Below are 53,085 nucleotides of genomic sequence, written 5' to 3'. Positions count from 1 at the left end.
CGGCCGCTCTCCGGCCGGCCCGGCGGCTGCCTCTTCCCTCTCGCGTCCTCCCGGTGCGTACGCACAGGACATCGTTCGCTCCCCACCAGGATGTGCCATGCCCGGTGCCCCGGAATGGCGGGGAACGGTCCCTGGCCCGTCCCGGGAGGCGCCCCGGGCATGAACCGGACATGCTGTGGACGTGCCTGGCCGTGAAACGGGATCTGCCCACAAGAGCGCAACCCTTGGGTGAACCCGGTCGTCTCACCCGATATCAGCAGGATGCGACCCTTGGGGGCAGAAAATCATGCAAACAAGAACTATCCACGTGATCCTGGCGCTCGTAGGTGCCGCGCTGAGTGCGGCGGTGGCCCCAGCCGTCGCCGCCCCGTCCGCCGCTCCGGCGGCAACGGCCTGCCCCACCGGCTGGGACAGCCTGGCCAAGAACGACACGGCCGACACCGCCACGACCACACCGGTCCGCAACGTCAGGACCGGCCGCCGCGACTGCTACGACCGGATGGTCGTCGATCTGCCGGGCGCGGGCGGCGGCGGTGCCGGAGCGGTCGGGTACACGGTCCGGTACGTCGACCGGCTGTACCAGGACGGCTCCGGCACGCACATCCCCGTCGTCGGCGGCGCCGTCCTCGAAGTACGGGTGGCCGCGCCGTCCTACGCCCCCGAGACCGGCGAGCCCACCTATCCCGCCCGCGCCGGACAGCCGCTGCCGGGTGTGAACCCGACCGGATACCGCACCTTCAGGGACACCCGGTTCGCCGCCGGCTTCGAGGGCGACACCCAGATCGGGCTCGGCGTGCGCGCGCGGCTGCCGTTCCGGGTGCTGCAGCTCCAGGACCGCCTCGTCATCGACGTCGCCCACAGCTGGACGGGTGCCCGCTGACTTCCCGCACCGCCCGGCCTGAGCGGACGCGGGGCAGGCCCAAAGCACCGACTCCGCTCCGGTCCGGGGCGGCGATTGTCAGTGGTGGATGCCATTCTGCCGGTATGGACGAGCTGGAGTTCATGCGCGGCCGGGTCTACGGGGCGGACCACGACGATCCGGGGCCGCGCGACGGGCGGTCGTACGTGGAACTGGCCGGCGGGCCGCTGGACGGTCTGCTGCTGGACATCACCGACCGTTCCGGTACGGAACTGCGAGGCGGTGTCGGGCTGCCCACCGAGATAGGCCGCTACGGCGCGGGCGGCCGTGCCGTGTATGTGCCCCGCGCCGGGGACGGGAGGGTGTTCGACTGGAGGGAGGATGTTCCGTGAGGCGTGCCGGGGAGGGAGTGAGGCGGGCGCCGTGACCTGGCGGATCGCGGGTACCGGACGGGGAGCGGGCAGGCGTAGGAGCAGGCACAGTGGTGGGGCGCCGGCCGTCATGCGCGGCCGGTCGTCGCGGGCGCAAGGAGGCGGTGCGAGCCATGGGACTCCTCTCGGACAACGGCCGGGTGCTGCGCGACCGGATCGGCGACGCGATCTTCTCCCGGGTGGCGGGACCGGACGGCCCCGACACCCGCGCCCGTATCCACAGCGCGCCCGGCCCGCGCTGGTTCGGTCCCGAGCGCCCCGTCCGGCAGGTGCACGGGGACGCCTCGATGTTCATCGGCGGGCTGTCGGCGCTGCTGCTCCAGTCGCTCCATCCGCTGGCCATGGCCGCCGTCGCGGGGCACTCGGGGTTCCGCGGCGATCCGTGGGGGCGCCTCCAGCGGACCAGCGCCTTCCTCGCCATGACCACCTACGGCCCGGCCGACAGCGCCCAGCGGGCGGTCGACCGGGTACGGGCCGTGCACGCGACGGTGCACGGCACCACCCCCGACGGTCAGGAGTACCGTGCCGCCGACCCCCGTCTGCTGTGCTGGGTGCACATCGCGGAGGTCGACTGCTTCCTCCGCGCCCACCAGCACTTCGGCGCCCGGCCGCTGGACGCCGCCGGCTACGACGCGTACGTCGAGGACATGGCGCGCATCGCCACCGCGCTCGGCGTGCCCGACCCGCCGACGAACCGCGCCGAGCTCACCGACCGGCTCGCCGCCTACCGGGGCGAGCTGCGCTCCACGCCCGAGGCGCGCAGCGTGGCGCGCTTCCTGCTGCTCAACCCGCCCGTGCCGGTTCTCGCCCGGGTGCCGTACGGCGCCCTTGCGGCCGGCGCGGTGTCGCTGCTGCCCCTCTGGGCCTCGCGCGCGCTGCGGCTGCCCCGGGTGCCGCCCGCCGAGGGCGTGTTCGTCCGCCCGCTCGGCACCGCCGTCACCGCCGGCATCCGCTGGGCCCTGGCGCCCGGCGAGCCCGCACGGCACGGGCAGCGCGCGCGTCCGCCGGTACCCGGGCGGGGCACCGACGGCTGACATGTGTCGGCGCGCCCGCGGACGGGCACTCGGTGCCGGCTGGTGCACTCATACAGTTCCGGACACGGGAGGTCGTAGTGGCAGTTCGGCATCGTCTGATCAGAACGAGTCCGCAGACGGTCTGGGACGTCCTCGCGGACGGCAGCCGCTATGCGGACTGGGTGGTGGGGACCTCGTCGTCGAAGCCACTGCGCGGGCAGTGGCCCCGGCTCGGAGCGGCGATCCGGTACGAGGCGCGGCTGGGGCCCGTTCGCTTGTCCAACGAGACGGTCGTCCGACGCTGTGAGTGGGGCAAGGTCCTGGAACTCGAGGCATGGGCGGGCGCCTTGGGCACGGCGCGGATCGCCATCGAGCTGCGGCCCTGGGGTGAGGAGTGCCTGGTGATCGTGGATGAACACCCCCTGCGGGGCGCCGGCGGCCGACTGCACAATCTGGCCGTGGAGGCGCTGATCCAGGTCCGCCACCGTGCCATGCTCGCCAGACTGGCGGAGCTCTGCGAGACCGAGGCCGCCGAGTGGGGACGCCGCCGCTCACTCGGTCAGGTCGTCGCGCCGGAGTCCGGCCAAAACGGCACCCGCGCCTGACTCCGGGACGCGCCTCGACGTCTCTACGCCTTGACGTCTCGGCCGACCGGGCCGACGAGCGGGGCCCGTCTCACCGGGCCGCCACCGCTCAGAGCGAAGGCGGTGGCGGCGACGGTGTCGCGTCGTGCACAGCGCGGTGGACGGCGCGTGCCAGCCGTGCTCCCCATGGGGAGCGGGGCCCGGCGAAGGCGTGCGGCGTCTCGCCGGGGGAGGGGGTGCGGGCGGCGACGCACACCGCGTCGGTGGGAGTGCCGGAACAGTCGTGACCGGCCTCCAACAGGGCCTGCGTCTTCGCCTCCGTCGCGGTGGCCACCGCGTTGACCAGGGCAGCGTCGGTGAGCGGCACCGGCAGCGCCACAACGATATTGATCGTGCCCGGAACCTGCGCGCCGCCCTCCGTGGCCGTATCCCCGGCCTCGGGGACCGCCGCCCAGCCGCGCACGTCGATGCCCGAGGTGACGATCGCCTCCGCGCCTTTGTCGTGCGCGTGGGCGTACGCCGAGACGTCGGCGGCCGTCATCAGACCGACCCCCGGACCGCGCGCGCCCGCACCGGCGGCGAGTTCGGCGAGGTGCCGGTCCGGATCGGTGCGCCCGTAGCCGTGGGAGACCTGGGCGTTGAGGACCCAGCGCCGTTCGCCGATGCCGCCGCCCAGGACCGCACTGCTGATCATCCGCATGCCCGGTCCGGGGGTCCACAACAGGGCGTGCAGGTGTCCTCCGCCCTCGACACGGGTCAGGCGGCGCGGGCGCAGCAGCCCGACGGAGGTGCGGGGCGGGGGGAGGACGGCGGTCACCGGACGGAACTCCTCGGGGATCGGGGTCGACCGATCGTATTCCGGGGTGGCCGCCCCGCCGGCAGCGGCCCGGTCAGTGCTCCGCGTCCGCCCCAGGCGCCTCCTCGGTCCGCGGCCCGTGGAAGCAGGCGGTGACCGATTTGCCGTGGGGACAGGGGCGGCTCTCCCACTCGTCGGCCAGGGCATCCACGAGGAGCATGCCGCGCCCGCCGGTGCCCTCGGTCCCCGGGCTGCGGCGGGCCGGCAGTTCGGCCGACGTGTCGTGGACGGAGATGTGCAGACAGTTGTCGTCGCGGGACAGGGTCAACTGGGCGTTGCTGCGGGCGTGCTTGTGGGCGTTGGTGACCAGCTCCGACACGGTCAGCAGCACGGCGTCCGCCGTCTCGGGCGCCGTGGTGGTCCATCCCAGGGCGTCGAGGTGCTCCCGGGCCCAGTCCCGGGCAGCCTTCACCTCACCGCCCATCGGCAGGGAACGCGCCCAGCCCACAGCGCGGACCGACGGTTCATCCATGAGGGTCCTTCCTGGTCCGGTCATAACCACGCGGCCCGGGACTTCACGGACCCCGGACCGCGCCGACGGGCGGCGGAGACGGTCAGCGGTGGCCGCCGCGGAGCTTGCCCATCAGTCGCTGGGCCTGCGCCCGGCGCCGGGGGTCGGCCGCGGCACGTCGCGCCTGCTCGGTCGCGCGCCGCCCCTGAGGGCTCCTGGCGAACCGCTTGATGCGCTCAACGATTCCGGCCATGAGAAGCTCCTTTCCACGGGACCGCGTTCCCGGTGGCCCGGTCGGCCCGGCGGTCACTTGTCGGTCCTTCCTTCACCTACCCCCTGAAGGCGAACTCAGCCCTGCGGACGGCGGGTCGGCCTCACGTCTGCTGCAGCGGCTCGTACGCGGGGCGGGACTTCCGCGACCGGGCGGGTTTGCCGAGGGGCTCAGCGGCAAGTCGGTGTCCATGAGTGAACAGAACAAGAACGCGCAGCAGAAGACCACCTCCACCCGGACCGCCGCGTCCAAGGCCCGCAACGCCACGGAGAAGGCGACCGCTCCCGCGGAGCGAGCCGCCGGTGGCGTTGCCACCAAGGCGGGTGACGCGGCGTCAGCGGCCAAGTCGGGCGCCGAGCGCGCGGCCGGAGTGGCGAACGGTGCCGTGCAGAGCGCGGCCAAGGGCGTCGAGGTGGGCCGCCGGGCGGTCGTCGCCACCTCGGGTCAGGTCGCCGCCACCGCCGTGACCGCCTGGACGGTGCTCACCAACCGCAAGCTCGTCGCCGCCGGTGTCGGCGCGGGCCTGACGGTGCTGAGCGCCGCGTCCTACGCGGTGGGGCGCCGAGCGGAACGCCACAGCCACGGTCCTCTCACACGGATGACCGGCGGGCGCATCTGACCCGGGGGCGGTGCGGAGCCGGGCGGTTCCACTCGCGCGGTGCGGCCTCGAAGAGGAAGGATGTGTCCGCAAGCGCAGAATCAACCCCTGCCAAGGAGTGGGCACATGCAGCACGAGCGAGCGGGCGGCCCGGCCCGCCCCGAGGATCTCGTCGACGTCGCTCGGCTGGTCACGGCGTACTACGCGGTGCACCCGGACCCCCGGGAAGCGGGACAGCGTGTCGCGTTCGGAACGTCGGGACACCGCGGCTCGTCCCTGGCCGGCGCGTTCAACGAGGACCACATCGCCGCGACCAGCCAGGCCATCTGCGAGTACCGCGCCGGTCAGGGCACCGACGGTCCGCTCTTCCTGGGCGCCGATACCCACGCGCTGTCCGAGCCCGCGCGGGTCACCGCCCTGGAGGTGTTCGCGGCCAACGGAGTCACGGTGCTCATCGACAGCGCCGACGGCTACACGCCGACCCCCGCGGTCTCGCACGCGATCCTCACCCACAACCGCGGCCGCACCACCGGCCTCGCGGACGGCGTCGTCGTAACCCCGTCCCACAACCCGCCCGCCGACGGCGGCTTCAAGTACAACCCGCCCAGCGGCGGCCCCGCGGGCTCGAAGGCGACCGGCTGGATCCAGGACCGGGCCAACGCCATCATCCAAGGCGGCCTCAAGGACGTCCGGCGCATCCCCTACGCCCGCGCCCTCACCGCCCCCGGCACCGGCCGCCACGACTTCCTCGGCACCTACGTCGCCGACCTGCCGAGCGTGCTGGACCTGGAGGCGATCCGTACGGCAGGTGTCCGTATCGGGGCCGACCCGCTGGGCGGGGCGTCCGTCGCCTACTGGGGCCGGATCGCCGAGCAGCACGGCATCGACCTCACGGTGGTCAACCCTCTCACCGATCCCACCTGGCGGTTCATGACCCTGGACTGGGACGGCAAAATCCGTATGGACTGCTCGTCGCCGCACGCCATGGCCTCCCTCATCGCGCAGCGGGACCGCTTCGACATCGCCACCGGCAACGACGCGGACGCCGACCGGCACGGCATCGTCACCCCGGACGCCGGCCTGATGAACCCGAACCACTACCTCGCCACGGCCATCCAGTACCTCTACGCGCACCGCGAGCGGTGGCCGGCCGGGGCCGGTGTCGGCAAGACACTGGTGTCCTCCGCGATGATCGACCGGGTCGCCGCCGATCTGAAGCGCGAACTGGTCGAGGTGCCCGTCGGCTTCAAGTGGTTCGTCGACGGACTGGCGGGCGGCACCCTCGGCTTCGGCGGTGAGGAGTCCGCCGGCGCCTCCTTCCTGCGCCGTGACGGTTCGGTGTGGACCACCGACAAGGACGGCATCCTCCTCGCGCTGCTCGCCTCCGAGATCACCGCGATCACCGGGAAGACGCCCTCCGAGCACTACGCCACGCTCACCGCCCGCTTCGGCGAGCCCGCCTACGAGCGGATCGACGCCCCGGCGACCCGGGAGGAGAAGGCCCGCCTGGCGAAGCTCTCTCCTGCTCAGGTCACCGCCGACACCCTCGCCGGGGAGGCGGTCACCGCGGTCCTCACCGAGGCCCCCGGCAACGGCGCGTCCATCGGCGGGATCAAGGTGACCACGGCCAACGCCTGGTTCGCGGCCCGCCCTTCGGGCACCGAGGACGTGTACAAGATCTACGCCGAGTCCTTCCAGGGCCCCGGCCACCTCCGCCGGGTGCAGGAGGAGGCCAGGACGGTGGTGCTGTCGGCGCTGGGCGGCTGACCGGCTCCGTACCGCCCGGCTGCCGCTCGTCGCCCGGCGCGGGTGCGCCGCCGGCCAGGTGTCGCAGCCGGGCCGCGTATCGCCGCTCGGCGGGCGGGGCGGCAGTGTGTCAGCCCGCCTGTACCGCCGACGTGGTCGGGGACGGGGAGACGAGGCCGGACGGGACGGACGTCGCCGTGGGCAGCTCCGCGGGGATGTCCTCCGACTGCTGCAGCACCGTGTCGCCGGGCCCCTGGTCCGGGGTGCCCGCACCGGTGGACAGCTGGGACCAGACGCCCAGGACCAGCACGATCGCGGCGGCCGTGCCGATGAACCGGCAGATCCGGCGCGTCCTGGCCCGCCCGTCCAGGTCCCGCCACGACGGGCCCTCCCACGGGTCGTCGGGGTACCACAGGTCACCGACGGCGCCCGTGGTGTCGGCCTCCTGCCCCTCCGTGCGGCCGCGGGCGTCCGTGACAGCCGGCTGCGGCCGCCACCCCGACGCCCGCTGCAGGGCGGAGGGCTCGACGGGTGCGGTGGCGCGAATGGCGCGTTCGTCGTCCGTGAGGAACCGCTGCCAGACCTCGTCCGGCACCGACGGCGTCCCGTCCCTGTCCCTCGGCGTCTCGCCGTCAGGTCGCTGCGCGGTCACGTCCGTTCGTTCCTCTCCGGTGAGGGAGCCCGTCGAACACACCTCAGCTCACTCGCACCAGGACCCCGGGCAGGATCATCCCACAGCACGAAATCGTCGGACCAGGGGCCCGGAGCCCCGGATGTCGTCGTCCGGGCCGGGAACTCGATTGCGTGAAGGTCCGAGGTGGGGCTCGGAACGCGCTCACGACCATTGCACAGCCCAACGGCGGGGGAGGGGCGTCTGCGGAGGAATCGGACGGCTCTCGAGTGCCTCGAGACCGCTGGAGCAGGTCATGACCGACGAGAAACCGCCATCGAGTCAGACGGCGCTGTCCTGGACGCCGTTCGTGGTGATGGCAGTGATCGCGATCATGGACGTCCTGGTCGGACCGGGGGTGGGTCTGCTGCCCCTGGTGGCGCTCGGCCCCGCCTTCGCCGGACTCGTCGGCGGCTGGCGACGTACCGCGGTGATCGGCGTACTGGCCCTGCTGCTGTGTGTGGGACTGGGTCTGTACAACGGGCTGTTCGCGGAGCGCCGCGGGTACAGCGCCATGGCGTCCGTGGCCGGGGTCACCGGCGTCGGTATCGCGGCCGCGGTCATGCGCTCCCGCCGGGAGGCGGAACTGGCGAGCATGCGGTCGATCGCGGAGGTCGCGCAGCGCGTGCTGCTGAGACCGGTGCCGCTGAACGCGGGGGCGTTCCAGGTGGCGGTCTCCTACACGTCCGCCGTCGCCGAGGCCCGTATCGGCGGCGACCTGTACGAGGTGGTGGCCTCGCCGCACGGGGTCCGGGTGATCGTCGGTGATGTCAAGGGCAAAGGGCTGGCCGCGGTGGAGACGGCCGCCGTGGTGCTCGGTGCCTTCCGGGAGGCCGCCTACGACGAGCAAAACCTGGCCGGGGTCGGCGAGCGGGTGGAACGCAGCGCGGCCCGGGAACTGGGGGGCGAGCGGTTCGTCACCGCCGTCCTCGCCGAGATCGACGTGGGCCGGGACCTCACCCTTCTGAACTACGGGCACTCGCCCCCCCGTGCTCGTACGGCGCGACGGCAGCGTCGACTTCCCGGAGCCGCCGTCGTACGCCCTGCCGCTGGGCCCGACCGCGCACGGCACCGAAGGACCGGAGCCCTTCAGGGTGAGGTTCGAGCCCGGCGGGCAACTGCTGCTGTACACCGACGGAGTCGCCGAGACACGTGACGAGGACGGCCGCTTCCACCCGCTGGGCGAGCGCACGCATCTGCTGAACGAGCCCGACACGCACCGCGCCCTCGACGCCCTGCGCGAGGACCTGGTCGGGCATGCCGGCGGGCCGCCCGGCGACGATGCCGCGATGCTCCTGCTGCGCCATCACCGGCACGGCGACGGGAACCCGCCCCCGCCCGGCGGTTGAGCCGCGGCTCCGGCGGCGTACGGGCCGGACGAGGGCGAGGTACAAAGGACCTATGCCGGAGCGTGAGGTCCCCGCCGGGACGGGTGACGACGTCGACGCCGTCACCCGTGCGGTCCTGACCGCCTCACGGCTGCTCGTGGCGGTCTCCGTGCGGTCCCTGGAGGCGGTCGGGGACCGGGTGACCCTGCCGCAGTTCCGGATGCTGGTGGTCCTGTCCACCCGCGGTGACACCAAACTGGTCGCCCTCGCCGAGCTGCTCCACGTCGCTCCCTCCACCGCGATGCGCATGGTGGACCGGCTGATCGCGGCCGGACTCGCCGTACGGCATACCAATCCGGCCAACCGCCGCGAGACAATGCTGAGGCTGACCGACGAGGGCCGGCGGACCGTCGAGGACGTCACCGCGCGGCGCCGCGCCGAGATCGCCGCCATCGTCGAACGGCTGGCCCCCGAGGAACGGGTGGCGCTCGTCGAAGCACTCACCGCGTTCAACGAGGCAGGCGGCGAGCCGCCGGCTCCGGACGCCCCCCAGGGCCCGCAGCTCCCGGACGACCCGCGGCTGCGCCCGCTCGGCCCGCCCGTCGAGGACGGAAGCGCCCCGCGGGAGTGACCCGGCCGAAGTGCCGATGTGCCGAAGCGGCAACAACGCTCCGTCCTCACCCGTTCCTGCCTCCCTACGCAAAGCGCGGTCCCGGCGCGGGACGGGCCGCGAGTCACGGGAGCAGGTATGTCACCGCGGCAGCCCCGGACGACGTCACCCACCGGCCGGCCCCCGCCCGCGGGCCGCACCCGTCTGGTGGAGCAGGGCACCGGCCCGCCGGTCCTGCTCGTGCACGGATTCCCCTGGTTCCGGTACCCCTGGCGCCACCCACTGCCCGCTCCGGCGGCGGCCGGGCACCGCGCGGTGGTCGTCGACGTTCGCGGCTACGGCCGTTTTGCCCGGCCCGCCGCCACGGACACCCACCGCATGACGGAACGTGTGACGGACACCGTCGCGGTCGTGCACGCCCTGGGGGAGCGGTCCGCCGTGATCGTCGGACATGACCGGGGATTGACGATCGCGGACGACTCCGCCCTGCTCAGGCCGGATGTCTCCCGCGCGGTGGGCATGCTCGGCGTGCCCTACGCCCCGGCGACCCGAGGCCGGGCACCGTCTTCGCCTCGATGGGCGGCGACGAGGAGGTCTACGTCTCCTGCTTCCAGGAGTCCGGCCGCGCCGAGGCCGAGATCGAACCGGACGTACGCGGCCGGCCGGCTGCCACGCGGCGCTGTCCATCGACACCATGCCCGCTTTGGACGCCCCGGGACCGTACTTCGTGAGTCCGGGCGGCACCCTGCGCGACCGGTTCCCACCGGTCGGCGGCCCGCCTGACTCGGTGAGGCCGACCTCGACGTCCACGCCGCGGAGTTCGAACGCGCCAACAGGAGCGGAGCCCTGGCCCGCTACCGGAGCACGGACCGCGACGGGGAGGACCTCGCCGGCCACCCCGGCGCGCCCCTCGCCCAGCCGTCCCTGCTCGCCGGCGGTGCTCTGGACGCGTCCACGGCCTGGACGGGCGACGCCCTCAAGGCATTCCCCCGGCACACTCCCCGGGCTGTGGTCCTCCCGCACTCTCGACGGCTGCGGCCACCGGGCCCAGCAGGAAAGGCCCGAGGAGACCAACGCGATCCTCACGGACCGGCTCACGGTACTGCCCGCCGTCCGGGAGCGAGGGCGTGCCCCAGCACCCCGGAGCGGGCGGCCGGGTTTCAAATATGCATGCTAAATTCCTATTTGAGAGACTCCCGCGCACAGGACGCACAGGACGGTGACACCCGATGACGACAGACGGCGGCGACGCCACCACCGGGCGCGGGGGCGAGATCCCGCTGCCCCGGACGCTGTGCGACACGGCCGCGCTGGCGGCGCTCGAGGACGCGCCGGCCGGCGCCCTGTGGCGGCTCGCGGAGTCCGGCCGGCAACTCGACGCCAACGTCGTACGCATTCCGCCCGGCCGACAGGTCGACACCCACCGCGAGCCCGACCTCGACGTCCTCCTCCTCGTCCTGTCCGGCGAGGGCTCGCTGACCGCGCCCGACGGAACGCGGCCCCTGCGTGCGGGCGCCCTGACCTGGCTTCCGCACGGCTCCACCCGCGCTCTCGCCGCCGGCGAGCAGGGGCTGACCTACCTGACCGTGCACCGCCGCCGCCCCGGCATGCAGATCAAGCCGCCGGGCACGACGACACCGTCGGCCGGCCGGCCCCAGTAGCGGTGACCAGGCGGAACTTTCATCCAGAAGGCGTAACCCGAGCTAATAAAGTGATAACGGCAGACAACTTCTGAACGCTTTAAGCGGTCTAGTCCGCCATGAAGATCTCTTTCCTGATCCACAACGCCTATGGCATCGGGGGCACGATCACCACCACGTTCAACCTCGCCGCCGCGCTGGCCGAACGGCACGACGTGGAGATCGTCTCCGTGCTGCGGCACCAGGAGCACCCCAACCTCACCCCGCACCCCGAGGTGCGGCTGCGGCCCCTGGTGGATCTCAGGAGAGAGAAGGACGACCCCCGGCACCGAAGACCGGCCAAGGTGTTCCCGTCGGCCGAGTACCGCTACCACCAGTACAGCGAGTTGACGGATCAGCGGATCGCCGAATGCCTGGAGTCCATCGACGCCGACGTGGTCATCGGGACCCGGCCGGGACTCAACGTGCACCTCGCGCTCCAGGCCCCCGAGCACGTCGTACGCGTCGGCCAGGAGCACCTCACCCTGAACAACCACCCGCCCCGGCTGCGTACCACGCTGCGCCGCGCCTACCGCCGCCTCGACGTGCTCACCACCGTCACGGAGGCGGACGCAGACTCCTACCGGCGCAAGATGAGGCTGCCCGGTGTGCGTGTGGAGGCCCTCCCGAACAGCGTCCCCGACCCCGTGCTGCCCGCCGCGGACGGCACCGCCAAGGTGGTCGTCGCGGCCGGCCGGCTGGTCCCGGTCAAGCGCTACGACCTGATCATCAAGGCGTTCGCCCGGGTCGCGGCCGCCCATCCGGACTGGCAGCTGCGCATTTACGGCAAAGGCGAGGAACGGGTCGCGCTACGCCGCCTGATCGAGTCGCTCGGCCTGTGGAACAACGTCTTCCTCATGGGCGCGGTGACTCCGATGGAGGCCGAGTGGGTCAAGGGTTCCATCGGCGTGGCCGCGTCCAACTTCGAGCCGTTCGGCATGACCATCGTCGAGGCGATGCGCTGCGGACTGCCCGTCGTGAGCACCGACTGCCCCTACGGACCCGGCGAGATCATCAAGGACGGCGTCGACGGCCGGCTCGTGCCCGTCGATGACGCCGACGCCCTCGGCGAGGCTCTGCTGGACCTCGTCCGCGACGACGAACGGCGCCGCCGCATGGGCAGGGCCGCCCTCGACAACGCCCGCCGGTACGCCCCCGGGCCCGTCGTGGCACAGGCGGAACGCCTCGCCGGGGAGGCCGTGGCGGCCAGAAGCACCGGCGGGCGCCCCGCACCGGACGGCGGCCGGGCCCACCGGATCCTGTCCGGCCAGGGCCACGCCGCCGCCGATCTCGCCCTCGTCGCCGCCTCCGAGGCGCTGCGCACCCTACGGAAGGGACACCGATGAGCACCGCCGCACAGGACACGGGCGAACCGCGCGCCCACTGCACGGTCGACGCCGACGGCCGGATCACCTTCCGTGTGGCGCTCCGCCCGGCCGGGCGCCCCCGGCTGGCCCTGGTGTCGAAACCGAAGAAGAACAGGCCGGAACAGCCGACGCACCTTCTCGACCTCGAACCCCACGGCGACGAAGGCGACCTCCGCGCGGTGCTCGAACCGCTGCCGGCCCTCGCCGAGGGCCGCTGGGACGCGTATCTGATGAGGGAACCGGACGCCATACGGGAACGGCTGCGCCCAGGGCTGCGGGACCTGCGCGCCCTCGTCGACGGAAGCCTGCGGGAGCGGCCGTCCCCGGTGGCCGTCCGGGTCCCCTACGCCACGAAGGACGGGTTCCTGGCTGTCCGGGCCTGGCTGCGCCCCGCCCACGCCGAGGCCGGCCGCCTCGACCTCGCGGACGGTGCGATGACGGTCCACGCACACCTGCACGGCGCCGAACTGTCCGACGACGCCACCGCGTTGCTCCGGCTGCGCGGCGGCAAGGGCACCACGCGCTCCTTTCCGCTGCGGGCCGAGGGCAGCGCCTTCTCCTTCACCGTGCCCTTCGGGGAGCTGACCGGCGGGGCGCCCGGCGACCAGGTCTGGGATGCCTTCCTCCGGCCCGCCGCCGGTGCCCCGCCGGTCCGGATCGGCCGGCTCCTCGACGACATGGCCGACCGCAAGACGGTGTGCGTGTACCCGGCGCTCACCATCGGCGAAGCCGCCGTGCGCCCGTACTACACCGTCGACAACGACCTCGCCGTCGAGGTGACCGCCGTGCAGTGAACCGACCGCCGTCCGTCTTGGCCGTGTGACGAGCCGGGCACGCCGGTGCGGGCCTCTGTCACGTCCCGCCCTCGTCCGTCCAGATGGTGACGGACGAGGAACAGAGGACACCATGCGAGAGATCCTGATGGCCGGCGGCGGCTACGCGGGCTTCCGCACCGCCTGGGGTCTGGAGAAGAGGCTGCGCCCCGGGGAGGCGCGGGTCACCGTCGTCGACCCGCGGCCACCGAGCCACGGTCACCGAGCCCGACCGCCCCCACAACCCGGCAGAGCAGACCCCAGGGCCCCGCGCGATCGTGATGACGGCCGATGTTCGAACGAACTCCGGCTCAGGGGGGTTTCGTGCGGGAGCCGGTCGAGCTGCGCGGGCAGCGGACCCTCGCCCGGACGGGCGGTGCCTGTCCGTGGAGCCGGTGCAGGACCTCAACGGAGTCCTCGGGGCGGGCAGTCGGCGGCGAAGCGGGAAACCCCACGGCGCAAGCCGCAGGAATCCCCCTCGTGTACGAGGAGGAGGAAGCCGACCCCGTCCTGTTCCGCCCCTTCGGCGTCCACCTCGGCCGCATCTTCAGCCAGGGACATGCGTCCGACGAGGTGCTGGAGGCCGCCCGCGTCGACGGCGCGGGCGAACCGGCCACCTGCTTCAGGGGCGCCGCGGATGCCGGGCCGGCCTGGTCGCCGTGTTCCTCCGCCGGCCCACCGAGATCCGGCACACCTTCTTCCCGCCCATGATGATGCTGTCCGACCAGGGCCTGTACCCCATCGGTCCCGGCCTCCGCGCAGGGAACAGTTCGGAGTCCGTCGCACCCGAGTACTGCCCGTGGTCATCATGGGCTTGCTCCTGACGGTCGTGGCCCTCATCCTCGCCTTCGCCCCGCTTCAGCGCTTCCGGCGCAGCGGTCCGACCGCCGGCGCCGTGAAGTGACCCGCTCATGGAAGGAGTTCCGCCCCCACCATGACCGAGCACCCGCCCGGCCCCGCCTTCCGGCCCCGTGCCGCACTGGCCATGCACCCCGACGTCGCCTCGGCCGTCCTCGACGCCGAGTCGCACGCGGCCCTCGCCGCGCTGTGCGATCCGGCCCCCCTCCCGGTGCTGGACGACTTCACCACACCCCAGGCGCGCGCCGTGCTCGCCGACGTGGACCTGCTGATCACCGGCTGGGGCTGCCCGCCCCTGGACGCCGAGGTCCTGCGGGCCGCGCCCCGCCTGCGCGCCGTCGTGCACGCCGCGGGCAGCGTACGCGGCCATGTCACCGACGCCTGCTGGGAGCGAGGCATCGAGGTCTCCTCCGCCGCCGCGGCCAACGCCGTGCCGGTCGCCGAGTACACCCTCGCCATGATCCTTCTCACCGGAAAGCGGGTCCTGGAGAGCGCGCGCGACTACCGCAGCGCCCGTGCCCGGCCCGACTGGCTGCGTCCCGACCGCTCCATCGGCAACCACCGCCGTACCGTGGGCATCCTGTCCGCCTCCCTCATCGGCCGCCGCGTCATCGACCTGCTGCGCCCGCACGATCTCGACGTCCTGCTCCACGACCCGTACGTCGACGAAGGAGGTGCGGACGAACTCGGTGTGCGCCGAGTGGAGTTGGCTGAGCTGTTCCGGCACTCCGACACGGTCAGCGTGCACACCCCGCTGCTGCCCGAGACCCGTGGACTGGTCGGCCGCGAACTGATCGACTCCATGCGGCCCGGCGCCGTACTCGTCAACACGGCCCGCGGCGCCGTCGTCGACCAGGACGCACTCACCGACGCAGTGCTGGCCGGCCGCATCCGTGCCGTGCTCGACGTCACCGAACCCGAAGTCCTGCCGCCCGACCACCCGTTGTGGAGGTGCGGGAACGTCCTGCTCACCCCCCACCTCGCCGGCTCCCAGGGCAACGAACTGCGCCGCCTGGCCGATCTCGCGCTCTCCGAGATCGCGAGCTGGGCCGCCGGCGACGGCTTCCTCCACCCCGTACGACGCGAAAGGCTGGCTTTCCTCGCATGAGCATCCCCTTCGAACTGCCCCCGGAGAACCGCGACCTGAGCCCGTACACCGGCTACACCCGCGCCCACTGGGAGGCCGCCGCGGACGGGCTCCTCACCGCGGCCTGGCGCTGGAGCACCCCCGGCCACGCCCTGCTGGACCTGCCGGGACGCCCCTCCCGCTCGGGCGTGCGCTCCGACGGCCTCGAGGGATACGCGAGGACGTTCCTCGCCGCCGCCTTCCGGGTGGCCGGCGCGGACGGGGGCGACCCCCACGGCCGGCTCGAGCGCTACGCGAGCGGACTCGCCGCCGGCACCCGTACCCCGGGCCGCGACGACACCGAGTCCTGGCCGTTGATCCTGGACTTCACGGTGCAGGGCCAGCCCATGGTCGAGTCGGCGTCGATCGCCCTCGGTCTGCGCCTGACGGCCCCCTGGCTGTGGAAGAACCTCGACCCCGGCGTGCAGGACCGCGCCGAGGAATGGCTGCGGGGCGCACTGCGGCACACCCCCGCGCCGAACAACTGGTACCTCTTCCCGTACACGGTCGCAGGGTTCCTGGAGTCCGTCGGCCGCGGCGACAGTGAGACGGCCGCGGCCCGGCAGCGCGCGGTGGAACTCCTGGAGAGCTGGTACCAGGGCGACGGCTGGTACACCGACGGGGACATGCGGGCCTTCGACCACTACAACGGCTGGGCCCTGCACCTCTACCCGGTCCTCGACGCCCATCTCTCCGGCGACGCGGACGCCCTGGCCCACTACGGTTCCCGGCTGCGTTCCCATCTGGAGGGCTTCGCCCTCATGTTCGGCGCGGACGGGGCACCGATGCACTACGGACGGTCGCTCACCTACCGCTTCGCCGCTGCGTCGGCCGTCGCGCTGGGAGCGGTGACCGGATACAGCCCGCTGACACCGGGAGCCTCGCGCCGCATCGCCGACGGCACTCTGCGTCACTTCCTGGACCGGGGCGCGCTGACCGACGACGGACTGCTGAGCCTCGGCTGGTACGGCCCGCACGACGCCGTGCTGCAGACCTACTCGGGCCCGGCGTCCCCGTACTGGGCGTCGAAGGCCTTCGTCGCGCTGCTCGCCCCCGCCGGCCACGCCTTCTGGGCGGGCCGTGAGGAGCCGGCACCGGTGGAGGAGGCCGACCGGGTGCTCGCCCTGTCCGGGCCCGGACTGCTCGTCCAGGCGACCCGGGCCGACGGAGTCGTCCGTCTGCACAACCACGGCAGCCACCATGTGAGCCCCTACCAGGCGGAGTCGGCAGCCGAGGACGACCCGCACTACGGGCGCCAGGCCTACTCGACCCGCACCGGCCCGACCGCGACCGGGAACATCGCCGACAACCACCTGTCCGTGGTGGTCGGCGGCCGGCCCAGTGTGCGCCGCCGCGTCCACCCGCTGGGTGCCGGACACGGCGACGGGTGGGGCTGGGCGGCCTCCTGGCACCGGCCGGTGTTCGCCGGCGGCCCGCCGATGGTGCCGGGCCTGCGGGTGGAGAGTGTCACGGTGGCCCACGGCCGTCACGAACTGCGGGTGCACCGTGTGACGGGAGCGCCGGCGGGCTCCCTCGTCACGCACACCGGCTGGGCCACCGGCCCCGACGAGCCGCTGGTCTCTTCCCTGCACGGCCTGCACGGCTGGGACGCTCCCGCCGCGGACCCGATCCGCGCCCCCCAGGGCACGGCCTTCACCCGCTGGGCCCGGGTACCCCGGCTCAGCGGCCGCTCCCACGGCACGTCCGTACACGTCAGCCTGGCGAGTCTGACCGCCGAACCCGACCCGCGGCCCCTGATGGAGGCGGTTCAGGAGGTCCGGGTGGACGGGGGGAGCACGGTCGAGGTCGTGTGGGCCGGCGGCGGAGCCCGCACCCGGATCGCGTTCGACCCGGTGGAGGTCAGCCACACGGATCAGTGACTCCGGGCGGGCTGCGGGCCCGTGTCGAACCGGTGCAGGGGCAGGGGCGTCGTCCGGGAGGGCGGCGCTCCTGCCGTGTCCGGACCCCGGTCCGTCGAAGGACGTTGTGTTCATGCCATTGACAAGTGAGGCAGGAGCCCGAAACTCTCACTCCAGGAGCCGCAAGAAATGAACTGATGGACGCAAAAGACGTATGACTGGTCGGCATTCTGTGGCAGATGCCCCCTGCCTGCCCGGATGCCCACCTGCCCCGCCACCCGTCCGCACTCAGCCGGCTCCGTCCCGCTCCGCCGTACGTCCCGCGCTCGCCCGACCACGCCCCAGCACCCGCCGTGGAACGAGGACTTCATGAGACGGAAGCGATTCGGCCCCCGGACGATCACCGGCCTGCTCCTGGCCGGCCTGGTCGCCTTCGGCCTTCACCCCGCACCGGCCATCGCCGCGGAACCGGCCGTCCGCGGGCCCAACCTGGCGCTCGGCAAAAGCGTCACAGCCGGTGGCTCCCACCCCGGTCACCCCGTCACCAACGTGACCGACGGCAGCCAGCAGACCTACTGGGAGGGCCCTGCGGGGTCCTTCCCGCAGCCGGTACGCGTCGACCTCGGCGGCACCGTCGAGGCTGACCAGGTGGTCCTGGAACTGCCCACCGGCTGGGAGGCCCGCACCCAGACCCTCACCGTGGAGGGCAGCACCGACGGCACCTCCTTCACCACCCTGTCCGCCTCCGCCGCCCGCGGCTTCGACCCCGACGACGGCAACACGGTCACCGTGGACTTCGCCGCCCGGGACCTGCGCCACATCCGCGTGCGGGTGACCGCAAACACCGGCTGGAACGCAGCCCAGTTGTCCGAGATCGAGGTCTACGACAGCGACGCCGGCACCGACCCCGAGCAGCCACCGGCCGACGGGACCAACCTGGCGCTGAACAAGCCCGTCCAGGCCTCCTCCACCGTGCACCAGTTCGTGGCGCGGAACGCCAACGACGGGCAGACGGAAACCTATTGGGAGTCGTCGGGCCATCCCGCCACGCTCACGGTCCAGTTGGGTGCGAACGCCGATCTCTCCGGCGTCGTCGTGAAGCTCAACCCCGCCGCGGTCTGGGAGACCCGGACGCAGAGCATCGAAGTCCTCGGACGCGAGCAGGCGGCGAGCGGCTTCACCTCGATCAAGGCCCGTGCCGACTACACGTTCAACCCCGCCTCCAACGGCAACACGGTCACCATCCCGGTCACCGGCCGCCATGCCGACGTACAGCTGAGATTCACCCACAACTCCGCCGGATACGGCGCCCAGATCGCCGAGTTGGAGGTCATGGGCACCGCCGCTCCCCACCCCGATCTCGTCGTCACCGACCTCACCTGGACGCCCGCGTCCCCCACCGAGTCCGACGCCGTCACGGTCCGCGCGACCGTACGCAACGCCGGCACCGCCGCGTCCCCCGCCTCCACGCTGGACGTCGGCCTCGAGGGCACCGTCGCCGGCAGTGCCCCGGTCGGCGCGCTCGCCGCCGGCGCCTCCGCGACCGTCTCCGTGGACGTGGGCAAGCGGGCCCGGGGCACCTACACGGTGTCCGCCGTGGTCGACCCCACGGACACCGTTTTCGAGCAGGACGACACCAACAACAGCCGCACCGCGACGGACAAGCTGACCGTGGCCCAGAGCCCCGGACCCGACCTGGAGGTCCGCGCGATCGCGACCGACCCGGCGAGCCCCGCCGTCGGCGCCGCCGTCTCCTTCACGGTCACCGTGCACAACCGGGGCACCTCGGCCGTGCCCGCCGGCTCCGTCACCCGGCTGGAGGTGGGCGACCGTACCCTCGACGGCACCACCGGGGCGGTCGCCGCAGGCGCGAGCGTCCCGGTCACCGTCGACGGCACCTGGACCGCCACCGGCGGGTCGAGCATTCTCACCGCGACCGCGGATGCCACCAACAGAGTCGCCGAGACCAACGAGAACAACAACATCCTCACTCGCTCCCTCGTCGTCGGCCGCGGCGCCGCCGTGCCGTACACCGAGTACGAGGCGGAGGACGGCACCTACCAGGGAACGCTCCTGACAGCCGACCCCAAGCGGACGTTCGGCCACACCAACTTCGCCACCGAGTCCTCCGGCCGTAAGTCTGTCCGCCTCAACTCCACCGGCCAGTACGTGCAGTTCACCTCCTCGGGACCGACCAACTCGATCGTCGTACGCAACTCGATCCCGGACGCCCCAGGCGGCGGCGGCACCGAGGCGACCCTGAGCCTGTACGCGGAAGGCGAGTTCGTACAGAAGATCGGCCTCAGCTCCAAGCACAGCTGGCTGTACGGCAACACCGACCAGCCCGAAGGGCTCACCAACACCCCGCAGGCCGACGCCCGCAGGCTGTTCGACGAGTCCCATGCCCTGCTCGGCCGGAGCTTCCCGAAGGGCACCACCTTCCGGCTCCAGCGCGACAACGACGACACCGCCGCGTTCTACATCGTCGACCTGATCGACCTGGAGCAGGTCGCACCGCCCACCGACCGGCCCGCGGGCTGTGTCTCCATCACCGAGTACGGCGCGATCCCGGGCGACGGGATCGACGACACGGACGCCCTTCAGCGGGCCGTGACCGCCGACCAGAACGGGCAGATCGACTGTGTGTGGATCCCGCCGGGCCAGTGGCGGCAGGAGCAGAAGATCCTCACCGACGACCCGCTCAACCGCGGCCCGCACAACCAGGTCGGCATCCGCGACGTCACCGTCCGGGGCGCCGGCATGTGGCACTCCCAGTTCCACACCCTCACCCCGCCGCACCAGTCGGGCGGCATCAACCACCCGCACGAGGGAAACTTCGGCTTCGACATCGACGACAACACCCGGATCTCGGACATCGCCATCTTCGGCTCGGGCACCATCCGCGGCGGCGACGGCGGAGCCGAGGGCGGCGTCGGCCTGAACGGCCGATTCGGCAAGAACACGAAGATCAGCAACGTGTGGATCGAGCACGCCAACGTGGGCGCCTGGGTGGGCCGCGACTACAGCAACATCCCCGAGCTGTGGGGCCCCGCCGACGGGCTGGAGTTCACCGGGATGAGAATCCGCAACACCTACGCGGACGGCGTCAACTTCGCCAACGGAACCCGCAACTCACTCGTGGAGAACTCCTCGCTGCGCAACACGGGCGACGACGCGCTGGCCGTCTGGGCGAGCAAGTACGTCAAGGATCCGTCCGTCGACATCGGCCACGACAATCACTTCCGCAACAACACCGTCCAACTTACCTGGCGCGCCAACGGCATCGCGGTCTACGGCGGCTACGGCAACACCATCGAGAACAACCTGATCCACGACACGATGAACTACCCGGGCATCATGCTGGCGACCGACCACGACCCGCTGCCCTTCTCCGGACGGACCCTCATCGCCAACAACGCGCTGCACCGCACCGGCGGAGCCTTCTGGAACGAGGACCAGGAGTTCGGTGCCATCACCCTGTTCGCACAGGGGCCCGACATCCCGGGAGTGGTGATCCGCGACACCGACATCCATGACTCGACGTACGACGGCATCCAGTTCAAGACGGGCGGCGGTGCCATGCCGGACGTCCGGATCAGCAACGTCACGATCGACAGGTCCAACAACGGGTCCGGCATCCTCGCCATGGGCGGCGCCCGTGGCAGCGCCACTCTGACGGACGTCACCATCACCGGTTCGGCCGAGGGCGATGTGCTGATCGAACCCGGCTCGCAGTTCGTGATCAACCGGTAGCCCCACCGCGCCCCCTTCGCACCGCGCCGGGCGACAGGCCCGTACTCCACCCGGGTACGGGCCCCGGTGCGTCCGGACGGCCTCGCCGCCGGGCGCGCCACCCCCACCCAGTACGTCACAATGTGCAAGGGGATGGATGCGTATAGTGACACGCCGGGCCGAGCCCGGGTCTCACACGAGCGGGCGCATGTGCGACATCCTTCCCGAGGGTAGAGATACCGGACCCATAGAAAGAGAGCGGAACAGTGGCGGTTCACAGTGCGTCGGACTCGGTCGAGTCGGACTCCTACGAGGACGAGCTGCCGGTCCGGCGCAGGCGTCCCGGCAACGTGGTCGTCAAGTGGCTCACCACCACTGACCACAAGACCATCGGCACGCTGTATCTCACGACGTCGTTCACATTCTTCATCTTCGGCGGCATCCTCGCGCTGGTCATCCGCGCCGAGCTGGCCCGGCCCGGCCTGCAGATCGTGTCGAACGAGCAGTACAACCAGGCGTTCACCATGCACGGCACGATCATGCTGCTGATGTTCGCGACCCCGCTGTTCATCGGTTTCGCGAACTGGATCATGCCGCTCCAGATCGGCGCGCCCGACGTCGCCTTCCCGCGGCTGAACCTGTTCTCCTACTGGCTGTTCCTGTTCGGCTCACTGATCGCGCTCGGCGGCTTCCTCACCCCGGACGGCCCGGCCAGCTTCGGCTGGACCGCCTACAGCACGCTGTCGGACTCGGTCCGCACGCCTGGGCTCGGCGGTGACCTGTGGGTCATGGGCCTGGCCCTCTCCGGCTTCGGCACCATTCTCGGTACGGTCAACTTCATCACCACGATCGTCTGCATGCGCGCTCCCGGCATGACGATGTTCCGCATGCCGATCTTCACCTGGAACGTGCTGCTGACCGGTGTACTGGTCCTGCTCGCCTTCCCGGTACTGGCCGCCGCGCTGCTGGCCCTGGAGGTGGACCGGAAGTTCGGGGCCCACATCTTCGACGCGGCCAACGGCGGGCCGCTGCTCTGGCAGCACCTGTTCTGGTTCTTCGGCCACCCCGAGGTGTACATCATCGCGCTGCCGTTCTTCGGCATCGTCTCCGAGATCATCCCGGTCTTCTCCCGCAAGCCGATCTTCGGCTATCTGGGTCTGATCGGCGCGACCATCGCGATCGCGGGTCTGTCGGCGACGGTGTGGGCGCACCACATGTTCGCCACGGGCGGTGTGCTGCTGCCGTTCTTCTCCTTCATGACCTTCCTGATCGCGATCCCGACCGGGGTGAAGTTCTTCAACTGGCTGGGCACCATGTGGAAGGGGTCGCTGAGCTTCGAGACACCGATGCTCTGGTCGGCGGGCTTCCTGGTGACCTTCCTCTTCGGTGGTCTCACGGGCGTCATCCTGGCCTCGCCGCCGCTGGACTTCCACGTCACCGACTCGTACTTCGTGGTGGCGCACTTCCACTACGTGGTGTTCGGCACCGTCGTCTTCGCGATGTTCGCCGGCTTCCACTTCTGGTGGCCGAAGTTCACCGGCAAGATGCTCGACGAGCGGCTCGGGAAGATCACCTTCTGGACGCTGTTCGTCGGCTTCCACGGAACCTTCCTGATCCAGCACTGGCTGGGTGCCGAGGGCATGCCCCGCCGGTATGCGGACTACCTGGCGGCCGACGGCTTCACCGCGCTGAACACGGTCTCCACCATCGCGTCGTTCCTGCTCGGCCTGTCGATGCTGCCGTTCCTCTACAACGTCTGGAAGACGGCCAAGTACGGCGAGAAGGTCGAGGTCGACGACCCCTGGGGCTACAGCCGTTCACTCGAATGGGCCACCTCCTGCCCGCCCCCGCGGCACAACTTCCTCACCCTGCCGCGGATCCGCAGCGAGTCCCCGGCCTTCGACCTGCACCACCCGGCGATCGCGGCGTACGACCGGGAGGAGAACCGCCCCGAGCACTCCGCGGTCCAGCCCCCCGGGGACCAGGCCTGACAGGAGTGATCCCGCAGCCCAGCGTGGAGGAGCATGTGAATCCGAGCCAGGACAGCGCCCGCGGCCTCGACCAGTTCGAGGGGTACCTGCTGTGGGCGGCCGAAGTCGAGGACGCCCGGCGTCGGGCCGAGCGGTTCACCGAGCAGTTGCCGTGGCTGACGACCGCACAGCGCGAGGACGTGGAACGCGTCTACACCGCCGACCGCATCGAGGCCTCCCGCGTGACACTGGTCCGGATCTGCGACCGGGCGGCCGAGCTCCGCGACATGTACGCCCACCGCTATCGTCGGCTCCGGGTGCGGTGCGTGGCCGCCGCGGTCGTGGGCATGGCGAGTGGTGCGGGTGCCGTCCTCGCTTTCCTCATCGGGGAATGACGGCTCGCCGCCCCGCCGGGGCCACCGAAGGCCGCCGCCCCGGCGGGCAGATGGGGGACGTTGCCCGGACTCGCGCAGGGAGCGCGGCGTTTCGGCCGAGCCGAAGTCAGGCCGACCCCATGGCCTTATTGGCCGAAGGCCCGCACCGCGGGTGTCCCCGAGCGCCGTCCCCGGGCGACCGGCGGTCCGCCGCCCCCGCCCGGGGCCGCAGCCGGCTGCCGATGCCGGCCCTCGCCCTCCTGATGGCAGTGCTCCTCACCGGCTGCGCAGCGACCACCGGCAGCACGGCGGGGAAGTCGTCCCCCACGGCTGCCGCCCCCGCAGCGGTCGCTCCCACGGCCGCCGCCCCATCGGCAGCCGGAGCACCGGGGGACGCAGAGGCAGGACACGAAGCGCCGGGTACCGGAACACCCGGCGTGGAGAGCACCACACAGGGCCGGACCGACGCCGGAGCATACCCCGACACCCCCGCCCCGCTCGGCGGCCTCGGTCCCCGCACGCTGGCCTTGATCCCCGAGAGCACCCGGCAGGCCGTCGTCGTCACCGGCAGGAGCCGGGACGCGAACCGCTCGGAGGCCGTGCTGTACCGGCGTACCGCATCGGGCTGGGAGGCGGGCATGGCCTGGCCCGCCCACAACGCCCTCAACGGCTGGACCGACGACCACCTGGCGGGCGACCTCCGCTCGCCCGTCGGTGTGTTCACCCTCAGCGACGCGGGGGGCCTGTTGCCGGACCCGGGCACCCTGCTGCCGTACGACGAGTCGCCCGGGTTCTCCATCGGCGGCACGGGCTTCATGGGGGAGCCGCTCGACGGGTCCTTCGACTACGTCGTGGCGATCGACTACAACCGTGTCCCGGGCACCTCCCCGCTCGACCAGACCCGCCCGCTCGGCGCCGACCGGGGCGGCGGCATCTGGCTGCACGTGGACCACGATGGGCCCACCCAGGGCTGCGTGAGCCTTGAGGAACGGCACATGAGGCAACTCCTGCTGGCCCTCGACCCCGAGCGGCACCCGGTGATCGTCATAGGGGACGCCGGGTCACTGAGCAGATGAACGGGACACCCGGGTCCGATGCCGGGGCTCCGCGGCGGGGGCGGGCGGGGCTCGAGCCGACGGTCAGGACGCGATCCCGACCCCGTCCGCACGGCTCCACGACCGTTCCTGCGCCGCTGTCACGGCCGGCCAGGTCGGGCCGCCCGGCCGCGGCCACACCCGCGAGGCGCAGGACGAGGGCCGGTACGCCGGGTCGCAGAGGCAGCCGGTGTCGTACGCGCGGTCGAAGGAGGCGCAGGACACGGCGATCGACCGCGCCGCCGACTTCCCGCGCATGAACCACGACGCGACGGGAACGCCGGACGGCCAAGGCCAGGGGTCGGCGGTCGCGTTCAGACGGTTCGGCCCCGTAATCCGTAGCCCGTTCGGGTGGCGGTGGCGGGCGCGCGCCGGTCCACGCGCCGACGTGGCCGCGCCGTCACCGACGTCGGGCCCATGTCCTCACCCGCTCACCCGGATCCGCTTCAAAAGGCCCTCGTCGTGGCGACCGCCGCCACCGGGATCGTCGACGCCGTGGCCTTCCTCGGCCTCGGGCAGATCTTCACCGCCTTCACGACCGGCGATCTGCTCTTCCTCGGTTTCGCCCTCGCCGGGGCGAAGGACTGGAGCCCCTCGGGCCGGCCACGGCCCTGGCCCCTTCATCGCCGGTGTGATCGTCGGCAGCCGCCGGGGCGCGGCCCCGGCCGTCGAACGGTACCGGCGGTGGCTTCTGGCCCCGGCCTCCGTCGCCGCGGCCCTGACCGCGATCGGCCTGGGCACCGGCACCGGCCCGGAACCGGTGCCCCGGTACTACCTGGTGATCGCCCTGACCGCGGTGGCCACGGGGGTGTGCAGCGCGACCATGTGGCGGCTCAGGGCAGGCCTGAACACCATCCTGGTCACCGGCACCCTCATCACCTGGATCAGGACGTCGGCCCTGGGCGGCGGCCGGCGCCATCACGAGGTCGCGCTGCCGGCGGTATCGGCCGGCGCCGCGATCGGCACCCTACTGCTGCGGCTGAGCGTGACGGCGGCGCTGCTGATCGCCGCCGCGGGAATGCTCGGCGGCGGGCCCCGCATCGTCGTCGAGCACGTCACCGGGATCCATCAGGACCGGGACATGCGATCCCGGCTCGATGACAGCGCCGCCGGACAGTGGTTGCGGCGGCGCTGCGGCCCGCACGGAGGTGCTGTGCGACGGCAGCATCCACAACAGAACCTGTTCCAGCGATGAGGTGGCGGCGAGAAATGCCGTTGGATTCCTGCCCGTTCTGCGCGTTGGCGCTCCTCGGCATGCAGGTGGGAGAACGGGTTCTCCTGCCGTTCGCCGGCCAAGTCATGGCATGTCTGCAGGTGATTCCGGCTGCCGCCGAGCCCGTCTAGGCTGTGCTCATGGAGCAGCGCGAGATCATGCAGCGGGGCGTCGGCATCCTCACCGAGGCACTCGAGATGCGGCGGCAACTCCGGGAGAACCCGGACGCCGAGGTGACCAGAAGCGGAGCGGTCTCCGCGCTCCTCGAAGAGATGCTGCCGCACATCCAGTTGCCGGCCGACGCGAGCCCCCGCGAGGTGGCGGAGATCGTCACCGAGAAGCTGGGGCCCGCCATCGTGCACATCACCTCCGCCCTCGCCTTCGCCTTCGTGCAGCTCGCCGAAGTGCACGACGCCGGCCGCACCGACGTGTCCTCCGCGGACGTCCTGCGCTCCATCTCGCTGCGCTACGAGCCCGGAGCGGAGCGGTAGGAGGGGGCCGCCCGACGGTTGAACGACCCCGGAGGGGAGGGGGTCCCGCGGAGTCACGGTCGGCAACGCTCTCAAACCCCTCGGAGGTTTTGGTGCTCGGATCCCCGCTCGGACCGCGTCCGTCCGTCCCTCGCGCCCGTCGTACCCTCTTCACCTTCCCGCCCGCCGCCCTGCTGGCCCTCGGTGCCCTCGCCGCCGCCCTCGCCGCGGAACCGGGCGGGGAAAGCTGGCCCGTGCGGCAGCTCGCGCGGGCGCGCGAGGGCGTGAGCGCCGAAGTGCGCGTCGACACCGTGGACGGCACGGTGACCCTGGCCGCCCGCAGGGGCGGCGTCACCGTGCTCGAACCCGCACCCGGCGGCATCGTCCCCGATACCGCCGACCGGGCCGGCACCCGGCTGCTGATGCAGGCGTCCGTCGCACATCGGCGACCGGCGGTACGCGCCGTGTCCGTCCCTTCGGCGACGGGCACGGCGCGCTCGGACCGGGGCGCCGCCGAAGCCGGTCCCGTTCCCGCCGGGAGCGCGGTGCACGGCCTTGCGGTCGGAGGGGACCCGGCAGCCCGTTCCCGCCGGTCGGCGCGGCCGTGCGGTCACTGACGGGAAGGCCTGCGAAGAGACCGAGGGCCATGCGGTTGCGCCAGGGGCCTTCGCGACAGGCCCGGCGCCGTCCTGGGGCCGCGCCGCAGGTCGTTCCGGACTCTTGACTCCTTACGTGCCAGTAGTCATCCTCGGCCCATAGTTTGCTCCGGCCATGACAAAAAATCGAGCGGACCCGGGCCACCGGCCCGGACCGCCCGAGGGGACGACCGTGCTGTTCTGCCGACGGAGGGACGTGGGCCGTGACCATCGCTCGACGCAGGTACGGCGGACGCCGTCATGTCGCCCTCGTCTCCCTGCTCCTGCTCGTGCTCGCCATGTCCCTCGGCCCGACGCCCAGTTCGGCGGCCGACGGCGGCTGGTGGGAGCCGGCCGCGCGACCGGCTCCGGACTCCGGCATCGGCGTCACCGGCGAACCCTTCACGGGTACCGATGCGCGCGGCGAGGTCCGCGGATTCGTCGACGCGCACAACCACCTCATGTCCAACGAGGCCTTCGGCGGCCGGCTCATCTGCGGCAGGCCCTTCTCGGAGAAGGGGATCGCCGACGCGCTCAAGGACTGCCCCGAGCACTACCCCGACGGCTCACTCGCGATCTTCGACTTCATCACCAACGGCGGTGACGGCAGGCACGATCCGGACGGCTGGCCCACCTTCGTGGACTGGCCCGCCCACGACTCCCTGACCCACCAGCAGAACTACTACGCCTGGGTCGAACGGGCCTGGCGCGGCGGGCAGCGGATCCTGGTGAACGACCTGGTCACCAACGGCGTGATCTGCTCCGTGTACTTCTTCAAGGACCGCGGCTGCGACGAGATGACGTCGATCCGGCTGCAGGCGAAGCTGACGTACGACATGCAGGCCTACATCGACCGGATGTACGGCGGCACGGGCAAGGGATGGTTCCGCATCGTCACCGACAGCGCGCAGGCCCGGCAGGTCGTCGAACAGGGCAAGCTCGCGGTCGTCCTGGGCGTCGAGACCTCCGAACCCTTCGGCTGCAAGCAGGTCCTGGACATCGCCCAGTGCGGCAGGGCCGACATCGACGCCGGGCTGGACGAGCTGTACGACCTCGGCGTACGCAGCATGTTCCTGTGCCACAAGTTCGACAACGCGCTGTGCGGAGTCCGCTTCGACGAGGGAGCGCTCGGCACCGCCATCAACGTCGGCCAGTTCCTGTCGACCGGCACCTTCTGGCGGACGGAACAGTGCACCGGGCCCCAGCACGACAACCCCGTCGGCCTGGCCGCCGCGCCCGGCGCCGAGGCGGAACTGCCGAAGGACGTCGACGTCCCCGCCTACGACCAGGACGCCCAGTGCAATGTGCGGGGACTCACCGACCTCGGCGAGTACGCGGTGCGCGGCATGATGAAGCGCAACATGATGCTCGAGATCGACCACATGAGCGTCAAGGCCACGGGCAGGGCGCTCGACATCCTCGAGGCCGAGTCCTACCCCGGCGTCATCTCCTCGCACAGCTGGATGGACCTGAACTGGACCGAGCGGGTCTACGGTCTCGGCGGCTTCGTCGCCCAGTACATGCACGGCTCGGAACACTTCGTCGAGGAGGCGAGGCGCACCGAGGCGGTGCGGGACGAGTACGGCGCGGGATACGGCTACGGCACCGACATGAACGGCGTCGGCGGCTGGCCCGCCCCGCGCGGCGCGGACGCGCCCGACCCCGTCACGTACCCCTTCCGCAGCGCGGACGGCGGCTCCGTCATCGACCGGCAGACCACCGGCGAGCGCACCTGGGACCTGAACACCGACGGAGCCGCGCACTACGGACTCGTCCCCGACTGGGTCGAGGACATCCGGCGCGTCGGCGGTCAGGACGTGGTGGACGACCTCTTCCGGGGTGCCGAGACCTACCTCGGCACCTGGGGCGCCTCCGAGCGGCACCGGCCCGCGGTCAATCTCGCCAAGGGCGCTTCGGCGACGGCGAGTTCGGCCGAGTGGAACCCGTTCACGAGCTACGCGCCCGGCCGGGCGGTGGACGGCGACCGGGGCACCCGCTGGGCCAGCGACTGGAGCGACGGCCAGTGGCTGCGCATCGACCTCGGCGCCACGCACGAGGTCGGGCGCGTCACCCTCGACTGGGAGCGCGCGTACGGGACGTCGTACCGCGTCGAGCTGTCCGCCGACGGCACCGGCTGGCGGACCGTCTGGTCCACCACAGCCGGCGACGGCGGCCTCGACACGGCCCGATTCACCCCGCAGCAGGCCCGCCACGTCCGCGTCGTGTTCCTGGACCGGGGGACGGAGTGGGGCTACTCCCTGTACGAGGTCGGCGTGCACGGCAGGTGACGGACCGGCGCGGGTCAACCGCACCGGTCCGACCGAGTCGTCGCAACCGAACCGTTTCGACCGCGCCGTGTCAGCCGTGCCGGGGCAGGGCGTCGTTCAGCAGTCTCCGGACCGCGTCCAGGGCGGCGGCGCGGTCCGCGGGGACGAGGCCGATCCGGGTGCGGCGGTCGAGCAGGTCGCTCTCGTCGAGCGCTCCCTCATGGCGCACCGCCCACAGCAGTTCGGCCCCGGTCACCGGATGGCCGGGCAGCACGGGGCCGCCCAGCCGGGCGTCGCGCACGCCGAGGGCGTGCACGGCGGGTGCCTCCGTCCCGTAGTGCCGCACGAGGCGGCGGGGTACGGGCAGGGCGGCGAGGACGCGCGGCGACGCGGCGCCCACGAGGGGCAGGGACGCGGTGCGCGACGGACCGGCCGGCAGCCGGCGGACGCGCACGGCGGTGTCGACGGCGTCCTCGGCCATGCGCCGGTACGTGGTGAGCTTGCCGCCGACGACGGTGACGACGCCCTCGGACGAGGTCAGCACCGCGTGCCGCCTCGAGACGTCGGCGGTCCTCGGCGCCGTCCCGGACCCGTCCGCCGAGGTGTCCAGCAGGGGGCGCAGGCCCGCGAAGGCCCCTACGACGTCGGCGCGGTGCAGCGGGACGTCCAGGACCGAGCACAGGACGTCCAGGAGGAAGCCGATGTCCGTCTCGGGCGCCTCCGCGACGTCGGGGACGGGGCCGCCCACGGGTTCGTCGGTGAGCCCGACGTAGACCCGGCCGTCGTCCTGGGGCAGGACGAGGACGAAGCGGTTGGTCTCCCCGGGGATCGGGATGTGCAGGCCGGCCGGAAGCGGGCCGAGGCTGTCCGGGCGCAGCACGAGGTGGGTTCCGCGCGAGGGGCGGATCCGGATGCCGTCGACGAGGCCGCCCGCCCAGACGCCGGACGCGTTGATCACCGCGCGGGCGCGTATCCCGCCCTCCTCCCCGGTGAGTTCGTCGCGGACCCGGGCACCGGACGCGGTCAGGTCCAGGGCCCGTACCCGAGTGAGGATCCGCGCCCCGTGCGCGGCGGCGGTGCGGGCGAGAGCGGTCACCAGCCGGGCGTCGTCGGTGAGCCGGCCGTCCCAGGACAGCAGGCCGCCGCGCAGCCCGTCGGCCCGTACGGCGGGGGCCAGATGGCGGGTCTCCGTTGCCGAGGTACGGCGCGGCGCGGGCAGGGTCGCACGCGCGGTACGGGCCGCCAGCCGCAGGGCGTCGCCGGCCCGGAAACCGGCCTGCGCCAGGGCGGACCGACCGGGGGAGACCAGGGGGGTGAGAGGCAGTACGAACGGCTGCGCGCAGACCAGGTGGGGGGCGGTGCGCTCCATCAGCACCCCGCGCTCGACCGCGCTCTCGTGGGCGACGTCGAGCCGGCCGGAGGCCAGATAGCGCAGCCCGCCGTGGATCAGCTTGCTGCTGAAGCGGGAGGTGCCGAAGGCCAGGTCGTGGGCGTCGACGGCGACTACGCTCAGCCCGCGGGACGCCGCGTCCAGGGCGGCCCCGGCGCCGGTGGCACCGAGCCCGACGACGAGGACGTCGACGACGTCGCCGCCGCCCACGGCCGCGGTCAGGTCGCGGGTGCGGCGGCCGGCGGACAGGGACGACGCGGAGGCGGCCGGTCCGGGGCGGGAGGTCATGGGGCGAGGGTCCTCTCCAGGATGTCGCGCAGTTCCGCGAGGAGGGCCTCGTAGGTGAGGTCCGGATCGTCCTCGTCGGTCATGGTCCGCAGGGACAGGGTGAAGGACTGGACGATCAACAGGACGGACCGCGCCTGCCGTTCGGAGTGCCCGGCGCGCACCGAGCCGTCGGCGTGCCCCTCGCGCAGGGTGTCGGCCAGCAGTTTCAGCATGGCTTCCTGACTCGCCCCGCGCCGGTCCAGCACGTAGGGCAGCAGCAGTTCGGGATCCACACCGACGATCTTCTGGAAGAGCGGATGCCCACCGAACGCGCGCACCCCCGCCACCAGCCCGTCGACCATCCTCGCCCGAGTGGCCAGTCCCGGCCGGGACTCGGGGACGGCCCCCGTGGCCACGCCGATCCACTCCCGTGTCATGAGGTCGCCGACCAGGGTGCGCACATCGGGCCACCGCCGGTACAGCGTCATACGGGAGACCCCGGCGCGGCGGGCCACGTCGGTCAGCGTGGTGCGACGGACCCCGACGGCCAGGACGCAGTCGCGCACCGCGTCGAGCACGGCGTCGTTGTCCGCTTGGTTGTGACGAATGGGCGTCATGTGTCACAGTGTAACGCCATGTGAGGCCGTCGGCGACGGCATCGCTCCCCTCGACCGGTGAGGACGACAGCCATGGACATGCTGTGGAGCGGCTGGGGCGACCCGGCCAGGGCCAAGCCGCTGCCCGACACCGTGATCGGGCTCCTGCGTGACATGCTCGGCGTCAAGCTGCGCCCGGCCGCACCGGTTGCCTTCGGCGAAGTGACCGTTCCCGAAACCCGGTTGGACCCTGCGGCGCGGCGTGCGCTGGCCGCCGCCCTGGGCGGTTCGGGCGGGGGCGCGAACGACGGCGAGGACCACCTGCGCACCGACCCGGAGACCCGGATCCGGCACACCCGCGGCAAGTCCACCCCCGACCTGCTGCGCATCCGGGACGGCGACGTCACCGACGCCCCCGAGGCCGTCCTGTACCCCGCGGGCCACGACCAGGTGCTCGCCGTCCTGCGCGCCTGCGCCGAACACGGCCTGGCCGTGGTGCCGTTCGGCGGTGGCACCTCCGTCGTCGGCGGACTCGCCCCCGGCCGGCCCCGCCCCTTCGTCGCCCTGGACCTGCGACGCATGGACCGCCTGCTCGCCCTGGACCCGGTCTCCCGCACCGCCACCCTGCAGCCCGGCCTGCGCGCCCCGCAGGCCGAGGCGCTGCTCGCCGGACACGGCTTCACCCTCGGACACTTCCCCCAGTCCTACGAGTGGGCCACCATCGGCGGCTTCGCCGCCACCCGCTCCAGCGGCCAGGCGTCCGCCGGCTACGGCCGTTTCGACGAGATGGTGCTCGCCCTCACCCTCGCCACCCCCGAAGGCACCCTCGACACCGGCCGCGCCCCGCGCTCGGCGGCCGGCCCCGACCTGCGCCAGCTCGTCCTGGGATCCGAGGGCGCCTTCGGTGTCATCACGTCGGTGACCGTCCGGATCCGGCCCGTTCCCCGGGCCCGCCCCTACGAGGGCTGGCGCTTCGACTCCTTCGAACAGGGGGTTGCCGCGCTGCGCCGCCTCGCCCAGGACGGGCCGCGCCCCACCGTGCTGCGGCTGTCCGACGAGACCGAGACGCTGATCGGCCTCGCCCGGCCCGAGGCGATCGGCTCCGGCACCGCGCAGCCCGCCGGATGCACGGCCGTCGCCGGCTACGAGGGCACGGAGGAGGACACCGCGTACCGCAGGCAGGGCGCCGCGGTCGTCCTGAGCGCGTGCGGCGGAACCCCGCTGGGCGAGGAGCCCGGCCGGAACTGGGCGCACGGCCGCTTCTCGGCCCCGTACCTGCGCGACTCCCTCCTCGACGCCGGGGCGCTGGCCGAGACGTTGGAGACCGCGACGTTCTGGTCCCGCGTGCCCGAGTTGTACACCGCCGTCCGTGACGCCCTCACCGGCACACTCACCCAGGCCGGCACCCCGCCCCTGGTGATGTGCCACATCTCCCACATCTACGAGAACGGCGCCTCGCTGTACTTCACCGTGGTCTCGGCCCAGGGCGACGGCGACCCCGTGGCGCACTGGACGCGCGCCAAGCACGCCGCCGACGAGGCGATCCTCGCCGCCGGCGGCACGATCACCCACCACCACGCCGTCGGCACCGACCACCGGGACTGGTACGTCCGCGAGATCGGCCCGCTGGGCACCGACGCCCTGCGCGCCGTGAAACAGCGCCTGGACCCGGCCGGAATCCTCAGCCCCGGCGTTCTCCTGCCCACGGACTGACGCGCGGCCCACCGGCGGCTGACCCACCGGGCGACCGCCCTTCCTCCGACCGCCCGACCGTCCCGCCGGACCATGTCCCCTCCCCATCCCGTCGGCCCGCCCGGAGGCACCCGATGCGACAGTTCACCGCCGTCGTCAATCCCACCGCGGGCGGATCCACCGGAGCGGCCGCGCTGCTCGCCCTCGCGCGCCTGCTCCGGGAGGCTGGCGCCGAACTGCACACGGAGTACAGCCGCAGCCTGGCCCACGCGCGGGAACTGGCCCGCGCCGCGGGCCGGCGGGGCCGGGTGGTGCTGGCGGTCGGCGGGGACGGCATCGCCGGAGGCATCGGCGGCGCGCTGAGCGGAACCGGCGCGACCCTCGGTCTCGTACCGGCGGGCCGTGGCAACGACTTCGCCCGTGCCCTGGGCCTGCCCGTCGATCCCGCGGCCCTGGCCCGGATACTGCTGCACAACGAACCGCGACCGGTCGACACCATCGAGGTCGAGTCGGCCGTCCACGACCGCACCGTCGTCCTCGGCAGCGTCTACGCAGGCGTGGACGCGCTCGCCAACCGTCACGCCAACCGGTCCCGGCTGCTGCGGGGCTCCGCCTCCTACTACGCCGGTGGCCTGCGCGCGGTCACCGGCTGGCGGGCGGCGCGCTACCGGGTCACGGTGGACGGCGAGGAACACACCCACATCGGATACACCGTGGTCGCCGCCAACTCCGGCTTCTACGGATCGGGCCGCGTCATCGCCCCCGACGCCCGCGTCGACGACGGCGTCCTGGAGATCGTGATGATCGCAAACGCCCCGCGGTGGCTGTTCTTCAGCCTGATGAACGACCTCAGGACCGGCGCCCACGTCCACCGGCCCCAGGTGCGGATCCTGCGGGGCAGGGAGATCCGCATCCTTGCCGACCGGGACGTCCCCTACGGGGCGGACGGCGAGGTCGAGGCGGTCCTCCCGGTGACGCTCAGGGTCCTCCCCGGATCGCTCCGCGTGCTCCGCTGACCGGCCCCGGCGGCGCCCCGCGTCAACGCGGCGACGGACGGTGCGCGCGGTACGGCGCTGGGATCCTTCATGTGCGGCAGGCCGTCAGGCCGCCTTGCCGAGGAAGGACAGCAGCGCCTTGTTGACCTCCTCGGCATGCGTCCACAGCAGGCCGTGCGGGGCGTCCTCGATCTCCACGTACTCGGCGCTCGGCAGTGCCTGGTGGAACGGGCGCCCGGTCGAGTCGATCGGCAGGATGTTGTCCGCCGTGCCGTGCAGGATCAGGGCGGGTACGTCGATGGCGGGGAGGTCGCCCCGGAAGTCGGTGAACCACGTCATCGGCGAGGCCGCCGCGGCGAAGAATCCGCCCGAGGAAGCCGTGCACCAGCTGTTGCGAACGGATTCCGGGCTGATCCGGCTGCCGAGGTTCTCGTCGAGGTTGTAGAAGTCCTTGAAGAACGACGTGTAGAACGCGTACCGGTCCGCCCTCACCGACGACGAGAGGCCCTCGAAGAACTCGCGGGGCGCCGCACCGGTCGGGTTGTCGTCGGTCTTCAGCAGACAGGGTTCCAGAGAGGAGAGGAAGGCCACCTTGGCGATCCGGCCCGAGCCGAACCGGCTGACGTAGCGGGCGACTTCACCGGTGCCCATGGAGAACCCGACGAGCACGGCGTCCGAGACGTCGAGGGTCTCCAGGACCGTGTTCAGATCGGCGGCGAAGGTGTCGTAGTCGTAGCCCGTCGTCGGCTGGCTCGACCGTCCGAACCCGCGCCGGTCGTAGGTGATCACGCGGTACCCGGCGTCGAGCAGCGCGGCGGACTGCTTCTCCCAGGAGTGGCCGTCGAGCGGGAACCCGTGGATGAGGACCACGGGCTGTCCGGACCCGTGGTCCTCGTAGTAGAGCTCGATGTCGGTGGAGTTCTCGCGTCCCACGGTGATGTGAGGCATGGGCTTTCGTCCCTCCTCGGCTTGGTGTCGGACGACCCGGCCCCACGGCCCCGCCGGGGCAGCGCAACCGGGCGACCCCTCCAGGTTCGCGCGACCTGCGCGAGCCCGCATCCGGTCACGTGCCGACGAGGGGGTGTGGCTGCCGGACCACGCCCCCTGGGCGGGGCCCGGCAGCGGTCTGCCGGTCCGGTGGCGCCGGGACGAGGTCAGCCGTTGCGGGGCTGCACGGTCATGACCAGCCTGCGAGGGCGGACGGTGGCACGGGCCACCGGCTCGACGACCTGACCGGGGGGCAGGGTCAGCCGGATCCTGCGCAGGATCGTCGCGAGGGCGGTGACCAGTTCGGTGAGGGCGAAACGGTCGCCGATGCACTTGTGCTTGCCCGCGCCGAACGGGAGGAAGCCCGGCGGCGGACTGCTGTCCAGCCACCGGTCCGGGGTGAAGGCCGATGGATCGGGGAACAGCTCGGGATCGCGGTGGAGGGCGTGCTGGCAGTAGGCGAGTTCGGTGCCGGGAGGCAGGGTCCACCGGCCGAGGCGGGTCTCGGTGACCGTACGCCGGGTGACGAGCCAGCCGGTGTGGTGCAGCCGCAGCGTCTCGGTGATGACGCGGTTGAGGTAGGGCAGCCGGGACAGATCCTCGAAGGTCACCGCTTTCCCCCCGAGGACCTCGTCGAGTTCGCCCAGTACCCGCTTCTCGACATCGGGATGGCGGGCGAGTTCGTACAGTGCCCAGGAAAGCACCGACGCCGTCGTCTCCGTACCGGCCACGGCCAACGTCAGGATCTCCGATGAGATCTGATGACTCGTCAGTGGATGCCCGGTCTCCTCGTCCTGGGCTCGCAGCAGCAGGGACAGCATGTCCCCGGTGTCGCGTCCGGAGGCCTGCAGTTCACCGACCGCCGTGTCGATGGTGGCGCGCACGGCGTCGCGTGCCCGGTCGAAGCGACGGTTGGCGGGCAGCGGCAGGCGTTCGGCCCAGTCGGGCAGCATGACGCGGGACCCGACCCCGTTCATCACGACCGACAGGTCACGGCGGAGCCGGCGGAAGGTCCGCTCGTCCAGGCTGCCGGAGAAGACGGTCTTGGCCAGCATGTCCAGAGACAGTTTGACCATCGCCTCGCGTACGTCGAGGGCTTGGCCGGGGCGCCAGCCGTCGGTGGCGCCGGACGCCTCCTCGCGCATGATGTCGACGTACCCGGCGATCTCGCCGTGGGTGAAAGCCGGTTGCAGCTGGCGCCGTTTGCGGACATGGGTCTGCCCCGCGGCGGTGACGACGGAGTCGCCCAGCAACTGGCCCATCTTTTCGAAGAATCTGCCCTTGTCGAGGCTCGGGCCGAGTGTGACGAGCATGGTGCGGATCAGGGCCGGGTCCTGGACCACGACCGTCCGTGTCCCGGGCTGCAGGGTGATCTCGACGAGTGGGCCGTAGGCGGCGCGGAGCGAGGCGATGAATCCCAGGTTGTCACGCAGGAGGTGGACCGCGTGGCCGAGGACCGGAAGTGATCCGGAGGCCCTGGGTATGGGGGGAGGGGCGGAGAGCGTCACGTGGGGTGCTCCCTTCACGGTGATGTCCGGCGCGTTGATCACTTCCCTCCTACGAGGGATGGCTAACCGGACACACCACATGTCCTGCACCATGTGCCCCGTGCGAACCGCCCGCCCGCCCCGGCGAGGCCGGCGGCGGGCGGGCGGGCGGGAGCGGCGTCCCCCGGAACTCAGCCGGCGTACACCCTGCCCTCCTTCACCACGTAGTGGACCGGGCCGGAGCAGCCGATGGACGGAGTGACCAGCAGGCTGACCGTGAGGGGTGCGGGCTCCGTGCTCGCTGTCGAGAACTGGCAGATGGCGCCCGTACCGGTGAGCGGATACCAGAACCAGCCGTCCACGTCGCCGACGGTCACGCGGTCCGACTCCTTCCAGGCGCCGTCGGACCGCGTGTACACCTGAAGGCGCACGGACGCGGCGTACCTGTCCTCGACCGAGCGGAGCGCGGTCAGGGTGATCCGGTAGTCGGTGCCGAGGACGGACGACGCGATCTGCCGATGCTGCGGCGCGGCGGGCTCCGCGTTCGACGCCCCGGCGCCGGCGGCACCGAGAGCCGCCGTCATCAGGACGGTGAGCGCCGCGGCGGCGCCACGACGGGTGCGAGAGCGAATCGGGCTCATGTGGTTCATGCTGCTCCCCCGTGGGAACGAGTGCGAGTCAAAAGGACACGGAAAGCCGAACCGTTCGAACACCTCCCCTTCCGGGAGGTTCCATGAGGTTCACTGAGAAAGACACCCGGAACGGCCTTGGGGTTGCACGGCGGGCCGCGGCCGCCCTCGCCGTACTACGCCCGTCCGGTGAACTCCCAGCTCCCGTGCGGTATCCGGAAGATCACGAACCCTGGCTCCGTACGGAGATACCGCGCCCCCGGCGGTACCGTGACCTGGGACCGCCCGTCCGCCGGTACGTGCACCTCGGCGGCCGACCCCACGGGGACCCGCACCACCAGCCGCAGCCGGCTGTCGATCCGGGACCACGACACCGCGGCCGGCCCGCGCACCGTCCGTATCGTGGTGCGCGCCCAGTCCAGGCCCGTACGCGCGTCGGGCCGCACCACGAAGGTGCCGTAGCCCGCGTCGCCCGGCCGCAGCCCGGCCACGTTCTCGTAGAGCCACTGGGCGACCGTGCCCTGGAAGTAGTGGTCGCGGGAACGGGAGTCGGCCGGCCACATCTCCCACATGGTGTCGGCGCCCTGTGCGTGCCAGTACCCCCAGCTCGGGTACGTCCGCTGGGTCGCGATGGCGTGGGCCACGTCCGGGCGCCCGTGGGCGCACAGTGCCCGCAACAGCACGCTGGTGCCCAGTGCCCCGGTGTTCAGATGGTTGCCTCGCTCCTCGATGTCCCGCACCAGGCTGTCGACGACGGTGGCGCGGGCCCCGGCCGGCACCATCCCGAAGGCCAGGGGCACGGCGTTGGACGTCTGCCGGTAGTCGGGGTCCTTCGCCGTGCGGTAGTACCCCTCGGACCCGAGGAAGGCAAGGTTCAGGGCGTCCCGCAGATTCCCGGCGGCCTCGCGGTAGCGGTCCGCGGTCCCCCTCTCGCTCAGCAGTTCGCCCAGTTCCGCGGTGTGCAGCAGGGCGCGGTACAGGTAGGCGGTCGCGGTGAGCCGGGTGTCCTCAGGGGGATTCCCGCCGTAGCCGGGCGGCAGATAGTCGCCCAGCGCGGTGACCGCCAGACCGTCCCGCAGCCGGGCCAGCTCCCAGTCCAGGTAGCGCACCAGCGCGTCCCAGTGCGCGCGGGCGGCCCGTTCGTCGCCGTACACGCGGTACATCTCGCGCACCACGAACGGGTAGACCGTGGTCCACTCGGGGGAGGGCCCCAGATCGCCGTAACCCCAGCCGCCGCTCGGCACGATCACCGGCAGCTGTCCCTCCCCGGTCTGGCTGTCCGCCAGGTCGCCGAGCCACTTGGACAGGAACCGGTGCACCCCGAAGGCGTAGGCCATGACGGGCGCCCCGAGCTGTGCGTCGCCGGTCCAGCCGTTCTTCTCGTACATGGGCGTGTCGGTCGGGATGCCGTGCAGATTGTTGAGCACGGTCCGGCGCATGGCCTTGTCCAGCCACTCGTAGAACGGCTCGGAGCAGGCGAAGGAACCCACCTCCTCGACAGGCGTGTGCACCAGCCGGCCGAGCACCTGGTCGGTGGAGGGACGCGCGGGCAGTCCCGTGATCTGCACGTAGCGGAAGCCCTTGTACGAGAACGAGGGCTCCCAGACCTCTTCCTCGCCACCCGCGCAGATGTACTCGTCGGTCTGGAACCGGCCGGGGACATGGCCCGTCTCGGCGTGCACACTGCCGTCCTCCTTCAGTTTCTCGCCGTGCGTCAGGCTCACCAGGTCGCCCTCGGCGGCGCCCCGCACGGTCAGGCGGGTCCAGCCCGCCATGGTGCGACCCATGTCGACCACGTACACCCCGGGACGCGGTTCGCCGACTGCCGCGGGACGCACGGTGTCGACGATCTCGATGGGGTCGTGCGGCTGGGCGCGCAGCCGCCCTGCCGGTGCCTCCTGGACCCGGGCGGCACGCCAGCCGCTGTCGTCGAAGCCTGGCCGGGTCCACCCGTCGGGGACCAGACGGGCGTCGAAAGTCTCCCCGGCATAGAGGGAGTTGGAGCGAGTCGGCCCTTCGGCCAGCAGCCAGTCGGCGCCGGAGACGACCGTTGTGCGGGAGCCGTCCGGGTGGTCCACCTCCAGTTGCGCCAGGAGCCGCGGCTCGCCGTGCCAGGGCGGGCGGTGCCAGTTCCAGACATTGGGGGTCGTCATGCCGAAGAAGCCGCGCCCGAGGGCGACCCCCAGGGCGTTCTCGCCGCGTTCCAGCAACGTGGTCACGTCGTGCACGGCGTACAGGACGGTCCGGTCGTAGTCGGTGAACCCCGGGTCGAGGACCTGGCGTCCGACCTTGTGCCCGTTGATCTCCGCCTCGTAGTAGGCGAGTCCGCTGATGTACAGCCTCGCCCGGGAGATCTTCTTGCGGACCGTGAAGGCGCGGCGGAGCAGCGGGGCGGGCAGCTCGGGCGCCGCCACGGTCACTCCCGTGCCCCAGGGGCCCTGGCCGTAGGGCGCGAGGACGGTCGCGGGCGCCCAGCTTCCGTCGTCGAAGTCCGGTCGCTGCCAGCCCTGTTGCTCGATCTCGGAGGTGCGCCAGCGGGCGTTGGTGGCCAGTTCGTGATGCTGTCCGTCCGCCGTGTCGACGAGCAGCCGGATCAGCAGGCCGCCCGGGTTGACGGAGGCCCCGCCGCGGTTGGTGGCGAGCGCGGCCAGTGCGACGCCCCCGGCCTGGGCACCCGCTCCCGGCGCCGTGGTCGCCGCCGTACGGACGAGTCCGGTCACGTCCGCGGTTCTTCCGGTACGCCAGCTGTCCGTCTGCTGCGGGGCGTGCAGGACCTGCTCACCGCCGAGGTACAGGGTGAAGTCGTCGTCGGCGGTGGCGACCACCGTGGCCCGCTCCACCTCCGTGCCCGCGGGCAGGGCCAGCCGCCCCCTGAACCACCGGGGGCCCTCGGGTGCGTCGGCGGAGGTGGCGCCCGGCGACCAGATCCACGCGGCACCCTCGAACGAGGGCGGCTGAGGCGGTGCGTCGGCCCCGATCCAGCGGGCCTTCCACCCGTCCGGCGACAACGTTGTCTCCCACCAGCGCGGCTCACTCCAGCGTGCCGCGCGCCCCTTCGCGTCCCATACCCGTACCCGCCAGAAGTAGCGGGTGCGAGGGCTGAGCGCGGGGCCGTCGTAGGGGACACCGACGGTGCGGTCCGACATGACCTTCCCGGAGTCCCAGACCGTCCGGCCGTCCCAGCGGGCCCGCTCGCGGACCACCTGGATCCGGTAGGCACTCTGGTGCGCGTCGCGCCCGGGGGCCGTCAACTCCCAGGAGAGGCGGGGATGTTCCACGTCCGTGCCGAGCAGTGTCTCGGCGTATTCCACGGTGGTGCGCACGACGCGCAGTCCGCCGGATCGTGGTGGGGGAGCCGTCGATGCCGTGGCCGCCGGTATGGCGGCGCCCCATGCGGTCACGCCCGCTCCCGCGGCCGCTGTCCCCTGCAGGAAGACCCTGCGCTTCCATCCTTCGGTCATGATGTGCGTCCTCCGCTCGCCGTGTCCGGTGATTGAAACGATTCACATCCGTTCTTCAGTGATCCTATGGACCCGGCGCGAGGCGCTGCAAGGGGCGTGACAGGGATCGAGGAGAGGCGAAGAACGGCCGCGAGTGACGAAGAACGGCCAAGTATGGCGAGGAAAATCCGTCATCCGGTCGCCGATGACGGGTTAATGTCAGTGTCAAGGAGCAGAATGATCATTGAAAGAGATCAACACCGGCGCCGCGCTGGGTACACGGTCTCGAGACCCGGCTCCGGAAAGGCCCCAGCGATGCTCTTCACCGTCAACCAGACCCAGGACCGTCCGCGAGCGGGACGGATGACCACCGGGCTCCGGGCGGCCCCCGCGCCGTCGTGCGCCGCGGTCGGCACCGCCGGCGTCGACGTGCTGCGCATCATCTCCGACCCGCGCACCCCCAGTTTTGTCACGGTGTACGCGAACGGCCGCCGTAGGTACAGCTACTGGCGGCCGCTCGACTCGGCCACGGGCCAGGGCGGCTGCTACGCGGCCCTGCCCACCGCCGACTGCGACGCGCTGCACGCGGCGGGGAAGATCGAGCTCGGGGACCCGGTTGTGGACCCGAACCGGACGACGTACCGGGTCAGCGCCTCCTCCACCCGGGTCGGTCCGCCCTCCCGGGCCCTGACCGAGCCGATCCGCCCGGTACAGGAGCGCCCCCGCCTGGTCCGGGCCGCCCGCGTCGCCTGAACCGGCCGCAGGGCGCACTCGGCGTACTGCGAGGGGAGTGGGAGACGCGGCGGGGGGGCGGGGGGGAAGGGTGATCCTCGAAGACCGGGCACACGGTGCGCGGAAGCGGGGATGCACGGGGGCACCATGAGCGGCGCCAGGACGGCACACCGGGAAGGGGCAGCGCGCAGGCGACGGGCAGTGGTGATTCAGGCGCTCACCCAGTGTCCTGCGCCGTTGATCCGTCGGTGGTTCCGACGTGTCGCTTCGGCCCGACCCGAGCGGCCGACCAGGCGTTCGGCCCCTCGCGGCACAGCAGAACTGCCTACGAACTTCGGGGGCGGGGCAGTGGCTCACTGTCGTCGCGCCGGCCGGCTGCGGCGGCGCGGAGAGTGCGGGCACGACAACCTCGCACGACGCACACTCGTCGGCGTCCCGGTCCAAAGCGGCCGCCCTTTCGTCATCCCCGGCGTCTTCGGCATCCCGGTCCGCCGGTGGCACCGCCCCGGCGAGATCGCGGTGTCCGGACCGATGGCGATCCGGTTCACGGGCCGCTCGGCAGCACCACCTCGTCCGTGTCCGAGGCCGGCCGGGGCAGGATCGAGTACGAGGCGAAGTCCGGCAACGGCCGGTCCGCGGGAGGGGGGCGAAGGCCGCGGTCGGGGCTGCCGCACCGTGCTCCGCGCAGGCGGCTTCGGCACCTCGTGCGGTGGAATGGGCGACGACAGTCCACTCAGTGCCCGGCCCGGCACCGTGATCGTCCGGGTGGCACCGGTGGAGGACGGCACGGTCCTCCTCCACATCGTGTCGGGCTGACGGCTCGTCAAAGCTCGGTGGCACTCCGCGCGCTTCTCGCCTCTGATACCCGCTCGGGACTCGGAAGGGAAGCCATCAGGTGCCCGGTGTCAGGCGATGGACGCCGAAACGACCGCGGACACGGCGAGGTTGCAGGAGACCGTCACCCAGACCGCGGGGTGCGGTTCCGGGTCGACCAGGGTGCTGCCCAGGCGGCCCGGCGTGATGAGGTCCACCACCAGGAACGCCACGGCCATCATGACCAGCCCCAGCAGCCCGAACGCGGCGGTCGACACCAGCCCCTTGCCGAAGTCCTCGTACGTCGTCCAGATGGACGTGAACACGATTCCGCCGATGCCGAGCAGCGCGGAGCTGAGCACCAGGGCGGCGTTGCGGTTGCGCTCCTCCCAGATCTGCCGGCCGAGCTTCCCGGGCGTCAGCAGGTCGACCAGGACGATGCCGAGCACCAGCAGGACCAGACCGAGTGCGCCGTAGGCGGTGGCCCGGCCGAGTCCGTTGACGATGTCGCTCATGGGGTTGCCGGCTCCGTAGCGTGAAGGATCGTGAGTGATCGCGGTCAAAAGCGAGCAAAATGTAGCGCACCCGTTCGAGGCTCCGGTGGGTGATGAGTGAACGGCTGTGGATTGCTGGTCCGTACCAAGGTATTGACGCCTTCTTACCTCACGACTTGAATCAAGGGGCGACACACCTCCCCCCACTTCCCCCCACAACCTCGGTCGGCGCGCCCGGAGATACGGGCCGCCGTACGGAAGGGAGAGTCATGTCCTCTCCACGCACGCTGCGCAGATGGTTGACCGCCGCTCTGTCCGCGGCTCTGGTCGCCTCCGCCGCCGTCGGGACCGCCCGGGCGGAACCGGCGGACACCACCACCGCCTCCGCGTCGGCAGACGGCGCCGCGGCTGCCGCCGTGACGTTCTCGGACACCTTCGACGGGCCCGCCGGGGCGGCGGTCAACTCCTCGAAGTGGCAGATCGAGACCGGCGACAACGTCAACAACCATGAACGGCAGTACTACACGTCCGGCAACAAGAACGCCGCCCTGGACGGCCAGGGCCACCTGGTGATCACGGCCCGCAAGGAGAACCCGGCCAACTACCAGTGCTGGTACGGCACATGCCAGTACACCTCGGCCCGTCTGAACACCGCGGGGAAGTTCACCGCGCAATACGGGCACATCGAGGCACGGATGAAGGTCCCGCGCGGTCAGGGCATGTGGCCCGCCTTCTGGATGCTGGGCACACCGGTCAACTGGCCGGACTCGGGCGAGATCGACATCATGGAGAACGTCGGCTTCGAGCCCTCCACCGTCCACGGCACCATCCACGGTCCCGGCTACTCCGGTTCGGGTGGCATCGGCGCCGGCTACACCCTGCCCGGAGGCCAGGCCTTCGCGAACGGTTTTCACACCTTCGCCGTCGACTGGGCGCCCGGCTCGATCACCTGGTCCGTGGACGGCAACGTCTACCAGACACGCACCCCCGCCGACCTCGGCGGGCGGTCCTGGGTGTTCAACAAGTCGTTCTTCCTGATCCTGAACCTGGCGGTGGGCGGCTACTGGCCCGGCGACCCCGACGGCTCCACCGTCCTCCCGCAGCAACTCGTGGTGGACCACGTCTCGGTGACCACCGGGAGCTCGGCGTCGGGCGCCGCCATCAGGGGCCTGGCCGGAAAGTGCGTCGACGTCGCCGGGGCGAACCCCGCCAACGGGACCCCCGTACAGCTCTACGACTGCAACGGCAGCTCCGCCCAGCAATGGACCGTGGGCTCCGACGGCACGCTCCGCGCGCTCGGCAAGTGCCTGGACGCCACCGGCAACGGCACCGCGGACGGTACGCCCGTCCAACTGTGGGACTGCACCGGCGGACCCCACCAGAAGTGGACGGTCACCGGGGCACGCGACATCGTCAACCCCCAGGCCGACAAGTGCCTCGACGTGACCGGCAACAACGCGGCCAACGCCACCCGGCTCCAGATCTGGACCTGCACGGGCGCCGCGAACCAGAAGTGGACGGTGGGCTGATTCCCGACCGGCTCCGGCGGGACCGCGACCCCGGTGGCGGTCCCGCCGACCGCTACGCTCGCCGGGTGCGTACTCCCCGCTCGGCCTCGGGCTGGACCATGGCCGTCTTCGGAGCACTCGCCGCAGCTCTGGGGGCGGTGGGACTGATCGCGCCGGCCGCGCAGTTGTCCCTGCTCGGTCTCGCGGTCCCGGACGTGCGGGGGAGCGGCGACCTCACGCCGGCCTTCGTGACGGCGTCCTCGATGGCGGCGCTCAACATGGGCGTGTACTACGTCCTGGCGGCGCTCGCCGACTGGCGGGCTTTCTTCCGGTGGACCGTGCCGTTCAGGTTGCTGACGTGCACGGTGTTCACGGTCGCCGTGATCAGCGGGCGGGCGCCCGAGGCCTTCATCGGCATCGCGGTGTGGGAGGGGCTCGGCGCGGTCGCGACCGGTGCGGCGCTCCGGTACGAACGGCGCGCCGACGCCGCCGCGGCAGGTCCCGCCGGTGGTGCCCCGGTGGCACCGGGGCCCCCGGACAGCGCCGGAGCCTGACGCCGGGCCGGGGCAGGCACGGCCCCGGCCCGCAGGGCTTGCCCGGTGCGTCCGTGCCCGCGAGGGAAAGCGGTCACGTACCAGCGGCCACGGGTTGCGTCGCGTCGTGGTGGATGCGGTGGACGATGGCCCGGCTCGCTTCCACGCGGTCGGCTCATTCCTGCCCGCGGTGCGCGAACCCCACGGCCGTGACGCGGAAGAGCCGTTCACCGACATCATGTGGTGGGTCGACCAGGAAGTGCTGCGCCACGGGGCCGAGATCGCCCTGATCCGCGACCTTCACCGCGTGTGACCCGTGTGACTCGGCATCATGACAGCATGACGATATTTTTTGCCTTTCTTTTGCCATCGGGGAACGTGGCCGCGACGACGTCCGTTGACCAGGCGGACCGCACCCTCCGGGACTGACGACCGGTACCGGAAAGACAGCAACAGAAGCCGAGGTGGCACCAGTGGCGATGTGAGACCGGGTCAAGGACCAGGCCAAGGCGCTCCAGCAGTCCCAGGGAGCGAGGTCGGGAGGAGGACAGCACGGGAACCCCGGACCGGGACAGTCCGGCGGTCGTGCCCGCGGCTCGTCCTCCGGCGGCTCCAAGGCCCAGCTGATGGGACTGTTGAAGTCGCGGCTGGCATCTGCGAAGGCAGAACTCAAGAGCGGCGCCTACCGGGACGCGAGCATGGCGATGTGCGCGCTGGTCGCGGCCGCCGACGGGTACGTCGAGCCGGCGGAGCGGCAGCGCGTGGAGGAGCTGATCGTCTCCAATGAGATCCTGCAGAACTTCCCGCCGGACCAGCTCCGCAAGCGGTTCAACGAGCACGTGGACCAGCTCGTGGCCAACTTCGAGGTGGGCAAGGCGCGGGCGCTGCAGGACATCGCCAAGGCGTCGAAGAAGCCGGTCGAGGCACGCGCGGTGGTCCAGACCGGCATGGTCGTCGCCGGGGCCGACGGAACCTTCGAGGCATCCGAGCAGCACGCCATCCGCGAGGCCTGCGCAGTCCTGGGCGTCTCGCCCGTGGGGTTCGGGGCCTGAGGGTCTCTCAGGCAGCTCCTGCCGCTTGCCCTGCTCCGGGGCAAGCGGCAGGAGCGGTGGTGAGAGCGTCTCGGCCGGCGGTCAGTTCCTCGTCGTCCCCCCGCCCGTCGTAGCGGCGTCCACGGTGTGGCCGAGCAGGTGCAGCGGGGCGGCCGACACCCCGGCCCGTTCCACCGCGTCCCAGTAGGCCAGGGCCATCCCGGCGTCCACCAGGCCATGTACCAGCGGCAGTTCGTTACCGGCGGCGTGGAGCAGGGACTCGGACCGGCAGGAGGCCAGGGTGCCCTCGAGCCAGGGCTGGGCGAGATAGCCGGCCGCCGCCGCGTCCGGCAGGTCACCGGCGACCTCCCGGTCGGTGCGGCCGACGTGCAGCAGCCCGCCGCCCAGCACCAGGACGTCCTTTTGCTCCCGCATGCGCGCAAGGGCCCGCTCGGTGTCGAAGCAGTGCGGGAAGGAGTCGTCGACCACGATGGCCCCGGGCCGGAGCCGGCCGACATCGAGCACCGCGGCGGCGCCGCTCACCGCCGTCACCAGAAGGTCCGCGCCGTGGACCGCCTCCGGCAGCACCCGCTCCGACTCCACGACCTCGAACCCGGCCGCACCGACCAGTTCCCGCTCCTGCAACCGCCGTCCCAGGGCGGTCAGCCGAGGCCCGCTGCCCCGCACGTCGCACAGGAGCAGCCGCCGGGGAGGCCGGGCGGCCAGGGACAGCAAAAGCTCCAGTGAGGAGGCACCGATCGAACCCAGACCGGCGAACGCCACGTCGAGATCCGAGAGGTCCCGGCCGGTGGCCTCCAGCGCCGCGTGCACCGTTTTCACCACGGACACGACTGTTGCCGCGTGCCCCGTCGTCACGGACGCCGGATGGCGCCCGGACCGCAGCACGTCGAAGCCGTAGCCGGTCAGCGACGGAATCATCCCCGCCAGGGACACACATCGCGCGCCCCGGGCGGCGGCGAGCGACACCGCACGGGCGATGTGCTTCACCAGCCCGGTGTCCGTCGCGAGTTCGTCGGCGAACAGCGGGAGGGAGACGAAGCCGGACCGGCCCAGCGGCGTCCCCACCGTCTCCACCAGGCGCGGGGCGCCGTCGGGGAACAGCATGGCGCGCACCTCGTCCCGGGGCAGCGCCGACGCGGGCAGACCCGCCAGGCGCGCCAGATGCTCCGGCGCGGGCAGGTAGCCGATCAGGGCCGCGTCCATCGTGTCCCGCGGCCCGGGCCCACTCGTCCCGGACCGGTGGGTGGCGGACCGGTGGGTGGCGGACCGGTGGGTGGCGGGCCGGTGTGCCAGGAGAGCGTCCGTTTCGGGACGACCCGCTCCCGGCCGGCCCGGCAGGCCGATGTCACGCACCGCGGCCCGTTCGAGACGTCGGCGCAGCGAGTCGGTGAAACGGTCGAGTGCGCCTGGTGCGAACGCCGGGCTCGCGCCCCGGACCGTCACCCGCAGCCCGTCCCCGTCGGGCCGCACCGCCATGAACACGTCCGTCGTGGACGACGGCGGCAGGAACGTACTGTCTCCTGCCTCCCACGACAACCGCGGAGTGCCGCCGTCCGCGGGCGCCAGCGCGGAGAAGTCAAGGAAGGTGAAGAAGAACTGAGAGGTCGGGGGAAGCCCGTCGGCACGCCGTGGGACCACGTCCTCGTGGGCGCGCGCCTCCTCGGCTTCGGCCGCTGTGCGACGCAGGGCGCACTCGAAGTCCTGCCCGTCGGTGGCGTCGGTGGCGTCGGTGCCGGTCGGGCCGGCGGGGGCGGGCCGGACAGGGACGACCGAGGCGAACGGGCCGAAGATCCGGTGCGCGTCGGGCAGCGCGTTGTCCCGGCCGCTCACCGCCAGTCCCACGATCAGATCGGGCCGGCCGGTCAGTGCCGTGAGTTCCTGGTGGTAGGCGGTCAGCAGGGGCGCGTACAGGGTGGTTCGCGCGTGGGACGCGAGCGCGCGCAACGCCGCCGTCGGGGAGGCGCCGAGCGTGAACTCCGAGGAGTCGAAACGGACATCGCCGGTGGCGGCCCCGGCACGGTTCGTCGCGCCGCTGTCGCCGACCACCGCCGTGGGGCGCAGCACCGGCGGCCGGTACGGCGCGCACACCCGGGCCCGGCGTTCTGCCGCGGCCGCCCCGGCGGCGCCGGTCCGGTGGCCGGTCTCCGCCGACCACCGGACGTGGTCACGGAAGTCGCCGCGCAGCGGCGCGAGGAGGGGCGCGGTGCTGCTGCCGCCTGCCTGTCGGTCGTACACCTCGGTCAGTTCCTGCATGAGCAGCGCCGCGCTGTAGCCGTCGCCGATGACGTGATGGGCGTGCACCAGCAGGATGTGCTCCTGTGGAGCGAGGCTGAGCACCTGAAGGCGCACCAACGGCCAGGCCCAGGTCTCGAGGCGCCGTTCCGCCTCGGCCGTGGCCCGTTCGTCCACCTCCGCGGTGGACGCGACCGTCTCGAAGACGACCGGCAGACGCAGCGACGGGGGCAGTTCCTGCTGGACGGGCGGACGGGCACCGGCGGGAAAGACGGTGCGGAGCATGCCGTGCCGCTCCACCAGCAGGTCGACCGCCGCCTGGAAGACGTCGGGGTCCAGCGGTCCGGACAGCCGAATCCGCGCCAGCCAGGTCCCGCCGCCCGGCGTGAGAGCCTCCGCGAGCAGGAACCCGCGCTGGCCGGATGTGACGGGGAACGGGGATGTCCGGTCGCCACCGGCCCGGGCATCACCGGCCGGAAGGGACCGCACGGCCGGGGGCGCGGAGACGGAGGCCGAGGCTGTGGTGGCGGAGCGCGGTTCCGGTTGTGCCGCGGCGGCGTCGATGGCCGCGGACAGCGCCGCGAGCGTGCGATGACGGTAGACCACCGTCGGCCGGGGCAGCGGCACCGAGTGCTCGGCGAGCCGGGCGAACACGCGCAGGACGAGCAGCGAGTCCCCACCCAGGTCGAAGAAGTCGTCCTCCCGGCGGACCGATTCCACCTGGAGCAGGTCCGACCAGATTGCTGCCACGCGTCGTTCGGTCGCCGTGGCCGGCGGGGAAGCGCCGTCGTCGTCCGGCGCCGCCGGACCGGACCGGGAGGACGGTCCTGCCAGCGCCAGGCGGTCGACCTTGCCGGTGCCCGTGAGGGGCAGCGCGTCGACGCACGTGATCCGGGCCGGGATCATGTACGACGGCAGAACGCCGGCCAGCCGGCGGCGGACCTCCCGGGTGTCAGGCCGGTCGGCCGAGGACCGGAGGGTGAGGAAGGCGAGCAACTGCCCCTCGTGTGCCGTCACCACCGCCCGCGCGACCCCGGGATACTCCTGGAGCGCCGCCTCGATCTCTCCCGGCTCCACCCGGTTCCCGCGGATCTTCACCTGGTCGTCGACCCGGCCGAGGAACTCCACGGTGCCGTCGGCCGACCGGCGGACCCGGTCCCCGCTGCGGTACCAGCGCCGGTCCGCCCGCACGGTGAACGCCCGTGCGGTCAGCTCCGGTTCGCCCAGGTAGCCGGGGGTCAGACCGATGCCGGCGATGAGCAGCTCCCCCGGCTCGTCCGGCTCGCAGGCGGTCCCGTCGGCGCTGACCACTTCCAGGTCCGTACCGGCCACGGGGCGTCCGATCGGCACCTGCCGCACCTCGTCGCCGGGACGGGCGTCGAGGATCTGGCAGGTGGCGTTGATGGTCGTCTCGGTGGGCCCGTACATGTTGGCGATCCGCGCGCCGTTCCAGAACAGGTCGAACCAGCGGCGCACATGGTCCACGGGCAGTGCCTCCCCGCCGACATGCACCCACCGCAGCGCCGTCAGATCAGGCAGCCCCGCCCCGCTCCGTGCCTTTTCCTCAGCGGCCGACAGCAACTGCTCCCACAGCGTGGGCACCGAGCTCCACACGGTGACCCGCGCGCGCTCGACCCGCGTGAGCAGCAGCTCGGGATCCCGCACCAGGCCACGCGGCACGGTCACGACGGTGCCACCGACCAGGAGCGGCGCGAGCACCTGGCGCACCGAGGCGTCGAAGCAGGGCGACGCGGTCTGCGCGAGGCGGTCGCCGGGACCGTAGCCGAAGGTGGCGACCGCCCAGTCGAGGTAGTTCTCCATCGCTCGGTGAGTGATCGGCACCGCCTTCGGGCGTCCCGTGGAACCGGAGGTGAAGATGACGTAAGCGATCGCCTCGGCGTTGGACGACGCGGCAGGAGCGGCCGCGGTCGCAGGTGCGCTCACGCCGGCCTCGGTGTCCGCGTCCGACAGGCTGTCGTCGACGACGGGCACCGCCCGTATGGCCGTCAGAGCGTCGACGGTGTGCCGGGTGGCGGCGTGGCACACCACGGTGGTCGCGCCGGTGCGGGCCAGGTGACCGGCCAGCCGTGCGGTGGGGTGCTCCGGGTCGAGCGGGACCCAGCCGGCCCCGGCGCGCAGGATGCCCACGACACCGACGACGGTGTCGGCGCCCGGCTCGGTGAGCAGCCCGACCAGATCACCGGGGCGTACGCCGCGGGCGTGCAGGCGGGCGGCGAGCCGAGCGGAGGCCTGGTCGAGCGCCCTGTACGTGAGCGACGCATCCGCGGTGTCCACGGCGTCAGCAGCAGCGACGGCGTCCACGGCGATCGCGCCGGGTGTCGCCCGGAACCGGTCGAGCAGTCGCGCGACCAGCGGGACGCTCCCGTCGTCCCGCACGGACGAGGACGGCACCACGGGGGCAGGGGCAGGGGCAGGGCCGGTGTCCGGCGACGGCTGCGACGACCGCGATGTGCACAGCGCGGCCAGTTCGGCGCGGAACTCCCGGTCCAGACGCGCCACGGTGGCCCGCCGGAACAGCGGCTCCGGATAGTTCCACGACAGCCGCAGCTGCGGACCGTCCGCCCAGCACAGCAGACTCAGCCGGGTCGCGGCCGACCCGGTGCCGGCCGCGGTCGCCCGCACCTCCACCGGACAGTCGGCGGCCGGCTTTGCCGGGAAGCGGGCGAAGCTGAAGCCCGCCGGACTCACCGTGCGGTCGCCGAAACCGGTACCGGAATCGGCATGTGCGTCGGTATCGGCACCGGAACGCGCGCCGGGCAGCAGCGCGGCCAGGTCCAGGCTGCTCAGCCCGGCGTGCCGCTCGCTCTGCAGCCATATCCCGCGCAAGCGCTCCGCCAGGGCGACAACCGCCTCGTCGTCCGCCGTCCCGCAGAGCAGGGGAAGGGTGTCGGCGAGTGGACCGACCAGCCGTTCCACGCCGTCGAAGCGGTCCTCGCGACGCGCCCTGGCCACGTTCACGGCCACGTCCCGGCGTCCCGACCAGCGTGCCAGACAGCGCACATACGCGGCGAGCAGCAGGTGGAACAGGGAGACACCCCGCGCGGCGGCCAGTTGTTCCAGACCGGTGGTGAGATCCGCGCCGAGCTCGCCGTAGTACTGCACGATCGGGCCGGACAGGTCGGAGGCCGACGCGTCGGGACTGTTGTCGTAGGGCAGCCGGAGGGGTTCGCCGCGCGTGGCGAGCCGCTCGGCCCAGTACTGACGGTCGGCGTGCCGCTCGGCGGACCCGGAGGGCGGCAGGCTCGACGCATACCGTGCGAAGTCCGGTGCGGGAAGCGCCTGTCTCGGACGCCGTCCGTGGTACAGATCGGTGTACGTGGCGCACAGCTCCTCGGCGAGAACGTTCAGGCTGTAGCCGTCCGCCGCCGCGTGGTGCGCCACCAGCAGCAGATGGGCGAGCCCCGGATCCTGGCGGAGCAGCACGGCCCGGACGGGCGGCAGCGCCGCCAGGTCGAACGGCCGGTTGCACACGGCCGTCTCGGCATCGGCCACCTCGTCGGCGGCGCAGTCGCGCACCTCGAACCAGTCCCGCAGCGGCACCGGAGGCACCACACGCTGCGCGGGCAGCCCGTCCGGGTCGTCCACCCGCAGCCGGAGCATGCCGTGCCGTTCGGCCAGTGCCGCCAGCGCCCGGCCCAGCAGCCCGGTGTCGAGCGGGCCCCGCACGGTCAGTCGCAGATGACCCCGCGCCGGGAGGTCCGGGTGCAGCCGGCTGCTGGTGTACAGCGCCAGTTGTACGGGGGTCAGGGCGAACGCCCGTCCGTCGTCGCTCCCGTCCCCGGGCCCATGACCCGGCCCGTCTCCGAGTCCGCTCCCCGCACCCGCCCCCCGGTCCGTCGCGGCTGTCCGGGACAGCACACCGGTGTGACCCTCCAGGTCCAGGTGGGCGGAGAGTTCGCGCACCGTCCGGTGTTCGAAGAAGAGCGTGGTGGGCAGTTGCCGGCCGAGCTTCCGCTCCAGTCGCTTGACGAGGTCGACGGCGCCCAGCGAGTCCAGCCCGAGTTGCAGGAACGGTGTGTCGTCGTCGACGCCCGAGGCCGGGATGCCGAGCGACTGGGCCAGCAGTTCCCGCAGGACGACAGCGGTGCCGGACGACACCGAGGGTCGGTGCCGGCCGGTGCCGGTCGGCCCGGCGGCGTCCTCGACGCCCGTGGGCCGCACCGGACGCGGCGGGGCGGCGGCCGGCTGTGCCCCGGGCGCCAGATCGGCGACGACCAGCTGCGTCGCGCCGGTGGCGCACGCCGCTCGCAGCGCGGCCAGCGCGGGCGCGGTCGCCAGGGGCCGGCCCCCGCCGCCCGCACCGGCGGCGAGGACCCCGACGCCGTCGAGTGCCCCGGCGCCCGCGGCGACCGCGAGGCCTGTCCCGGCGAACGGACCCAGGTTCACCGACAGCCAGGACCGGCCCGCCAGGCACTCGGCTCCGGCGAAGGAGTCGAGGAAGGCGTTCGCCGCGGCGTAGGCGCCCAGCGCACCCGCCAAGCCGTGCAGCACCGACGACACCGAGGAGAACGCGACGCACACCCCCGGACGCTGCCCATGCCGGTGCAGTGCCCCGGCCAGCAGCACCGTGCCGAGGGTCTTCACCCTCAGCGCCTCCATGGTCTCCGGCACGTCCGTCCCGCGCAGGCTGCCGGGCCGTACGACACCGGCCGCGTGGAACACGGCATCCAGCGGCGGCAGTTCGCCCACGAGCCGCTCCACGTCGCCGGGCACCGTGAGGTCGGCCACGACGTAGCGTGCCTCGGCACCGAGACCGGCGAGCTCCTTCAACAGGCCCGCGGGCGGGTGCGGCGAACGTCCCGCCAGCACCAGGACCGGCCGGCCCCGGCCCGCCAGGTCCCGGGCCAGTGCGGACCCGATGCCTCCGGCGCCGCCCGTGAGCAGAAACGTACCGTCGGCCGGCAGCCGCTCCGGGTGGTCCGGCCCGCCCGGTTCTCCCACCGGACCCGGCCCTTCCCCTGCTTTTGGCACGACGGAACGCACGAGGCGCTGTCCGGCCCGCCAGGCGATCGCTCCCGTCGACTGCGGCGCCGTCAACTCGGCGGCCAGGGAACGCAGCCACCCTTCGTCGTCGGAATCTTTGGAGAGGTCGTGGGACGAGAGGTCCACCCAGTTCGCGACCGCGCCGGCCGACTCCTCCGGTACGGCCAGGGCCAGACCACCCAGGACCGCCTGCGCCGGCACCGGCTGTTCCACGCCGTGCCCGGTGACGTGCGCGTCCTCGGTCACGACCAGCAGGCGGCGGGCCCCGGTCCGGTCCAGCAACGCGAGGGCGTCCTGGAACGCGGCGACCGCCTGCCGCAGCTCCGCGTCGAGGCCGCCCGCCGGGTCCGGCGCGTCCCGC

At 72.5% G+C, this 53,085-nt stretch carries 38 protein-coding genes and 5 pseudogenes; 31 read left to right on the top strand and 12 right to left on the bottom strand.

Features of this window, described 5'->3' with window-relative positions:
• The first annotated feature begins 286 nt into the window (after nucleotides 1-286).
• The 4 genes from ACFP2V_RS25230 to ACFP2V_RS25215 all read left to right on the top strand — a co-directional run bounded on the left by ACFP2V_RS25230 (nucleotide 287) and on the right by ACFP2V_RS25215 (nucleotide 2,908).
• Nucleotides 287-880 carry an AMIN-like domain-containing (lipo)protein gene (locus ACFP2V_RS25230; protein ID WP_381216854.1) on the top strand — a complete coding sequence of 198 codons (594 nt, stop codon included), beginning with the start codon at nucleotides 287-289 and terminating at the stop codon, nucleotides 878-880.
• 104 nt (nucleotides 881-984) lie between these two features.
• Complete coding sequence (locus ACFP2V_RS25225) at nucleotides 985-1,251, top strand: hypothetical protein (RefSeq protein WP_381216851.1); 267 nt, start codon at nucleotides 985-987, stop codon at nucleotides 1,249-1,251.
• Between the two features lie 152 nt (nucleotides 1,252-1,403).
• On the top strand, nucleotides 1,404-2,324 hold the full coding sequence (locus tag ACFP2V_RS25220; protein WP_381216848.1) for an oxygenase MpaB family protein: 921 nt from the start codon (nucleotides 1,404-1,406) through the stop codon (nucleotides 2,322-2,324).
• 77 nt (nucleotides 2,325-2,401) lie between these two features.
• A complete protein-coding gene (locus tag ACFP2V_RS25215) occupies nucleotides 2,402-2,908 on the top strand; it encodes an SRPBCC family protein (protein ID WP_381216845.1) in 507 nt (168 codons plus the stop codon).
• 88 nt (nucleotides 2,909-2,996) lie between these two features.
• Here ACFP2V_RS25215 and ACFP2V_RS25210 read toward each other — a convergent pair whose 3' ends face one another.
• The 3 genes from ACFP2V_RS25210 to ACFP2V_RS25200 form a co-directional block, all read right to left on the bottom strand.
• Nucleotides 2,997-3,704: an adenosylcobinamide amidohydrolase gene (locus ACFP2V_RS25210; protein WP_381216842.1), complete on the bottom strand. Its 708-nt coding sequence runs from the start codon at nucleotides 3,702-3,704 to the stop codon at nucleotides 2,997-2,999.
• Nucleotides 3,705-3,777: 73 nt separating this feature from the next.
• Nucleotides 3,778-4,215 (bottom strand): ATP-binding protein, encoded by a 438-nt coding sequence (locus tag ACFP2V_RS25205; protein ID WP_381216839.1) that lies wholly within the window; start codon nucleotides 4,213-4,215, stop codon nucleotides 3,778-3,780.
• Between the two features lie 82 nt (nucleotides 4,216-4,297).
• The gene (locus ACFP2V_RS25200) at nucleotides 4,298-4,447 is read right to left on the bottom strand and encodes a hypothetical protein (RefSeq protein WP_381216836.1); all 150 of its coding nucleotides are present in this window, start codon (nucleotides 4,445-4,447) and stop codon (nucleotides 4,298-4,300) included.
• Nucleotides 4,448-4,655: 208 nt separating this feature from the next.
• Here ACFP2V_RS25200 and ACFP2V_RS25195 point away from each other — a divergent pair, with 208 nt between their 5' ends.
• Together ACFP2V_RS25195 and pgm are read left to right on the top strand one after the other, a co-directional pair.
• Nucleotides 4,656-5,084, top strand: a complete 429-nt coding sequence (locus ACFP2V_RS25195) for a hypothetical protein (protein WP_381216833.1) — start codon at nucleotides 4,656-4,658, stop codon at nucleotides 5,082-5,084.
• A 105-nt stretch (nucleotides 5,085-5,189) separates the two neighbouring features.
• A complete protein-coding gene (gene pgm, locus ACFP2V_RS25190) occupies nucleotides 5,190-6,830 on the top strand; it encodes a phosphoglucomutase (alpha-D-glucose-1,6-bisphosphate-dependent) (protein WP_381216830.1) in 1,641 nt (546 codons plus the stop codon).
• 109 nt (nucleotides 6,831-6,939) lie between these two features.
• Here pgm and ACFP2V_RS25185 read toward each other — a convergent pair whose 3' ends face one another.
• Nucleotides 6,940-7,461 (bottom strand): hypothetical protein, encoded by a 522-nt coding sequence (locus ACFP2V_RS25185; RefSeq protein WP_381216827.1) that lies wholly within the window; start codon nucleotides 7,459-7,461, stop codon nucleotides 6,940-6,942.
• Between the two features lie 274 nt (nucleotides 7,462-7,735).
• Here ACFP2V_RS25185 and ACFP2V_RS25180 point away from each other — a divergent pair.
• The 18 genes and pseudogenes from ACFP2V_RS25180 (at nucleotide 7,736) to ACFP2V_RS25095 (ending at nucleotide 28,894) form a co-directional block, all read left to right on the top strand.
• Nucleotides 7,736-8,828 (top strand): annotated as a pseudogene (locus ACFP2V_RS25180) (PP2C family protein-serine/threonine phosphatase).
• 52 nt (nucleotides 8,829-8,880) lie between these two features.
• Nucleotides 8,881-9,438, top strand: coding sequence for a MarR family winged helix-turn-helix transcriptional regulator (locus ACFP2V_RS25175; protein ID WP_381216823.1), 558 nt, complete (start codon nucleotides 8,881-8,883; stop codon nucleotides 9,436-9,438).
• 117 nt (nucleotides 9,439-9,555) lie between these two features.
• Nucleotides 9,556-10,594 (top strand): annotated as a pseudogene (locus tag ACFP2V_RS25170) (alpha/beta fold hydrolase).
• A gap of 52 nt (nucleotides 10,595-10,646) precedes the next feature.
• Entirely contained in the window at nucleotides 10,647-11,078 is a 432-nt protein-coding gene (locus tag ACFP2V_RS25165) for a cupin domain-containing protein (protein ID WP_381216820.1), read from the top strand.
• A gap of 98 nt (nucleotides 11,079-11,176) precedes the next feature.
• Nucleotides 11,177-12,442 carry a glycosyltransferase family 4 protein gene (locus ACFP2V_RS25160; RefSeq protein WP_381216818.1) on the top strand — a complete coding sequence of 422 codons (1,266 nt, stop codon included), beginning with the start codon at nucleotides 11,177-11,179 and terminating at the stop codon, nucleotides 12,440-12,442.
• Complete coding sequence (locus tag ACFP2V_RS25155) at nucleotides 12,439-13,257, top strand: transferase (protein ID WP_381216815.1); 819 nt, start codon at nucleotides 12,439-12,441, stop codon at nucleotides 13,255-13,257. The genes ACFP2V_RS25160 and ACFP2V_RS25155 overlap by 4 nt, the downstream gene beginning before the upstream one ends.
• A gap of 522 nt (nucleotides 13,258-13,779) precedes the next feature.
• A pseudogene (locus ACFP2V_RS25150) lies at nucleotides 13,780-14,179 on the top strand (ABC transporter permease family protein); the annotation flags it as partial.
• Between the two features lie 30 nt (nucleotides 14,180-14,209).
• Complete coding sequence (locus ACFP2V_RS25145) at nucleotides 14,210-15,241, top strand: hydroxyacid dehydrogenase (protein WP_381216813.1); 1,032 nt, start codon at nucleotides 14,210-14,212, stop codon at nucleotides 15,239-15,241.
• Complete coding sequence (locus ACFP2V_RS25140) at nucleotides 15,238-17,139, top strand: DUF2264 domain-containing protein (protein WP_381216810.1); 1,902 nt, start codon at nucleotides 15,238-15,240, stop codon at nucleotides 17,137-17,139. The genes ACFP2V_RS25145 and ACFP2V_RS25140 overlap by 4 nt, the downstream gene beginning before the upstream one ends.
• 348 nt (nucleotides 17,140-17,487) lie before the next feature.
• On the top strand, nucleotides 17,488-20,871 hold the full coding sequence (locus ACFP2V_RS25135) for a CARDB domain-containing protein (RefSeq protein WP_381216807.1): 3,384 nt from the start codon (nucleotides 17,488-17,490) through the stop codon (nucleotides 20,869-20,871).
• A gap of 245 nt (nucleotides 20,872-21,116) precedes the next feature.
• Nucleotides 21,117-22,841: an aa3-type cytochrome oxidase subunit I gene (gene ctaD / locus ACFP2V_RS25130; protein ID WP_381216804.1), complete on the top strand. Its 1,725-nt coding sequence runs from the start codon at nucleotides 21,117-21,119 to the stop codon at nucleotides 22,839-22,841.
• 35 nt (nucleotides 22,842-22,876) lie between these two features.
• The gene (locus tag ACFP2V_RS25125; RefSeq protein WP_381216802.1) at nucleotides 22,877-23,215 is read left to right on the top strand and encodes a hypothetical protein; all 339 of its coding nucleotides are present in this window, start codon (nucleotides 22,877-22,879) and stop codon (nucleotides 23,213-23,215) included.
• A gap of 119 nt (nucleotides 23,216-23,334) precedes the next feature.
• Nucleotides 23,335-24,270, top strand: a complete 936-nt coding sequence (locus ACFP2V_RS25120) for a hypothetical protein (protein ID WP_417801240.1) — start codon at nucleotides 23,335-23,337, stop codon at nucleotides 24,268-24,270.
• Nucleotides 24,271-24,705: 435 nt separating this feature from the next.
• A pseudogene (locus tag ACFP2V_RS25115) lies at nucleotides 24,706-24,864 on the top strand (DUF1275 family protein); the annotation flags it as partial.
• Between the two features lie 55 nt (nucleotides 24,865-24,919).
• Nucleotides 24,920-25,483, top strand: coding sequence for a DUF1275 family protein (locus tag ACFP2V_RS25110; protein ID WP_381216797.1), 564 nt, complete (start codon nucleotides 24,920-24,922; stop codon nucleotides 25,481-25,483).
• Nucleotides 25,484-25,641: 158 nt separating this feature from the next.
• A complete protein-coding gene (locus ACFP2V_RS25105; protein WP_381216794.1) occupies nucleotides 25,642-25,992 on the top strand; it encodes a hypothetical protein in 351 nt (116 codons plus the stop codon).
• Between the two features lie 92 nt (nucleotides 25,993-26,084).
• On the top strand, nucleotides 26,085-26,588 hold the full coding sequence (locus tag ACFP2V_RS25100) for a hypothetical protein (protein ID WP_381216791.1): 504 nt from the start codon (nucleotides 26,085-26,087) through the stop codon (nucleotides 26,586-26,588).
• A 317-nt stretch (nucleotides 26,589-26,905) separates the two neighbouring features.
• Nucleotides 26,906-28,894: a discoidin domain-containing protein gene (locus ACFP2V_RS25095; protein WP_381216957.1), complete on the top strand. Its 1,989-nt coding sequence runs from the start codon at nucleotides 26,906-26,908 to the stop codon at nucleotides 28,892-28,894.
• Nucleotides 28,895-28,964: 70 nt separating this feature from the next.
• On the opposite strand, the gene ACFP2V_RS25090 is transcribed toward ACFP2V_RS25095, so the two are convergent.
• Together ACFP2V_RS25090 and ACFP2V_RS25085 are read right to left on the bottom strand one after the other, a co-directional pair.
• Nucleotides 28,965-30,551, bottom strand: a complete 1,587-nt coding sequence (locus ACFP2V_RS25090) for a glycerol-3-phosphate dehydrogenase/oxidase (RefSeq protein WP_381216788.1) — start codon at nucleotides 30,549-30,551, stop codon at nucleotides 28,965-28,967.
• On the bottom strand, nucleotides 30,548-31,147 hold the full coding sequence (locus ACFP2V_RS25085; RefSeq protein ID WP_381216785.1) for a TetR/AcrR family transcriptional regulator: 600 nt from the start codon (nucleotides 31,145-31,147) through the stop codon (nucleotides 30,548-30,550). The genes ACFP2V_RS25090 and ACFP2V_RS25085 overlap by 4 nt, the downstream gene beginning before the upstream one ends.
• A gap of 72 nt (nucleotides 31,148-31,219) precedes the next feature.
• Between ACFP2V_RS25085 and ACFP2V_RS25080 the strand changes: the two genes are divergently transcribed.
• The gene (locus ACFP2V_RS25080; RefSeq protein WP_381216954.1) at nucleotides 31,220-32,839 is read left to right on the top strand and encodes an FAD-binding oxidoreductase; all 1,620 of its coding nucleotides are present in this window, start codon (nucleotides 31,220-31,222) and stop codon (nucleotides 32,837-32,839) included.
• Between the two features lie 113 nt (nucleotides 32,840-32,952).
• Nucleotides 32,953-33,834: a YegS/Rv2252/BmrU family lipid kinase gene (locus tag ACFP2V_RS25075; RefSeq protein ID WP_381216782.1), complete on the top strand. Its 882-nt coding sequence runs from the start codon at nucleotides 32,953-32,955 to the stop codon at nucleotides 33,832-33,834.
• Nucleotides 33,835-33,918: 84 nt separating this feature from the next.
• Here the strand turns inward: ACFP2V_RS25075 and ACFP2V_RS25070 are convergent, their stop codons facing one another.
• The 4 genes from ACFP2V_RS25070 to ACFP2V_RS25055 form a co-directional block, all read right to left on the bottom strand.
• Nucleotides 33,919-34,761: an alpha/beta fold hydrolase gene (locus ACFP2V_RS25070; protein ID WP_381216779.1), complete on the bottom strand. Its 843-nt coding sequence runs from the start codon at nucleotides 34,759-34,761 to the stop codon at nucleotides 33,919-33,921.
• A 206-nt stretch (nucleotides 34,762-34,967) separates the two neighbouring features.
• Nucleotides 34,968-36,350 carry a cytochrome P450 gene (locus ACFP2V_RS25065; RefSeq protein WP_381216776.1) on the bottom strand — a complete coding sequence of 461 codons (1,383 nt, stop codon included), beginning with the start codon at nucleotides 36,348-36,350 and terminating at the stop codon, nucleotides 34,968-34,970.
• Between the two features lie 128 nt (nucleotides 36,351-36,478).
• A complete protein-coding gene (locus ACFP2V_RS25060) occupies nucleotides 36,479-36,928 on the bottom strand; it encodes a hypothetical protein (protein WP_381216773.1) in 450 nt (149 codons plus the stop codon).
• Between the two features lie 164 nt (nucleotides 36,929-37,092).
• Nucleotides 37,093-40,377, bottom strand: coding sequence for a family 78 glycoside hydrolase catalytic domain (locus tag ACFP2V_RS25055; protein ID WP_381216771.1), 3,285 nt, complete (start codon nucleotides 40,375-40,377; stop codon nucleotides 37,093-37,095).
• A 294-nt stretch (nucleotides 40,378-40,671) separates the two neighbouring features.
• Here ACFP2V_RS25055 and ACFP2V_RS25050 point away from each other — a divergent pair, with 294 nt between their 5' ends.
• Nucleotides 40,672-41,109 carry a hypothetical protein gene (locus tag ACFP2V_RS25050; RefSeq protein WP_381216768.1) on the top strand — a complete coding sequence of 146 codons (438 nt, stop codon included), beginning with the start codon at nucleotides 40,672-40,674 and terminating at the stop codon, nucleotides 41,107-41,109.
• A gap of 884 nt (nucleotides 41,110-41,993) precedes the next feature.
• Here the strand turns inward: ACFP2V_RS25050 and ACFP2V_RS25045 are convergent.
• Nucleotides 41,994-42,416 (bottom strand): DUF350 domain-containing protein, encoded by a 423-nt coding sequence (locus ACFP2V_RS25045; RefSeq protein ID WP_381216765.1) that lies wholly within the window; start codon nucleotides 42,414-42,416, stop codon nucleotides 41,994-41,996.
• A gap of 248 nt (nucleotides 42,417-42,664) precedes the next feature.
• Between ACFP2V_RS25045 and ACFP2V_RS25040 the strand changes: the two genes are divergently transcribed.
• The 4 genes and pseudogenes from ACFP2V_RS25040 to ACFP2V_RS25025 form a co-directional block, all read left to right on the top strand.
• Entirely contained in the window at nucleotides 42,665-43,924 is a 1,260-nt protein-coding gene (locus ACFP2V_RS25040) for a ricin-type beta-trefoil lectin domain protein (RefSeq protein WP_381216762.1), read from the top strand.
• Between the two features lie 98 nt (nucleotides 43,925-44,022).
• Nucleotides 44,023-44,457, top strand: coding sequence for a hypothetical protein (locus tag ACFP2V_RS25035; protein WP_381216951.1), 435 nt, complete (start codon nucleotides 44,023-44,025; stop codon nucleotides 44,455-44,457).
• A 118-nt stretch (nucleotides 44,458-44,575) separates the two neighbouring features.
• Entirely contained in the window at nucleotides 44,576-44,749 is a 174-nt protein-coding gene (locus ACFP2V_RS25030) for a hypothetical protein (protein WP_381216759.1), read from the top strand.
• Between the two features lie 172 nt (nucleotides 44,750-44,921).
• Nucleotides 44,922-45,488 (top strand): annotated as a pseudogene (locus ACFP2V_RS25025) (tellurite resistance TerB family protein); the annotation flags it as partial.
• A gap of 81 nt (nucleotides 45,489-45,569) precedes the next feature.
• Here ACFP2V_RS25025 and ACFP2V_RS25020 read toward each other — a convergent pair.
• The gene (locus ACFP2V_RS25020; RefSeq protein WP_381216756.1) at nucleotides 45,570-52,970 is read right to left on the bottom strand and encodes an amino acid adenylation domain-containing protein; all 7,401 of its coding nucleotides are present in this window, start codon (nucleotides 52,968-52,970) and stop codon (nucleotides 45,570-45,572) included.
• Nucleotides 52,971-53,085 lie beyond the last annotated feature (115 nt).

The sequence above is a fragment of the Streptomyces incanus genome (assembly GCF_042656345.1).
Lineage (GTDB): Bacteria > Actinomycetota > Actinomycetes > Streptomycetales > Streptomycetaceae > Streptomyces > Streptomyces incanus.
This window is presented reverse-complemented; position numbering and strand designations above follow the sequence as displayed.

Bases quoted from the DNA above. Each gene is read 5' to 3' on its own strand.
- ACFP2V_RS25120 (WP_417801240.1), top strand. From the start codon at position 23,335: ATGGCCTTATTGGCCGAAGGCCCGCACCGCGGGTGTCCCCGAGCGCCG.
- ACFP2V_RS25195 (WP_381216833.1), top strand. From the start codon at position 4,656: ATGAGTGAACAGAACAAGAACGCGCAGCAGAAGACCACCTCCACCCGG.
- ACFP2V_RS25155 (WP_381216815.1), top strand. From the start codon at position 12,439: ATGAGCACCGCCGCACAGGACACGGGCGAACCGCGCGCCCACTGCACG.
- ACFP2V_RS25165 (WP_381216820.1), top strand. From the start codon at position 10,647: ATGACGACAGACGGCGGCGACGCCACCACCGGGCGCGGGGGCGAGATC.
- ACFP2V_RS25140 (WP_381216810.1), top strand. From the start codon at position 15,238: ATGAGCATCCCCTTCGAACTGCCCCCGGAGAACCGCGACCTGAGCCCG.
- ACFP2V_RS25160 (WP_381216818.1), top strand. From the start codon at position 11,177: ATGAAGATCTCTTTCCTGATCCACAACGCCTATGGCATCGGGGGCACG.
- ACFP2V_RS25200 (WP_381216836.1), bottom strand. From the start codon at position 4,447: ATGGCCGGAATCGTTGAGCGCATCAAGCGGTTCGCCAGGAGCCCTCAG.
- ACFP2V_RS25090 (WP_381216788.1), bottom strand. From the start codon at position 30,551: ATGACCTCCCGCCCCGGACCGGCCGCCTCCGCGTCGTCCCTGTCCGCC.
- ACFP2V_RS25070 (WP_381216779.1), bottom strand. From the start codon at position 34,761: ATGCCTCACATCACCGTGGGACGCGAGAACTCCACCGACATCGAGCTC.
- ACFP2V_RS25175 (WP_381216823.1), top strand. From the start codon at position 8,881: ATGCCGGAGCGTGAGGTCCCCGCCGGGACGGGTGACGACGTCGACGCC.
- ACFP2V_RS25075 (WP_381216782.1), top strand. From the start codon at position 32,953: ATGCGACAGTTCACCGCCGTCGTCAATCCCACCGCGGGCGGATCCACC.
- ACFP2V_RS25225 (WP_381216851.1), top strand. From the start codon at position 985: ATGGACGAGCTGGAGTTCATGCGCGGCCGGGTCTACGGGGCGGACCAC.
- ACFP2V_RS25045 (WP_381216765.1), bottom strand. From the start codon at position 42,416: ATGAGCGACATCGTCAACGGACTCGGCCGGGCCACCGCCTACGGCGCA.
- ACFP2V_RS25060 (WP_381216773.1), bottom strand. From the start codon at position 36,928: ATGAGCCCGATTCGCTCTCGCACCCGTCGTGGCGCCGCCGCGGCGCTC.
- ACFP2V_RS25040 (WP_381216762.1), top strand. From the start codon at position 42,665: ATGTCCTCTCCACGCACGCTGCGCAGATGGTTGACCGCCGCTCTGTCC.
- ACFP2V_RS25220 (WP_381216848.1), top strand. From the start codon at position 1,404: ATGGGACTCCTCTCGGACAACGGCCGGGTGCTGCGCGACCGGATCGGC.
- ACFP2V_RS25205 (WP_381216839.1), bottom strand. From the start codon at position 4,215: ATGGATGAACCGTCGGTCCGCGCTGTGGGCTGGGCGCGTTCCCTGCCG.
- ACFP2V_RS25105 (WP_381216794.1), top strand. From the start codon at position 25,642: ATGGAGCAGCGCGAGATCATGCAGCGGGGCGTCGGCATCCTCACCGAG.
- ACFP2V_RS25035 (WP_381216951.1), top strand. From the start codon at position 44,023: ATGGCCGTCTTCGGAGCACTCGCCGCAGCTCTGGGGGCGGTGGGACTG.
- ACFP2V_RS25080 (WP_381216954.1), top strand. From the start codon at position 31,220: ATGGACATGCTGTGGAGCGGCTGGGGCGACCCGGCCAGGGCCAAGCCG.
- ACFP2V_RS25085 (WP_381216785.1), bottom strand. From the start codon at position 31,147: ATGACGCCCATTCGTCACAACCAAGCGGACAACGACGCCGTGCTCGAC.
- ACFP2V_RS25055 (WP_381216771.1), bottom strand. From the start codon at position 40,377: ATGACCGAAGGATGGAAGCGCAGGGTCTTCCTGCAGGGGACAGCGGCC.
- ACFP2V_RS25135 (WP_381216807.1), top strand. From the start codon at position 17,488: ATGAGACGGAAGCGATTCGGCCCCCGGACGATCACCGGCCTGCTCCTG.
- ACFP2V_RS25095 (WP_381216957.1), top strand. From the start codon at position 26,906: ATGTCCCTCGGCCCGACGCCCAGTTCGGCGGCCGACGGCGGCTGGTGG.
- pgm (WP_381216830.1), top strand. From the start codon at position 5,190: ATGCAGCACGAGCGAGCGGGCGGCCCGGCCCGCCCCGAGGATCTCGTC.
- ACFP2V_RS25050 (WP_381216768.1), top strand. From the start codon at position 40,672: ATGCTCTTCACCGTCAACCAGACCCAGGACCGTCCGCGAGCGGGACGG.
- ACFP2V_RS25145 (WP_381216813.1), top strand. From the start codon at position 14,210: ATGACCGAGCACCCGCCCGGCCCCGCCTTCCGGCCCCGTGCCGCACTG.
- ACFP2V_RS25230 (WP_381216854.1), top strand. From the start codon at position 287: ATGCAAACAAGAACTATCCACGTGATCCTGGCGCTCGTAGGTGCCGCG.